Source organism: Umezawaea sp., assembly GCF_057122925.1.
Genome location: NZ_DBNGPQ010000192.1, coordinates 1 through 57671, shown reverse-complemented (window position 1 = coordinate 57671; position 57671 = coordinate 1). Strand labels below are relative to the sequence as shown.

Genomic DNA, 57671 nt, shown 5'->3' with positions numbered 1-57671 from the left:
CTACATCGGCGTGCAGAAGCGGAACCTGTGAGCGGCCACCGCCCCGCGCGGAGCGGGGGAGCCGATCACGGGACGCGGTCGGTCACCGGCTGGTCGCGTTCGAAGCGGGCGATCGAGCGGTAGTCGCCGAACGGGGGCACCGGCTCCCAGTTGGTGTCGACCGGCACGTCGGTGTACTCGACGGTCTCCTGGACGTGCTCCACCTTGTTCCTCACGACCCGCTTGACGTACCCGTCCTCGCGGTAGTGGACGGTCTCGTGCACCGACGCGTCGGAGAGCCGCAGGCCCGCCTGGTCGTTCGGGTAGGTCCACAGGTGGGCGCGGACCAGGAAGAGGCTCTCGTCGGTCTTCTTCATGAACGTGTACTCGGTCGCCTTGCGGCCGGGGTCGTCGAGGAAGGTCACCACGACGACCCCGGTCTTCCACACCGGGGTGACCAGGGTCGGCGACGCCGCGCCCGGCCTGGGCGGCATGACCGCCGTGTACTCCTCGCCCGCACCGTCCTTGACCCGCGCCTCGGCCTCGGTCAGCGGTTCGCCGGGGGCGTTGTCCGCGTGGTTCCACTTGAAGCAGTAGTTGACCATGTCTCCGTGCCTGCGGTCTCGGGATCAGTAGGTGCGACCGTTCTCGTCCCTGATAATGATACCCAGGCGCCGTGCCTCGGCGAGAACAGCAGGGGGAACGCCGTTCTGCTGCACGGGGACCTCCAGGATCATGTCCCCGGACATCGGCAGTCCGATCGCGTCGTCGCCGAGGTCCCTGCGGTTGCTCGGGGTGTCCGCGACCACGGTTCCGGGACCGTAGGTGTTCGCGAGCTCGCGGAGGTAGCCGACCGCGGTGCTCTCCTGCACGTCCGCAAGCTGGGTGTGCTTGCGGCTGACGATCTCCTCGTCCGGCACGTAGGAGTCGACCCGCGGGTACTGGCCCTTCTCCGACCGCGGTTCGACGTGCACCTCGTTCGCGCCGCCCCGCTCCTCGTAGTAGGGCTCGCGCTGCCGGTTGAACTCGTTGCCCGCCTCGATCTGCCGCCGCAGCCACTCGGGCCTGCTCGACTCCTCACGGGAACCGGGTTGCCCCGGCTGGTTCGGCTGGTTCGGCCCGCCGCCCGTCGCGCCGCCGGGCCTGCCCGCCTGCGCGACGCCCTCGGTGTTCCGCTGGGCGCCGGAGATGCTCGACGGCGTGCCGCCGCCGCCCCCGGGACGCCGTGATCGTGGTGTCATGTCCGGCCTACTCGTCCAGCAGCAGGGTGAGGTTGGTGATGCTCTGGATCAGCGAGCTGCTGTAGTTGAGGATCCGCCCCGCCCACTTCACCACCGCGGCGACGATCTGGGCCGCGATCACCGGGATGGTCACGACCAGCAGCGCCTCGGCCGCCCACACGATCACCCTGGCCACCAGGTCGGCGATCAGGTCGCGGACGATCTCGCGGGTCATCTCGACCAGCCCGCCCGCTCCCTCGGTGGCCGCGGCCAGGCCGGTGGAGATCGCGGCCAGCCCGCCGATCGCGTCCACGTTGTTGACCATCAGGGCGCGGTAGGCGTCGGCGGCGCCGCCCGTCCACTCCGACAGGTCGTTCTCCAGGTGCCTGCCGAGGTCCTGGGACATGGCGGTCAGCTCGGTCGCCATCCCGGTCCACGTCGCCGCGTGCGAGCGGACGACGTCGGGCAGGCCGGTCAGCTCGTCCAGCGCCTCCCGCAGCGGCTCGAAGTACTCCATGGCCCAGCCCAGCCCGTTGGCGAGCAGCGTGCTGAACGGGTCCACCGCCACGGCGCCCGCCTCCAGCGCCAGCCCCGCGCCTGCGAGCGCGCCCGCCACCCAGTTCTCGCTCTTGATCGCGGTGACCAGGTCCTCGATGCCGTCGGCGAGGCTGGACCCGGTCCACGGGTCGCGGGTCGACTCCACCGGGGCGATCAGGGAACCGTCCGTCACGGCTGCTCCACCACCCCGACCTTGGTGAGCCGGTCGGCCTCGTCGTTGTCCAGGGTGTCGTAGGCGTCCGCGCTCAGCTCCAGTTCGCGGGACACGATGTCGAGGCTCTCGGCGACGTAGGCGATCAGCTCGTCCTGCTTCTGGTGCCTGCCCTCCAGCACCCCGGCGATCCACCCGCACAGGAACCCGTACGCCTGGTCGTTCCGCGCGATGTGCGCGCTCGCCGCCTGCACGGCGTCGAAGCGCTGCCGGACCGCCTGCACGTTCTGCGCGTGGGTCCGCAACTGCTGGATGTCGACCTTGAACCCCACCGGTCACCGCCCGGTGTCGTAGATCGAGCCGTGGCCGTCGTCGTCGGCCACGTCGGCGCGTGCGCGGCGCACCGGCGGTTCGGCGGGCGCCGCGGCGAAGTCGCGCCGGAGGTGGCGGTCGACGCTGCTCGCTATCGCCCGCGCCGCCGCGGACTCCGTGCCGACGGTCTCGGCGATGACCTCCTTGGACCGGTCGGCCAGGGTGTTCCGCGCCGCGCCGAGCGTCGCCATGATCGTCCGCGCGACGACGTCCGGCGCCACCCGGTTGATCCGGTCGGTGAGCCGCAGGTCGACCAGCGCGCCGGTCGAGTCGACCGACACCTCCGCGAGCCCGTTCGGGTCCTTGGCGGTCACCCGCAGGTCCTCCAGCCTGCTGCGCATCGCCTCGGTGTCCCTGGCCATCCGGTCGATCCGACCCTGCCACGCGGCCAGGTGCTCGCGCGCCCCGTCCGGGTCGAGAATTGTCCCGTCCATGAACCAGCACACTAGGTGAGCGGCCGTGGTCCGCGGTGCGGAAGGCGAGGACCGGCGGCTGGTGGCCGGGAAAATTCCCCCGGATGCCGGACAGGGCGGCGGGACACCGCGAACCCGTGCGAAAAGCCCCGGTCGGCCCTGGGCGCGGTGTCGTCCGGAGCAGCGGGCCGCCGGTGGCGCCCACCGGCGGTGGTACCCGGTTCGGCCGGAGGTGGGAAACGCCCGCGGGAAGCGGATGACTGTGGACGGTCGTCCTCCGAACGGTCGCGGTCGCGATCCCGGGCGCTGGTAACGGAGTGGGCGGTGGCCCGACTCATCCCCTGCGAACTGGGCAGATTGTCCGGTTCGACCGGAGATCGGAATGGAGCCGTCATGAGACGAACCCCCCGCCGCCGAGCGAGATCGACCCCGGGAGCACTGGCCGCGGCGACCTCGCTCGCCCTGCTCGCCGCGTTGCCCGTTCCCGCGTCCGCCGCCCCGGTGGTGGGCACGGACGTCCTCTACACCACCGACGCCGACTTCGACGGCGGCGTCCTCCAGGACGTGGACCACGACGCGCCCGACAACGACCAGTTGCAGCTCACCAGGTCGACGGTCTTCTTCCCCTACGTCAACGTGGCGGCGTCCGCGCGCGGCACGATGCTCCGCATCGACGTGAACACCGGCGCCATCGTGGGGGAGTGGGCGTCCGCACCGGACGGCCGTGGGCGCAACCCGTCCCGCACGACGGTGGACAAGTTCGGCTCCACCTGGCTGTCCAACCGCAACGAGGGCGCGGGCGGCAAGGGGTCCGTCACGCGCGTCGCGGTGATCCAGGGCGGGACGCGGGTGAACGCCGACGGGTCGCCGAACCCGGTCGGCGACTTCCTCAAGGGCCCGTTCGCCTACAACAGGTGCGAGGACCGGAACCAGGACGGGCTGATCGCCACCAGCCGTGGGCTGGGCGACGTGCGGCCGTGGACGAACGCGGGCGGCGCGGACGACGACGGCGGCGTCACCACCGCGGCCGACGAGTGCGTCATCAACTACACCAGGGTCACGGCCAGCAACACCCGCACGGTCGCCGTCGACTCCCAGAACCGGTTGTGGACCGGGGGCCAGGACCTCGACCACGAGCTGCTCAACGCCGACGGCCAGCCCAGCGGCACCCAGTTCAACGTCGGGTGCGGCGGGTACGGCGGTCTGATCGACCTCGCGGGCACGCTGTGGTCGGCGCGCAACAACGGCCTCCTGCGGTACGACCCCGTGACGGCCACCGGCGCCTGCCTCGGCCCCGCCCACGGCGACTACGGACTGGGCATGGACTCGACCACCGGCGAGATCTGGAGCACGAACTTCTCGGGCAACCGGGTCGCGAAGCTGGCCCCGGACGGCACCGTGCTCGGCGCGTTCCAGCACGGCAGCCAGAACGCGCAGGGCGTCGCGGTCGACCGCGACGGCAACGTGTGGGTCGCGCACTCCCTCAACGGCGCGACCACCGTCGGGCACCTGCGCACCGACGGCACCTACGTCGGCACTGTCCCGCTGCCGGGCGGCGTCGGTCCGACGGGGGTCGCGGTCGACACCAACGGCAAGGTCTGGGTCACCAACATCAGCACCGACAACGCCCAGCGGATCGACCCGGCGGCGGGGCCGATCGGCGGCGGCGGGTACCCGGTGGGGGCCGTCGACCTCACGGTGGACCTCGGCGCGGGAGCCGGGCCGTACAACTACAGCGACATGACCGGGTCGGTGCTCGGCGAGATCACCGCGCCGCAGGGCAGCTGGTCGGTCGTCCAGGACGGCGGGCAGGCCGACCAGACCTGGGGCACGGTCACCTGGAACACCGAGGCGCAGGGCAGCGTGCCCGCGGGCACGGCCATCGCGGTGGAGGCGCGCACCGCCAACACCGAGGCGGGCCTGGCCGGTGAGGCCTTCACCCCGGTGTCCAACGGGGTGGCGTTCGCCAGGACCGGCCGGTACGTCGAGGTCCGGGCGACCCTGACGGCGAACGCGGCGGGTGACAGCCCCGTGCTGTCCGACCTGCGGATCGCGACCTCGGAGCGCACGGGCGTCTTCTCCTGCCAGGCCACCGCGCTGAACCTCGCGGGCATCGTCTCGACGCGGGCCAACCCGCCGGACGTGCCGTGCGTCGACGACCACGAGACGCTCGCGACCGCGCAGCTGTCGGCGGGCATCCTGACCGTCCGCACCGAGGTGCTCGACGCGCGCACGGACCAGACGCCCGACGACCTGACCGGGTCGCCGCCCGCCACCACCGACGGGGCGACGGCGTCCGCGCGCGTCGACTCGACGCGCGTCAGCACCCTGCTGGTGACGATCGAGCTGGGCGTGATCCAGTCCTCCGCCTCCGCCACCTGCGTTGCGGGCCCCGGCGGTGGTCTGGTGCCCCGGTTCGCCGGGTCGTCGAGCATCGCGAGCCTGAAGGTGAACGGTGTCGCGGTGACGGTGGGCAGCGCGCCGCTGACCATCCCGCTGGTGATCGGCTCGTTGAAGCTCAACAGCACCACGACGACCGGGACCAGCGTCGTCCAGCGGGCGGTCGTGCTCGACACGCCGCTCACCGACCTGGTGATCGGTGAGGCGAAGGCCAACGTGGAGGGCACCGCGGGCAACCCCGGCGGCTCGCCCTGCCAGGTCTGACCCGATCCCCGTGGGCGGCCGACCGGTCGCCCACGGGGATCGCGCGGAACCGGGTCAGGCGAAGGAGACGACCGCCCGGTAGCGCGCCCGACCGCCGCGGACGACCTCGACCGCGCGGTTGATCTCGGCGACCGGGAAGGTCTCCACCTGCGGGCCGATGCCGTGGCGGGCGGCGAAGTCCAGCATGAGCCGGGTCTCGCTCGGCGACGCGGGCACGCCGCCGGAGATCGTCTTCTCCGCGGGGAGCAGGTGCATCGGGTGCACCGAGATCGGCTCGGGCGACACGCCGACGACGCTGAGCACGCCCTGCGGGACCAGCAGGTCGAGGTAGTCGTTCCACGGCAGGTCGGCCGAGACCGTGGACAGGACGAAGTCGAACGACCCGGCCGCCGCCGCGAGCGCGCCCTCCTCGCGCGCCGCGATGAACGACGTGGCGCCGAAGCGGCGCGCGTCGTCCTCCTTGGCCCGCGAGCCGGAGATGGCGGTGACGTCGCAGCCCCACTTGGCGAGGAACCGCAGCGCCAGGTGGCCGAGGCCGCCGATGCCGACGACGGCCACCCGGTCGACGGGGCGGACGCCGTGCCGGATCAGCGGGGCGAAGACGGTGACCCCCGCGCACATCAGCGGCCCCGCCTGCTCCGAGGGGATGGCGTCGGGGATCGGGTAGGCCGTGCGCCAGTCCGAGACGCGCAGCACCTCGGTGAAGGCGCCGCGGTCGCCGCGCATCACGGTGTCGTCGCGCCGCGGGCAGAGGTTGTGCCTGCCGCTCAGGCAGAGGGCGCAGCGGAAGCAGGCCCCCGCGATCGCGCCGACGCCCACCCTGGTGCCGATCGGCAGGAGGTCGGTGTCGACGGCGGCGCCGACGGCCTCGACCACGCCGACGGCCTCGTGCCCGGCGACGCAGGGGAAGCGGGTGATGCCGTACTCGTCGTCGATCTGCGCGACGTCGGTGTGGCAGACCCCGCAGTGCGTCACGCGGACGTCGGCCTCCAGTGCGCCGAGGGGGCCGGTCTCGCGGTCGTGGCGCTGGAGCGGCGCGCCCGCCGAGCGGGCTGCGTAGGAGGTGACGAGCATGGTGTCCCTTCCTGGACGTCTGGGCTCGCCAGGCTACCGTACGAAACGGTTTCGTTTCGACAAAGCCTCTGAGCTGGTCAGATTGAGCAATTGGAGAGGCGGGAAGGCGGCGTCCTATGCTCGTGCGATGAGCGCCACCCGCCCGCTGGATCCCACCCGCGACGCCCGGATCCTCGACGCGATGCTGGAACTCGTCGCCGAGACCGGGTACGTGTCGATGACGATCGACGCCGTGGCCGCCCGCGCCGGGACCTCGAAGGCCACCATCTACCGGCGGTGGCGCAACAAGCACGAGATCGCCGTGGCCGCCATGGCCCGCTACCACGGGAGGCTGACCCCGTGGTCCGTCGACACGGGTGGGTTCCGCGGCGACCTGCTCGCCCACGCCCACCGCTTCGCCGAGGTCCTCGACGGGTTCGACGGCAGGCTCGCGATCGGCCTGGTGCAGGCCCGCGCGTCGGACCCCGAGCTGATCGACGAGCTGGAGACGCGGTTCTCCAGCGGCGCGCGGCTCCCGCCCGAGGTGGTCGAGCGGGCCGTCCGGCGCGGCGAGCTGCCCGGTCCGGTCGACCACCGGGTCTTCGAGGAGGTCGTCGCGTCGGTGATGTTCATGCGCTGGCTGTGGCGGCTGCCGCTGGACGCCGCGTTCCTCGACCACGTGGTCGACGACCTGGCCCTGCCCGCCCTGCTCGCCACCGGGCGGCGCGGGGGCGTCGACCTAGGATGACGACCGTGGGTTCCCGAGGACGGCGCAGGATCGACGAGATCGGCGAGGAGAGCCGCCGCCGCATCCTGGACGCGGCCGAGGAGCTGTTCGCGGAGCGCGGGGCCGAGCGAACGTCCTTCGTGGACATCTCGGAGCGCTCGGGGATCAGCCGGGGCTCCATCCCGTGGCACTTCACGAACAAGGACGGGCTCGTGATCGCCGTCGTCGAGCGCGCGATCGACCGCGCGATGGCGCCGGAGCGCCACCGGTCCCCGCCGCCGCTCGCGGAACTGCTCGACGACTACGCCGCCTGGGTCCGCAGCGACAACTCGGCGCTGCTGTTCATGATCCTGACCGAGGCCATGACCAGCACGGGTGCCGTGCACCAGCGGTACCAGGAGTTCCTCGCCCAGCGGCGCGACGGCCTCGAACTCTGGGTCCGCCTCCAGCGCCCCGAGAACGTCGATCCCGAGACCGCGGCGAGGCAGGAGCACGCCTTCGCGGTGGCGCTCAACGGCGCGCTCATCGGCATCCACCTCCAGGCGCTCATCGAGCCGGACGGCTTCGACCTCGACGACGCCCTGCGGTCGACCGCGACCCTGTTCGGGAGGGGCCTCGCCGACGTGTGGGAGACCCCGCCCGCCCCTCGGTGATCGGGCCTCGACCTCGTCGGCGACCGGCGTGGACTACGGCTTGTTCTCCCTGATCTGGTAGATCCGGGCGCGGGTCAGGCCCGTGACCTTGCACAGCTCGACGACGGGGACGTTGCGGTCCAGTTCGGCGTGGATCAGGGCGTCGCGGTGGGCGTGCGCGTCGTGGCGGGCCGCCCTGGCACGGGACAGCGCCTGGAGCTGCTCCGTCAGGTTCCGCTCCGCCTCAGCCAGCGCCGTGACGGCGGTCAGCAGGTCGGGGGTGACGGTCGTGGCGCTGTCTCGGGGCATGGTCTCTCCGCAGGGGGTGTCGGGCACGTCCGCCCAGCATTTCGCACATCGCCCGGCATGTCTAGCGATGTCGATTCTCTAGACGGACGTGTCCCGTCGCGGCCTCAGAGGCGGTCGGCGTCGACGATGGCCCGCGCGAACGGCTTCGGCGCCTCCTGGGGGACGTTGCGCCCGATGCCCGCGAAGATCCGGTGGTCGTACTTCCCGGTGAACTCGGCCCGGCAGGCCCTCCCGTCCGCGGCGGCCCCGTCGAAGTCGCTGCCGATCGTGATGGCGGGCACGGAGATCACCGGACCGGTGGCCGGCTTCCGCTCGTGCGCGTCGTACCGCGGCTCACCGGGGGCCCGTCGTTCGACGCCACGACGCTGGACCAGCGGACCTTCGAGCAGGTCTTCCGCGCGTCGCACCGCGAGTTCGCCGACGTCATCGGGGCGGACGACCCGAACCCGTCGAGGTTCGCGAAGGCGGGCGGCGAGCTGCTGAGCTGGCACGGCCAGACCGACCAGCTCGTGCCGACCCCGGGCACGGTCGACCACCGGCAGCGGGTCGAACGCGCGCTCGGCGGCGCCGGGAGGGTCGACGACTTCTACCGGCTGTTCCTGCTGCCCGGTGTCGACCACTGCGTGCCCGGCGGCGCGGGCCCGTTCCCGACCGACGACCTCGGCGCGCTGGTCGACCGGGTGGAGAAGGGCAGGGCGTCCGCCACGCTCGCCGCCTCGGTGACCGGCGCCGACGGCCGGACCGTCACCCGCGACGTCTGCCGCTGCCCGATGGTGGCCCGCTGCACCGGCCACGGCGACCCGGCGTCGGCCGCGAACTTCCGCTGCTCCTGACCGCTCCGATCCGACGAGGCGACCCGACTCCGGTCGGGCCGCCTCGTCGCGCGATCGTGACCACTCCTCACTTGTCGCTCGATGGGGTGAACAATCCGTTCGCTGATGTCCCGGCCGCGACCGGCGAAGTGGACAATTGCTGGTCAAAATGACGTCGCATTCTGGTCATTTATTGTCCACGGAACTATTCGGCGGCGGTTCGTGTCCTGCCTGTTCTACGTTGGCTGTGAAAGGTGGTCCGCTTTGGTGTAACAGCTGTCGACCACGCGGCGATCTGGAATGTATCCGGCGCTGAGCCGTTGTGGAAAGCACTAGTATGGATTGGTTGATCCGCATGGGATATGGCGGGAACAACACGTTTGGTCGGATGCTGTCGACGGTGGCGCTCGGCATCGGAATCGCGATTTCACCCTCTGCCGCATTTGCCGGGAACGCTGTGCAGGACCAGCAGGCCACGCTGCCCGCGCTCCAGGTCGTCGTGCTCGTCGACCAGTCGGGCAGTCTCGACGACGCCGACGTCACCGCTGAGAAAGAGGCTGCTAGAACGATCGCGGCCAGCGTGTTGGCACCGGGTTCGGTGGTGTCGGTGGTCGGGTTCGGCAGCTCCGAGCGGCCCGGTCAGAGCGCGGTCGACGTCGTGTGCCAGCCGACGAAGCTGGATTCCGCGCAACAGCGCGACCAGCTCGCCAAATGCATTGGTGATCTGCGCAAGCGCAACGACGGTGAAGGCGACGGAACCGACCACGCCACCGCGCTGCAACAGGCCCTCGCATTCGTCGGGGGCGCGGTGCCCGAGAAGAAGGTCGTCTTCCTGCTCACCGACGGCAAGCTCGACGTCTCCGAGAGCCCGGCCTGGGGCGACACACCGGAACGGCGCAATGGCGCGGCTGCCGCGAAAGTGCGGGAAGTGCTGGGTGAACTGGACGGCGTGGGCGCCCAGGTGTGGCCGCTCGGATTCGGCGACGTGGACACGAATGCCCTCAGCGGCTTCGCGAAGGGCGTGAGCTGCACGCCCGCCGCGCCCAATCCGCGGGAACGGGTGGTGCCGGGGGCGGCCGAGTTGAGGACGGCCGTCGTGGAGGCGCTCAGCTCCGCGAGCTGCGTCAAGATCAACCCGCTGGTGAACGAGGTCCTGCCCCCCGGCGGCTCGGTGGAACTCGTGGTCGACATCCCGGCCATCGCGAGCGACGCGTCCATCCTCGTCTTCAAGCGGGACGCGCGGGTGCAGGTCGAGTACCGCGCGCCGGGCGCGAGCGAACCCGCGCCCAGGGCGGGCGGGTCGGACTTCGAGTTCGCCGGGCAGTCGACGGAGACGGAGTCGCTGCGCGTCACCGACCCCGAACCGGGGCGGTGGACGGTCCGGCTGTCCTCGTCGGACATCCCGGCGCAGGAGGTGGCCGCGACCGTCGTCTACCAGGCCGCCGTCAAGGCGAACCTGACCGCCACCCCGCCGCGGCCCGCCGCGGGCGAGGAGGTCGAGGTCGACATGCAGGTGTGGGCGCGCGGCCGGGCCGTCGTCGACCCCGAGATGCTGAAGGGCCTCACGTTCACCACCGCCATGACCGGCGGCTCGGGCTTCCCCGAGCAGAAGGTCACGCTCGCCGACGGCGACGGCGACGGCACGTTCTCCGGGCGGTTCACGGTGCCCGACGACGCGTCCGGCGACCTCACGTTCACCGGGGAGGTCACCGGGATCGGGGTCGGCGGCGACACCAGGGTCCTGTCGACGAAGGTGCTGGAGGACGCGGCCCAGGTGCAGGCGCAGATCCTCTTCGACAGCAACCGCGCGACCGTCGTGCCGGGCGGCACGGTCTCCGGCACCGTGTCGATCACCAACAACTCCGGGAAGCCCGCCCGGCTGAAGCTCGTGATCGACAGCCCGTCGGCCGGGACGACGCTGACCGTCGACCCGGCGACCGTGGAAGCCGCCCCCGGCAAGACCGAGGTCCAGTACGCGCTGCGGTTCGGCGCGGACACCGCGATCGGCCCCAGCGGGGCGGCGCTGCGCCTCGTCGACGACGCGAACACCCCGGTGGCCGAACGCCTGCTGGCCGTCGAGGTCGCGCCGGAACCGGGGCTGCTGGAGAAGTACCTCTGGCTGTGGATCCCGCTCGGGGTGCTGCTGCTGGCCGGGGCGCTGTGGGCGCTGCTGGGGCTGCGGTCCCGCAGCGAGGCGGGCAAGGCGCGGGGGCTGCTGGCGCAGCTGTGGCAGGGCGGGTTCCCCGCGTCGGAGCTGACGCCGCGCGACGCGAACGCCAAGGTGTTCCGGTTCGTCGTGCAGAACGACTTCACCGGCCCCCAGCTCCAGCACGCGGGCGACGGCGACCCGACCGTCTACGAGGTCCGGCGCGTCAGCGGCGGCGTCAGCCTCACCGCGCCGGGCGAGCAGCCGGTGGTGCTGGCGATCGGGGAGCGCCACGACATCGGCGACGACACCGCCGTCGCCTTCGTCGACGAGTTCGGCGCGGTCGGCGTCACCGCGGGCCCGCCGGCCACCCCGTTCGCGACACCGGACCCGTTCGCCACCGGGTCGGCCCCGGCGGGGGACCCGTTCGCGGCCTCGTTCCCGTCGGGGAGCTCCTACTCGTCGGCGGACCCGTTCGACGTCGGCACGTCCGGCGGCACGAGGCACGCGGGTCCCGCGCCGGACGCGGGCACCGCCGTCGACCCGAACAACCCGTTCGCGTGATGAGGGGATGGGGCGATCATGGCAGGCAGGCGGAGACGCGGTCAGCGGCAGGCCAGGGGGCACCACGCCCGGCTCAGGCAGCTGAACCGGTGGGCGCGGCTGCTCTCGTTCGTCTCGACGGCCGTGGTGGGTCTGTCGATCTTCGTCGGGGCGTGGGCGCCGACGTGGGTCTCGGTCGTGGCGACCGTCGCGGTGTTCCTGCTGCTCTGGTCGGTGAACGGCGCCACGGTGACGCGGGTGCTCGGCGAGGTGCGCCCGCCGCGGATCCCGCTGTGGCGCCACGCCCTCGGCCTGTGCGCGGCGTTCTTCGTGGCGTTCTCGGCGGTCTTCTGGGTGTTCGGCGACGAGGTGGAGACGGCTCGCGGGGAGCGGGCCGTCGTGGACTGGGACCGGGAGGCGGGCCTGCTGCGGCACGCCCAGGACCTCGTGAACGAGGTCGTGGAGCGCGAGGTGCCCCCGGTGGACCTGGACCCGGCGGTCCACGCGCTCGGGAAGCGGCTCGCCGACCTGGAGGCCGAACTCGCCAGGGCGACCGACAACGAGCTGTGCGAACTGGACGGCGGGTGCGGGACGCAGGAGCCCGGCAAGGGTGACGCGTACTTCGAGAAGAAGGAGCGCAGGCACCGGGTCGAGCGGGACGTCGACGACCTGAAGCGCGAGATGGGCACGGTCCGCGCCGCCGCCGAGACCCGGTTCGCCGACCTCACCCGTCAGCGGGAGGACGCTCGGACGCGCGCGGGTGAGCTGGCGGGTGCGGTGGCGGCGCTCGGGCCGCGTCCGGACACCCGCACCAGGTTCGGCGCCCTGTCCTCGGTCGAGTCGGGCAAGCGGCTCCCGCTGCTGTGGTTCGGGGTGCTCACGGCCTACTTCGCCGTGGACGTGCTGGCCCTCCAGTGGGTCGCCCGGCGGGTGTGCCGCCCTCCTGGCAGGTGGACCGGCAACTGGAAGGGGCTGATCGGCCGGAAGGCCGTGCGGGCGGAGGACTCCAGGGTCGCGACCCCCGCCGCGGAGTTCCTCAAGCGGGAAGGTGGTGAGTAGCCGATGGCGCGACCGGGTGACCCCGCGGGCAGGACCCTCGGTGAGGCGGCGGAGGCCGTCGACCGGCTGGACGCCCGGATCCGGGACGACTGGAACGCGGTGCCGGACAGGCGCGTGCAGATGGCCTGCGGGGACGTGGGACTGGTCGCCGAGTTCGTCTACCGGTCCCTGGCCGGACCCGAGGTGGACGAGACGATCCGCGACGCGGTGCTGGGGGACCGGACCTACGTCGAGGCCGTCGCGGGCATCCACTCCACCATCGACGACTTCGGCGCGTGCATGGTCGCCATCGACGGCGGTGCCCTGCCGGAGGAGGGGACGAGCGGGCCCGGCGGCCACCTCGTCGACCGGCTGACCGGTCTGGCGGCCGGGCTGAGGCAGGACCTGGAGAAGGCGGTCGACGCCTTCGTCTCGGTGGTCGAGCGGACGACCGACGACCCGGACGCGCGAGCCGGGGCGCTGCTCGTCGCGAAGGACGCGTCGCGCCAGCTCAAGGCGCGCAGGCTCGTGCAGCAGACCGAGCGGGCGCTGGCCAAGCGGCTGCGCGCCGACCGGAAGGCCCTGGGCGACACCAAGATCAAGGAACTCGGCGAGTACTACGCGGAGCACGCGGAGAAGGAGAGCAAGCGGGCGGACCTGCTGCGCAACGTCGTCGCCCTCCTGCTCGTGCTGATCGCCTGCGGCGCCGTCCTGATCAACGTCGGGATGGAGCCCGCCTCGCTGACCGCCGAACTGCTGCGGCTGTCCGCGACCGTCCCGATCGCGCTGCTCGCCGGGTACCTGACGAAGGAGTCGTCCAAGCACCGGCAGTCCGCGAAGTGGGCGCGCGAGCTCGCCATCGAGATGCGCTCGCTGCCCGACTACGCCGACTCGCTCGGCGAGACCGGGGCGGACCTGCGCCGCGCGTTCGGGATGCGGGTGTTCGGCGCGGGTGCCGAACGCCCTGAACAGTCCACTGAGGACGGATTGTTCCACGAGGTCGGCGAATCCGTCCGCCGCCTGCTGGAACTCATCGAGAGCCGGGGGAAGAACCAGTGAGCACGACACATGTCCGGCCTGCGACCGTGAGGACGATGCCGTTATGAGGATCTACCAGCCGATGATGTTCGTCGGACTCGGCGGGACCGGGTGCAAGGTCGGCGCCGAGTTGGAGAAACGCCTGAGGGAGGAGCTGTGCGGGCCGGACGGGACGCGGTTGCTGGGGGACGTCCAGAACCCGAACTTCCTTCCCTACCAGCTCCCGTCGTGCCTCCAGTTCGTGTACGCCGACCTCAGCGCGAACGAGTTGCAGCGGGTCCGGCGGGAGGTGGTGCCCGGCCGCGAGCACGAACAGGCGGCGCAGAAGACCATGCACCAGATCGCCGACCTGGTGCCCGCGCGGCTGTCGAACTCCGCCGACGTGGCCCAGAGCCTGCGCATCAACACCGACGAGGAGACGATCCACTGGTTGCCCTCCAAGGAGAGCGACCCGAGGATCGGTCCGCTGGTGCGCGGCGCGGGCCAGCTGCCCACCGTGGGGCGGGGGGTGCTGTTCGAGACGATCCGGCGCAACCCGGACACCGCGCTGCTCGGGATCAAGAAGGCCATGGAGGACATCAACGAGTCCGCCGGTGACCTGTACGTCGTGAGCGGCAAGCGCACGCAGCGCGTCGACACGGTGATCGTGTTCGTGGTGTTCTCCGTCGCGGGCGGCACCGGCAGCGGCATCTTCTACGACTACCTGCACCTGATCGGCCACCTGATGCAGCGCGGCGGCAAGCAGGCCGAGATCTACCCGCTGGTGCTGATGCCGTCGGCGTTCGACGACGGGCAGGGCGGCGGCCGTCCGGCCGACCTCAACGCGGGCTCCTCGCTGGTCGACCTGTTCCGGCTGATCGACGACCAGAACGCGCAGGGCTCGCCGGACGCGTTGGACCACAAGGGGACGCACGGCGCGGTGTCCGTCCGCTACCCGCGGCTCGACCAGGTGCAGCTCCTGCCGAACACCGTGCAGACGGCGTTCCTGTTCGGCCGTCCGGTGGGCGGGGTGCGGCGCGACGACCTCAACCGGTCGATGGTGTCGCTGATGACGTCGCTGATCGGGGCGGGCCCCACGGAGCAGGACGACCAGGAGGAGGGGGCCAACCGCCCCTACCAGTCCTTCGCGGACGGCTTCATCAACAGCAAGGTCGACCGGCACGCCACCGCGGACACCGGCGTCGGCCGCCGGGGCGTGACCACGAGCGCGGTCGCCGCGCTGACCACGCCGCTGCTGGAGCTGACCGACGTGGTCAGCTCCCACCTGCTCGCCAACGCGGTCAACGAGCTGCTGGTGCCGCCGGGCGCGGCCGAGACCAACAAGGCGCACATCCGGCAGTTCATCAGCGGCGCGGGCCTGGACCGGCTGCTGGAGGCGACGCCCTCCCGGATCCCGCCGCAGGGCAACCCCGTCGGCTACGGGGCGGTCATCGCGGCGCTGACCGAGCGGGCCAACGCGATGGCCGCCGCCATCGACCGGGACAAGGACCGGCTCGGCGGGCCGGTCGCGACGCTGGCGCAGGAGTTCAACCCGTCGGCGGCGGCCTCGCTGCTGCTGCGGGAGATCGACCTGTTCCGCCTGCACCGCACCGTTTTCGGCAACCGCGACCTCGCCGACGCGCTGGACAAGGGCGGGTTCCGCTCGATGCTGGAGACCTGGCGGGTGCCCCCGGCGGCGGCTCCGGGCCTCAACGCCGCCGTGCCCCCGCTGCCGAGCAACCTCCAGAAGAGGTTCATGCAGCGGCTGCGGATCGCCGACGAACCGGTCCAGGCGGTCATGCGGCAGCAGGACGCCTGGTACGCCTGGCAGTCGCGGCGCATCTGGAACGCGGCCTGGAACGACAGCCACCGGCTGTGGGACCGGCCGTGGCAGGCGTTCGTCGAGGAGTTCCGCGCCGTGCACGACGCGTTCGTCACGCACGCCCGCAACGACCCGACGCAGTTCGACCAGCGGTCGAAGGACCTCTACAAGTCGCGCGTCGGCGTGACCTACCTGCTGCCGCCGGAGAACCACGGCCTGGAGGGCTTCTACCAGTCGGTGCTGCTGCGGCTGAAGGAGGACCTGTCCCAGCACCTCAAGGCGAACGCGCGCGAGGGGCACGTGCTGAACCTGCTGCTCGGGCAGGACGGCTGGGCCGAGGCGATGACCGCGGGGCACCAGGACCCGGAGGCCGCGGTCGCCCACGTCCGCCAGCGGATCAAGGAGGCGGTGGCCGAGTGCATCCGCCCCGGCGACCGCGCGCGGCCCGCGCTGGTGCCGCGGATGGAGGACCTGCTGGCGAACGCCGTGCAGCGGCGGGACAACACGGTCACCGAGTCCGACCTGAACAGGTTCCGGCAGAAGCTGGCCGAACTCGTGCCCGGCGGGTTCGCCCCGGACGGGAACGCGGCCCTCAAGGTGCTGTTCACCTACCCCGCCGCGCAGGAGAACGACGACGTGGAGCGGTTCCTGCGGCGCGAGGTCTCGCTGCCCGTGGACATGGTCGGCGAGCCGGAGTTCCGCGCGGTGCAGGCCGACGCCATGATCGTCGTGCTCAACCGCAGCTCGATGGGCGTCACCGAGGTGCCGGAGCTGCGCCGGGTGATCAAACTCTGGGCCGAGGCGCAGCGCGAGCCGCAGCCGCAGGACAGCCTGGCCTGGCGGCGCAGGCTGAGCCAGAACAGCGACTACCTGCTGATGGGCGAGCACGACCGCAGGCACGTGCTGCACCGGCTGCTCTGCGCGGCGTGGGACGGCAAGGTCCTGATCGCGGGCGACCCCGCCAGCCCCGAGCACATCACCGTGGAACTCGGCAGCAGGGAGGCCGTGTCGATGAAGCTGGAGCTGACGCCGATCGGCGCGCTGTCGTCGTGGGCGAGCGTGCTCCAGGCCTACGAGCGCTGGGTGCTCACCGACGACAACCAGACCCGCCGCAGCCTCGCGGCCCGGCTCATGTCGACCGTCCCGGCCCACGCAGACCGGTCGCCGCGACCACCGGCACCGGAGTTCGCCGCGCTCGTGGACCTCTCGGGGTCGGAGCTGCTCAAGGTCAAGGAGGCCGAGCAGAACCGGGTGCTCGGCCAGGACCCGCAGCTCGCCGTCTTCCGCGAGTTCTGGTCGCACACCCTGCCGGACGCGCTGGACCAGCACGTCGGCGCCACGGCGAAGAGCCTGCTGGACCTCAGGGAACAGGTGGACTTCGCCCGCGGTCTCGGTGGTGGGGCGTCGGCATGAGCACGTCGAGGATCGTCCTGGTCGACCTGCGCGACCCGGAGGCCGAGCCACCGGACGCGCTGGAGGGCGGGGTCGTGGTCGTCGACCGCGCCGACGCCCTCCTGGAGCACGCGGAGACCTACCTGGCGCTGCTGGCCGAGAAGATGGTGACGGCGGTGGTGTGCGTCGCGGTCGGCGAGGTGGGCACGGACAACCCGCTGGACGGGGTGGTCCTGGACATCCCACCGGCGCTGCGGCACGCCACCGTCCTGTGGGTCGGTGATCCCCGCGGCGTGGACTGGGCGCCGGAGCGGTCGGCCCCGCGCCGGTCCGAGTCGTCGGAGGACGCGCTGGACAGCCTGGTGGCCGCGCTGCGCGTGCCCGCGCTGTTCGACCGGGTCGTCGCGACGGCCGAGGGCCTGCCCAGCGCGGCGGTCAACCCCGGCGTCCGGCTGGTGTCCAGCGCCGCGGACCCGGTCGAGCTGGCCGAGGCGCGGGCCGCGGCCGTCCGGTCGCTGTGCGCGGCCGAGCACGCGACGCCGCACGACCTCGGCGAGTCGATCCGCCGCTCCTACCTGCCGAGCGGCCGGGACGGCGCCGTGCTGTCCGGGCCGGTGCAGACCTCGCGCACGGAGGCGCTGCGGCGGCTGGACCACGTCGCCGAACTGGCCAGGACGCTCGGGACGGCCAAGGCGCTGCTGTACTCGCCCCGGACGACGGAACGCCTGGGCAGCCAGGTCGTGTGGGCGGGCCAGGCGGTGGAGAACTACCGCCGCGCGGTCGCGGAGCTGCTCACCCGCATGGACGGCCAGCTCCAGGTCGGACGTCCGTCCGTGGAGGACGTCGTCGCGCTCGGCGTGCCACGGCCCCGCGAGGCCGACGGCGACGAGATCGCGGCGGACCTGCGGCAGGCGGTGGAGGCCAGGCTCGACGACGGCGCCGCGCTGTCGCCGCTGGCGCGGGACCTGCGCCTGGTGGCCGCGAACAGCGGTCCGCAGGGGTGCGCGACGGCCGTGGAGGAGGTGCGCAAGCGCGGTCCGCTGAGCCTGGCGATGCCGGAGTTCCGCACCTGGCCGCTCCCGCTGGCGGCACTGCCGGTGGTCTTCCCGGCCTGCGCGCTGGTGGCCCTGCTGTGCGGGCCGGGCTGGCTGGGCTGGGTGGCGGGCTGCCTGCTCGCGGTGGCGTGGTTCGGGTCCGGCTGGCTGCTGCTGGCCCGTCGACCCGGCCCGGAGGCCGAACGCGGTCTGGAGGACGCGCTCGTCCCGTCGGTGGCCACCTACGGTGTCTCCGGGGTGCTGGGAGCGGTGGCCGGAGCCGGTGCGGGAGAGCTGTTCGCGGTCCGGGTGGCCCGGTTCCTGGTGGACGTCCCGCGGTGGGCGCTCCCCGGTTCGGCGGTGCTCGTGGCCGTGCTCAGCGCCGTGGTCGTGGTGGTGAGCTGGCGGTCGGCGGTGCGGGAGTGGCGCGACGAGCTGGGGGTGGCGCGACTGCGGGCGACGGTCGGCGACCTGACGCAGATCGCCGAGGACGTGACCGCGCGCGAGTGGCTGCCGATGCTGCGCAGGCGGGTGCTCGCGGCGGCGGCGGCCGAGGTCGCGGCGGGCCTCGGGGAGATCGCCACGACGCTCGGCGGCTCGGGTGACGCCCTGTTCGTCGCGCCGGAGCCGTCGCCCGGAGGCCAGACCCGGATGGTGCGGCCGGTTCCGCAGGAGCTGTACGCCGTCGTCCGCGGCGACCTGGTCGACGTCTGCCGCACCGCGCTGGAGATCGCCTGGCCCGCCGCGGCGGCCGACGTGACCACACCGCAGGGCGTGTACACCCAGCGCCTGGAGCGGCTGCTCGACGAGTACGGCGCGGACGTCCGGCGCAACGGCCTGATGACCGCCACGCGGTTCGGCACCGCGCGCGGGCCCCGCGACGCGCTGATGGCCCGCGTCTGGGCCGAGTCGCCCGCGGCGCTGGCCGCGCTGCGCGCCGACGGGGCCGACGACATGACGCAGCTGTGCCGCAGCGGCCAGCTCGGCTACCTCAGCACCGGCGCCACGTCGGGGCTGGTCCGGGTCGCGCCCGCACGGCTGCGGCAGGTGCTCGAACGCGACGGCGCGCACGCGGCGCTCGTCGCGGACCCCGGCGTCGCCTGGAGCGAGGGCGGGGAGTTCGTCGGTGCCGTGCGGCTGCTGCCGCTGCGGCCCGAGTCGGTGCGTCAGGTGTCGGGTGGTGTGCGGTAGATGGCGGAACTGGTGCGCTGCCGGTACGTGACCGGTGTGCTGGCCGAGATCGAGGTCGAGGAGCTGAACGAGTTCGTCACGCCGGGAGCCGCGCTGGAGCAGCGGCTGGTCAAGGTGAACGGACGGCTGTACCTGCGCAAGTACGTCTCGCGCGCGGCGGGCAGGCGCAACCCGAGGCTGTACGACCTGCTGCGCAACGAGATCCGCGCGGGCGCGCGGCTCGGCCAGGTCTTCCCCGACCGGTACCCGGCCGAGCTGCCGCGGCTCGTGGCGTACAACATCGACGCCGAGGAGCCGTTCGCGCTGCTGCGCGAGTACGCGGGATCGCCCGCCGCCGAGCACGTCGCGCGGTTCGACGACGTCCAGCGCAGGCGGTTCGAGAGCGGGCTGCTCCGCGCGCTGCACCTGACCGCGCAGGCGGGCGTCGTGCACGGCGCGGTGAGCATGGACTCGGTGCGCTGGGACGACGGCACCGTGCACCTCGTCGACTTCGAGTCGTCCGAACGCGTCGGTGAACCGCGGCGCGCCTGCCGGTCGGCGGTCCGCTCGCCGGAGCAGACCGCGGGCACCGGTGTCGTGGACGAGCGCGACGACCTGTGGGGCGCGGCTCTGCTGATCAGGCGGCTGCACATCGGCGACGCGCGGCAGGAGCGCGGCCGGGACCCGCAGCGGCTGCGGGAACTCCTCGATCCCGTCTTCGACAACCCGGTGGACCGGCGACCGCTCGTCGCGGACCTGCTCGGCCGCCTGCACACCGACGCCCACCTGCCGCCGCACGTCGACCCGGAGGCCCAGCTCGCGGCGGGCCGCGCGCTGTTCGACCGCGCCTGCGCCCGCAAGCGCGCACCGGCGGCCCCTCCCACCCGCGAGCCGGTCCGGAGCCCGGTCGTGCCTGCCGACGGGCACGGGAAGCGGGTCTTCCACTACGTCGCCGCGGCGGTCCTGCTGTGCGCGCTGATCATCGGAGCGGTGGTGCTGATATGAGTGCTCCCCCCCAGGGACGGCCTCCCAGGGTGATGCGCTGCCCCGTCTGCGCCGACGAGTTCGTCTGGCCCGACGACCCCTACATCTCGCTCCACGACGAGCGCAACGACCGCTTCGAGCTGGTCGACGTCTCGTCGCTGTCCCCGACCAAGCGGGACAACCTGGTGCGCAAGGGGTACCGGCAGTGCCCGAACCCGGCGGGCGACACACCGGAGCACTACCTGCCCGCCACCTACGCCGACCACGGCGACCCGCTGGTGATCGGGCTCGTGGGCGCGCCGATCTCGGGCAAGACGCACCTGCTGACCGCCATGATCCGGCAGGCGTACCTCAACGGGCTCGCGACGCACGGCGTCACCGTCACCGCGCTGGACGTCCGCAGGCACAAGGCGTTCCGCGAGTACTTCATCCTGCCGTTCGAGCGGGGCGACCTGCTCGCGGGCACCGGCAACGGCATCGTCGAGGCCGCCGACATCCTGCTGGTGCGCGGGCCGGGCGGCCAGCGCCCGGTGACGTTCTTCGACGTCGCGGGGGAGGACCTGGAGAGCACCGACCCGAGGGCCAACAGGTTCCTGATGGCCACGAACGCCGTGATCTTCGTCCACGCCTCGGAGGACCCGCTGGAGACCGGGAGGTCGTCCGGGCGGAGCGAGAACGCGTCGTTCGAGCAGGCCGTCGCGCAGTTGCCGGGGGACCGGCTGCCCGCGGTGATCGCGGTGACCAAGGCCGACCGGCTGAGGTACGTGCCGCCCGCCGAGCGCTGGCTGCACCGGGGGGACGAGACCGAGCTGAAGGCCGACCGCGTGCGCGCCGAGTCCAGGGACGTCTACGCCTACCTGCACCAGGCCGGGGCACTGGCCTCGCTGCGCCCGTTCGACGAGTTCGCCCGGTGCACGCTGCACTTCGTCTCGGCGAGCGGCGGCGACGCCGTCCCCGTCGACGCGGCGGACCCCGGCAAGAAGCACTTCCCGCACGGGTTCCACCCGACCAGGGTGCTCGAACCGCTGGTGTCGATCCTCGCCATGACCGGGATCATCACCGGACCCGAAGCCGACAGGGTGGGCAGACCATGACCGAGCCGAAACCGGACGAGGAGGTCCACCAGGCCTTCTTCGGGGTGTCCGAAATGGACAGCGGACACCACATGATCACCTGCTCGCTCTACGAGAACGACATGAAGAAGTGGCGGGCGCGGCTCCAGGAGCACACCCGGCTCGAACCGGTGCAGGGCGGGAAGCTGCCCGCGAGCGCCCTGTCGTACCTCCGGTTCGACGACGGGTCGGCCGCGGTCGTGCGCCGGGTCGAACGCGGGTTCTCCCAGGGGCGCGGGAACGCGCACGTGCTGATCGGATCGGCGTCGGTGCTGGACGTGTCGCTCTCCCTCGCCCTGGCCCAGTGGGGCGGGTGGAGGGACGAGGCGCCACCGGGCAGGCCCGCACCGATCAGGGCGCGCGCCCTCGCCGCGGTGGCGGCCGCGTCGCGGTGGTCGCCGACGTCCGTGCGGCACCTGGAGGACCAGCTCGCCGTGGTCCTCTCCCGCCTGCTCGACGCCCCCGGCGAGCCGTTGAGCATCATCGGCTGCCCGGACGAGGACCGGCTGGCGGTGGTGTGGGGCCTCCGCGAGGCCGCCGACGAACACCTGAGGCGGACGGGGTGCGGGCGGACGTGGTCGTACTCGACCTACGCGAACCGCCACGACCTCGGTGTCCGCGACCTGCCGGAGATCGTGTTCCTGCCGGAGATCCCGAACGGGGGGGTCGCGCGCCGCACGGTCGTCGACCTCCGCGGCCGTCCGGAGGACAGCAGGTCGAGGCCGCTCGCCTGCGACCTGCTCGACGCCCTGCTGCGGGGAGCCTCGGCACCTCCGCCGACCGTCGACGTCGTGGCCGGACGTCAACCCCGGCGGGGTGACAGCGCGCCCCCGCACCAGGCGGTGCGGGTGGACGACTCGCGGAGCGGACACCGGATGCCGAACCTCGGCAAGCAGTGGGACGCGCGGCTGCGCGACGTCTCGTCCATCGACGAGCTGCGGAAGGCGTTGCGGGCGCTGGGGAACCAGGGGCGCGAGTTCCGGTCCATGGTCCGCAAGGACGTCGACGTGCGGGTGGTGGACGACGTCGCCGACCGGGTCGAGGCCGCCACCGGGGACGGCCTGCGGGACCTGGCGCACGCGTTGTACGGGCTGGAGCTGGAGGACCTCCGCGACGACGAGGACGCGCGCGAGCACGCGCGGAAGCTCATCCGGAGGGGCAGGTCCGGGCAGTTCGCCCGCGTCCTCGGGCTGGCCGCGTCGAGCGTCGAGCGCCAGGACATCGCCGTCGTGGCGCTCGAACGGTGGGACGCGGGCTACCCCAGGCCGAGGCGGCTCAAGCCGCAGCGCGCCAGGAGGCCGCTGGGAGCGGTGGCGGTGAACAGGCCGCTGCTGGCCGTGGCCTTCGCGGTGGTGCTCGCGGTGCTGGTCGCGGTGTTCGCGCTCGGCTACGCGACGGGCAGGCCCGAGGCGGCCACGCCGGTCCCGGACGTGAGCGACGTCGTGCCCACCTCGGAGCCGCAGCCCTCGACGTCGGCGCGGCCCGCCGGACGGGCCGTCCGGGTGACCGCGGTGGACACCGGCCGCGTGCTCTACGCGTTCGCCAGGCTCGGCGAGCAGTTCTACCCGCAGCAGCCGTGCGTGCGGGAGGAGGACGGCACCGGTGCGCTGTGGAGCTGTGCGCCCACCGGTACCCAGCCCGAGAAGTCGGAGCTGGTGGCGATCGAGGTGCCGTCGGCGGACGTGCCCAGGCTGGACGGCTTCGCCGAGGGCAAGCGGAAGATCACCCCGGAGAACGGCTGGGGGACGCCCGTGGTCGTGCCCTGAGCACACGTCCGGGCCCGCCGCCGCGGCGACGGGCCCGGACGCGCTCGGGATCAGACCAGGTCGAAGCGGTCGAGGTTCATGACCTTCGTCCAGGCCGCCACGAAGTCGCGGACGAACTTCTCCTTCGAGTCGTCGCTCGCGTAGACCTCGGCGACGGCGCGGAGCTCGGAGTTCGAGCCGAACACGAGGTCGGCGCGGCTACCGGTCCACCGGACCTCGCCGGTGGTGCGGTCGCGGCCCTCGAAGGTCTCCGCGTCCTCCGACGTCGCCTTCCACTCGACGTCCATGTCGAGCAGGTTGGCGAAGAAGTCGTTGGTCAGCGACCCCGGCGTCGTGGTGAGGACACCCAGCTGGGACTGCTGGTGGTTCGCGTTCAGGACGCGCAGGCCACCGATGAGGACCGTCAGCTCGGGCGCGGTCAGCGTGAGCAGGTTCGCGCGGTCGATGAGCAGGTACTCCGACGGGAGCCGGTGGCCCTTGCCGCGGTAGTTGCGGAACCCGTCGACGGTCGGCTCCAGGGGCGCGAACGACTCGGCGTCGGTCTGCTCCTGCGTGGCGTCGGTGCGGCCGGGCGTGAAGGGCACCTGGACCTCGTGGCCCGCGATCTTCGCCGCCCGCTCCACGGCGGCGGTGCCGCCGAGCACGATGAGGTCGGCCAGCGAGACCTTCTTGCCACCGGTCTGGGCGCTGTTGAACGACTCCTGGACGCTCTCCAGGGTGCGCAGCACCTGGGCGAGCGCGTCGGGCTCGTTGACCTCCCAGTTCCGCTGCGGCTCCAGGCGGATGCGGGCGCCGTTCGCGCCGCCGCGCTTGTCGCTGCCGCGGAACGTCGAGGCCGACGCCCACGCGGTCGAGACGAGCTGCGAGGTCGTCAGGCCGGAGTCGAGGATCTTCGCCTTGAGGGCGGCGATGTCGTCCGCGTCGACGAGCTGGTGGTCCACGGCCGGAACCGGGTCCTGCCAGATGAGCGTCTCCTGCGGGACCAGCGGGCCGAGGTAGCGCTGGATCGGGCCCATGTCGCGGTGCGTCAGCTTGAACCAGGCCCTGGCGAACGCGTCCGCGAACTGGTCGGGGTTCTGGTGGAAGCGGCGCGAGATCTGCTCGTAGACCGGGTCGACCCGCAGCGCGAGGTCGGTCGTCAGCATCGTCGGCGGCCTGTTCAGCGAGCCGTCCTCGGGGTCGGGGATCGTGTTCGCCCCGGCACCGTCCTTCGCCACCCACTGGTGGGCACCCGCGGGGCTCTTGGACAGCTCCCACTCGTAGCCGAACAGGTTGTCGAAGAAGCCGTTGCCCCACCGGGTCGGCGTCGCGGTCCAGGTGACCTCCAGACCGCTGGTGATGGCGTCCCGGCCCTTGCCGCTGCCGAACGTGTTCTTCCAGCCCAGGCCCTGCTCCTCGATGGAGGCGCCCTCGGGCTCGGGGCCCACGTACTGGTCCGGGTCGGCCGCGCCGTGCGTCTTGCCGAACGTGTGGCCGCCCGCGATCAGCGCGACGGTCTCCTCGTCGTTCATCGCCATGCGCCCGAAGGTCTCGCGGATGTCGCGGGCCGAGGCCAGCGGGTCCGGGTTCGCGTTGGGGCCCTCGGGGTTGACGTAGATGAGTCCCATCTGGACCGCGGCCAGCGGGCGCTCCAGCTCCCGGTCACCGGTGTAGCGCTCGTCGCCGAGCCAGGTGCGCTCCGGGCCCCAGTACACGTCCTCGTCGGGCTCCCACACGTCCGCGCGGCCACCGGCGAAGCCGAAGGTCTTGAAGCCCATCGTCTCCAGGGCGCGGTTGCCCGTGAAGATCATCAGGTCGGCCCACGAGATCGTGCGGCCGTACTTCTTCTTCACCGGCCACAGCAGCCTGCGCGCCTTGTCCAGGTTGCCGTTGTCCGGCCAGCTGTTCAGCGGCGCGAAGCGCTGCATGCCCGCACCGGCGCCACCGCGCCCGTCCTCGACGCGGTAGGTGCCCGCGCTGTGCCACGCCATCCGGATCATGAACGGCCCGTAGTGGCCGAAGTCGGCGGGCCACCACTCCTTCGACGACGTCAGCACCTCGTCGACGTCGCGCGCCAGGGCGTCGAGGTCGAGCGTGGCGAACGCGGCGGCGTAGTCGAAGTCCCCACCCATGGGGTCGGACGCGGCCGAGTGCTTGCGGAGGATGGACAGGTTGAGCTGGTTGGGCCACCAGCTCCGGTTGCTCCCACCCTCGGTGGGGTGGTTGAGACGACCCACGGAGACCGGGCACCCACCCGCGCTCTCCTCGTTCATCTCTCCAACGACGGCGTCAGGACTGTCAGACACGGGAATCTCCAAGATCAAAAGTAACTATCCGGCAGTGGTGGTGCACACGGGGCACAGGCCCCAGTAGACGACCTCGGCCTCCTCGACCAGGAAGCCGTGGTCGTCGGAAGCGGTCAGGCAGGGAGCCTCGCCGACCGCGCAGTCGACGTCGGCGATGGCACCGCACGACCGGCACACGACGTGGTGGTGGTTGTCCCCGACCCGCGCCTCGTAACGCGCCACGGAGCCCTGCGGCTCGATCCGCCGCACCAGCCCCGCAGTGGTCAAGGCTCGCAAAACGTCGTAAACAGCCTGGTGGGACACCCCGCCGAGTCCTTCACGAACGATACCGATGATCGTTTCCGTGTCGGCGTGCGGGTGCGAGTGCACAGCCGACAACACCGCGACCCGAGGCCGGGTGACGCGCAGGGAGACCCCTCGCAGCGCGCGTTCGAGGTCGGATGGCGGTGGCACGCCAGCAGTGTGCACTGCTTTCTGGAATCAATCAAGAATGACCACTCACGGCGACTCGCGCCACCACGAGGGTGCCACGGGGAGAAGGCCGACCTCACACCCGGTTCAACCCGGCCCGCCCGTCCTCGATGAGGAACGACCCCTTGGTGCTGACCCCGGCCCCCGGGGAGGACACGAAACCCACCCCCCGAAAATCCACCCGAAACCCGTCCACCCCAACCCGCCCGACCACGTACCCCCGCCGGTTGTTGAAGAACTTCACGTGGGGGTTCTCCGCCAGCCACTCCGGCGTCTCCGGGTAGTCCTCGGACCCGTCCCCGCCCGACGTGATCGAACTGCCGGCGATCTCGGTCGCCACCGTCCGAGACCCAGGATCATCCCACCGCTCCTTGACGTCCACCCCCCAGGAGGCGTGGACGTCCCCCGTCAGCACCACCGCGTTCCGCACGGCCGAGAACCCGGCCACCACCCGGTCCCGATCAGCCGCGTACCCGTCCCAGGCGTCCAGGTTCGTCTCCCGCACCGGCCCGCTCGCGTGGTCGTACTGCGAGAAGAACACCTGCTGCCCCACCACGTCCCACCGCGCCGAGGACCCCCGGAACCCGTCCAACAGCCAGGCCTCCTGCTCGGCCCCCAGCATCGACCGGCCCACGTCCAACCGCTCGTCGCACGGCTTGATCCCGTCCCCGCAGGCCTGGTCGTCCCGGTACTGCCGGGTGTCGAGCATGTGGAACGTCGCCAACCGCCCCCACACCACCCGCCGGTACAGCCGCAGGTCCGCCCCGCGGGGCGCCGTCCGGATCGGCATGTTCTCGTAGTACGCCTGAGAAGCCGCCCGCCGCCGAGCCGGGAAGTCCGGCTGCGGCTTCTCCGGCTTGGAGTGCACCTCCCCGGCCCAGTTGTCGTCGACCTCGTGGTCGTCCCACACGACCGACCACGGCGCGACCGCGTGGGCGGCCTGGAGGTCCGCGTCCGACTTGTACTGCGCGTAGCGCTGCCGGTAGTTGGCCAGCGTCACCGTCCGCGGCCCCTCCACCCCCCGGACGTTGCCGTTGGGCGCCACGTGCACCCCGGACTCGTACTCGTACTGGTAGTCGCCCAGGTGCAGCACCAGGTCCGGCTCGTCCTCGGCCAGCCGCCGGTAGGCGGTGAAGTACCCGTGCTCGTACTGCGCGCAGGACGCGAACGCCATGGTCAGCGGTGTGGTCAACGTCCCCGGTGCCGGCGTGGTCCTGGTCCGCCCGGTCCGGGACAGGTGACCGTCGGCGGCGAAGCGGTAGAAGTACTCCCGACCGGCCTCCAGCCCGCCGACGTCCACGTGGACGCTGTGCCCCAGCTCCGGCCTGGCCCACTCGACCCCGCGCCGCACGACCCGGCGGAACCGCTCGTCGTGCGCCAGCTCCCACGCGACCTCCACCGGCCGCGACGGCATCCCGCCCAGACCGTTCTCGGCCAGCGGCACGGGGGCCAGGCGGGTCCACAGGAGCACGCTGTCGTGCGTCGGGTCGCCCGAGGCGACGCCCAGCGTGAACGGGTCCACCAGGCGCGCCGACCCGGCGCCGAACGCGGTCAGGGCCAGTCCGCCTGCCAGCAGGGTGCGCCGCGTCACGGGGGTCATGCACTCAATACGGCTCAACCGGCTCGGCGGTTCGGTCGGGGCGGTGTGAACTGAACCGCCACGGGCGACCGCGGCCTCGTTGTACGGTGTGCGACCACCGAACAGCGTCGATCTTCTTGGGGTGAGTTGCGTGGTCGACCGGCAGGAGCGGTTGCAGGGCATGATGAAGTCCTTCCAGGAGCAGGCGGCCAAGGCCGCCGAGCTCCAGCAGGTCATGAAGGACCTGCGGGGGACCGGGAGGAACCGGGACGGATCGGTCACCGTGACCACCGCCCCGTCGGGCGCGGTGCTGGGGCTCCAGCTGCTGCCCGGCGCGATGGACCGGTCGCACGTGGCGTTGCAGCAGGAGATCCTCGACGCGATCCGGACGGCCACGCAGAACGCCGCGCAGCAGCTCGACGCGGCCGTCTCGCCGATCCTGGGCGACCGGCTCGCGGAGTTCAAGCAGGGCATGGCCGCGTCCGGGGTGGAGCCGATGATGCCGTCGGCCGCCCCCGCCGCGCCCGCGCCGTCGCAGGGGAACCGTCCGCCGAGGACGGACGTCGGAGACGAGGAACCACCGAACTCGTTCTTGCGCTAGGGGGATGTGCGTGACTTTCCAGGTGATGCCGGAGGCGTTGACGGCCTTCGCGAGGGGCAGCGACAGCCTGGCCGAGAAGTTCGGCGCGCTCGCGGGCCTGCTGGAGCAGGCCAGGGTGGACGACCAGTGCTTCGGGCCCATCGGTGACGCGGTAGGCCTGAGCAGCGGGTACTTCTCCAGCCTCGACGAGTGCCGCACGCTCGCCGAGGACGCGAAGGACTTCCTCAAGCAGACCGGCGAGCAGCTCGACGCCAGCTTCGAGGTCTACCGCGGGATCGACGTCGGCGTGTCGCAGGCGTTCGGCCGGATCGGCGGGACGCGGTGAGCGCCCCCGGCACGTTCGCCGACCTCAACGGCGGCGACCAGAAGAACTGGTTCGAGCAGGCCGCGGGCCGCGGCAGCTCCGGCGTCGGCGCGTTGCAGGACCTCGCCGACGCCACGAGCGCGCCGCAGATGACCGCGGCGGCGGTCTCGGGCCGGATGGAGCTGCTCCAGACGCTCGCCAGCCCCGGACAGGCCCTGATGGACAACGGGCTCGGCTTCCTGGTGTCGATCGTGATGAGCCCGCTGATCGAACTCGCGGAGTGGGCGATCGGCGACCCCGAGCAGATGCGCGCGACCGGTCAGGGCTGGGAGGAGGTCGCCCAGTGGCTCGACGGGGTCGCGGAGTCCGAGGCCAAGCGCGGAGAGGCCACGGCCGGGCTGTGGGTCGGCGCGGCGGGTGACGCGTTCCGCAACCAGGTCAGCGAGTTCAGCGGCGGCGTGTCCGCGCTGGCCGAGGACGTCCGGGGCCTGAAGCAGACCCTCGACATGATCGCCGAGCTGTTCGACGTGTTCGTCGAGTTCGTGATCCAGATCCTCACCGAGCTGATCATCGGCCTGATCGTGCAGTGGCTCGCGGCGCTGGCCGCGTCGTGGATCACGGCGGGCGGCTCGGTCGCCGCGGCGGGCGCGACGACGACGGTGCAGGTCGGCAGCACGGGCATGCGGATCACCATGCGGGTGAGCAAGCTCCAGATGGAGCTGTTCAAGCTGGTGCAGAAGCTGGAGAAGCTGCTGGAGCGCGTCGTCCGAGGCCCGCTGCGCCAGGTCATCCAGCGGATGAACACCCTGCGCGGCGGCAACATGGCGCAGCAGTTCGCGGGCAGGCAGCTCGGCGCGAACCCGCTGGTCAACATCGTGACCAGGGCGGACGGCACCACGCTCGCCTCGACCACCGCGAACCGGTTCATGCAGGGCGTGACGGGGGAGGGCGCGCTCGCGGGCAACATCGCCCAGACCGTCCTGACCGGCGCGCTCGGCGGGCAGACCAGGGTCGGTGGCGCGGTCTTCAGCGCGGGCGTCGACACCGCCGTGGACGGCGGGATCAAGTTCGGTGCGCAGGCGGCGGACCACGCCGCGCGCAACGCACCGTCCGAAGAGGAGCGCCGAGCGGCGCAGGATCGCGGGTTCGACTGGTGACGCCCAAGCTCGACGGTGTCCTCGCGCTGCGGACGTCCTGGTGCCGACCGGACGAGGACGTGCTGCTGTGCGCGCCGAGCAGCCGCGCGGGCATCGGCTTCGACGTCGCGGGCCTGGACTGGTGGGGGCGTCCGGAACGCGGACTCGGCGGCAGGGCGCTGAGGGCACTGGGAACGGCGACCGCGGCGGTGGCGGCGGGCGGTCCCCGCGACCAGGGGCAGTCACCGCCGTCGCTCGTCGTGTTCGGCTCCGCGCCTGCGTTCGCGGACCTCCCCGACACCGCGGCGCTGTGGTGCGTGCTGACCCCGAGGCGGCTGGGCTGGGTGCGCACCGTCGAGGAGCCGGTCGAACCCGAGGCGGAGGTTTCGTTCCTCGCCCAGGTGAGGGGTTTCGCCAAGAACGCGCGGGACTCGTTGGCGGGCAAGAGCCCGTACCCGGCGCACCGTCCGATCGAGACGGTCGACGTCGCGCCGGTCGCGGAGGTGCCGCGCGGGATGATCGCGTCGGTCACGACCGCGGAGCGCACCCTCCCGTACGACTGCGCGACGCGGACCGTGCACGTCCTGCGCGTCGCCCTGGCCGACGGGTCGGGTGTGGAGTTCGTCGGCGGGCCCGCACCGGAGCACGCGCGGCGGTTGCTCGACATGGCCACCGGGCAGAGGTGAGGGGCACGTGCCGAAGAGCAGGACCAAGCTGGCCGAGATCGCCCAGAAGCACTGGTGCGCCACCGGTGAGCAGATCGTCTGGGCCGTCAACGCCGGGGGGCACGTCGGGTCCGCCGCCGGTGTCCCGCACCGGCCTGCCGGCCAGGTGCCCGCCGCCGCGGTGCCCGAACCGGACTGGCCGCTGCCGACGGAGGCCGTGAGCACCGGCCGGTTCCGCCGGGACGAGTGGGTGCACGACCCCGCGGTGTGGGGCTGGGCCACGGGTCCCGCGACCGCCGCCGCCTGGGCCGATCTCTTCGCGGTCGGCCGCGACGAGTGCTGGCTCCTGCTGAGCAACCGACGCCTGGCGCTGGTCGTCGAGGGAACGCTCACCGCGCCCGCGCCGACCGGCGGACTGCTGGGCCGCGTGCGAACCCTCGGCCAGGACCGCGACGCGCCCCCGCTCGTCACGTGGTGGGAGTCCCCGGTGACCGCGCGGTTCCGCGCCGTGCCGCTGGGCAGGCGGGTCGAGCCGGAGTGGTTCGTGCGCGTGGAGTTCACCGACGGCTCGACCTTCGACTTCCGCGACGCCAACGCCGAGCAGTCGGTCGTCACGGCCTACGCCAATCTCTGACACCGCGGACGGGAACGGGGAGGGCACCGATGACGGTGGAGACCGAGACCACGATCAGGAGGGTCTTGGAACGGGCGTGCCCCGAGGTGCGCGTCGAGGTGGTGCGCCCGCTCGACGCGGGGTACACGAGCGACCAGTGGGTCGCCGACACGGACCAGGGGAGGCTGCTGGTCAAGGTGCCGTTGCGGAACCGCGACCCCGAGCACTTCCGGCGGCTGGTCGCCACCACGCGGGTCGCCGCCGAGCACGGCGTCCCCGTGGTGCGGTACCGGCGGCTGGTGGAGCACGACCCGGCCGTCGGCGGACCCGTGCTCGTCCAGGAGTTCCAGGAGGGTGACGCGGCGGGGGACGTGTGGGAGTCGCTCGACGAGGAGCGGCGGAAGGTGCTGTGCCGGGACCTCGGTGACGTCGTCGGGCGGGTGCACCGCATCGAGGGGTCGACGTTCGGCGAGAGCGGGGCGGCGACGTTGCGGGAGGCGGTCGAGGCCGAGGTGGAGTCGCTGCTCGGCGGGACCGACGCGTTCGGCGACGGCAGGGCCGTGCGGACCGCGACAGCGGCGGCGGTGGCACGGCTGGACAGCACGGCGAGCGTTCCGTCGCTGGTGCACGGCGACCTGTGGCTGCCGAACATCCTGGTGCGCGACGGGCGGATCACCTGCGTCCTCGACTTCGAGCACGCCGGGTACGCGGACCGGTTCCGCGACTTCGGCAAGCTCGACGAGCACCTCTTCGACGCGTTCCCGGCGGGCCGAGGGGTCTTCCTCGACGCCTACGCCGCCGCGTGCCCGCTACCGGACGACTGGGATCGGCGCGTCGACCTCGCCCACGTGCTGCACGCGCTGTCCATGCACGTCTACTTCCTGCGCTGGACCCCGAGGTGGGCGCCGCAGTACGCCGAGCAGGTCGAGGCCTGGCTCACCCGCAACGGCTAGTCCGACGCCCGTGAGCGGGACGCGCGCCACATGGTGTGCTCCCGGCTCACCACCTGCTCCGCGTCGGCGACCTCCGCCGACCACTCCGCCTCCTCCTCGACGCCGTCGAGGCGGGCGCGGGTGATGGCCAGTTCCGCGGCGGCGAACGAGTAGGCGCGGGCGAGCGTGGAGTGCTGCTTGAGGTTCGTCCACGCCAGCCCGGCCGCGACGACCGTCGCGACGACGCCCGCGAGGGTCAGGTCGACGAGCCCGAACGCCTTCGCCAGCGCCGCGGCGATGCCCAGCACCTCGACGACGACCAGCGCGATCCGGTACCGGCTCGCGCGCCCGTCGTTGAACGCGGCCTTGCCCGAGTACCACCGCTGCTGGTCGGCGATCCGGGACTCCAGGTAGACGGCCTTGCGGGTGGCCAGGTCGCTCGCCCTGATCGCCGACATCCGCTCGGTGACCACCGGCCGGTCCGACGCGGGCACGGCCGTCGTCGGGGCGTCGTCGAGCAGGCGCGACACCTGGTCGGTGAACCGCCGTTCGACGGCGGCCTCGTCGGTGCCCTTCGGGAACGGCGCGGCGCCGACGCTGAAGCGCCACGCGAGGCTCTTGGCGGACTCCGCGAGCGCCCGCCCGTCGTACCAGCGGTCCTCCGGCCTGCTGGAGCCCACCGCGAGTTGGAGCAGCAGGAGGGCGGCCAGGGCGACGGCGGTGCCGATCGCGGCCAGGTCCACGCCCGCGGTGCCGACCTCCCAGGAGGAGATCCCGGTGGCCGCGGCGACGACCGCGAGGACGAGGCTGAGCCTGACGGTGCGCCCGTACTCCTCCTGCCCCCGCAGCGACGTCCTGTCGGCCGAGTCGAACAACCCCGGCAGGTGGGCGTCTTCCAGGCCTTCGACCGGTGTGGCCATGCGCGCGCCTTCCTGACGGGACGTCGCTGGGAACTCGGTCGGGATCCTAACGGGCCGGATCTTGACCGGGCTGCGCGTTCCACCGCCACACCAGCGGCGGACGGCCGCCCTTCGGCAGGGCGGCGGCGTGCTGGGTGGTGCGTTCCAGACCGGGGACGCGGTCCATCGTGCGGCCGAGGTTGGCGGGGTAGGGGCGGTCGCCGGTGAGGGACTCGGTGACGTCGAGCGCCTGCGCGGTGGTGAACTCGGGCCCGAGCAGACCGGCGGTGAACGCCGTGTCGCGCCACAGCTTGTCGGCCAGCAGGGGACGGCAGTCGGCGATGATCCGGTTGTGGTCGAACGCCAGCGGCGGCACGGAGTCCAGCGGCGTCCAGGTGGCGGTGCCCACGTCGAGGCGGGCGGGGTCGACCGCGGCCCACAGGGCGATCGACAGGGTCGGCCCGCGGGGGTCGCGGGACGGTTCGTCGAACATGGCGAGCTGGCCCGTCGCCGTGACGGCCCGGTCGGGTACGCCCAGCTTGCCGGTGACGGCCCGTCTGGACGCGTCGCGCAAGCGTTCGCCCTTGCCCAGCAGCACACCCGGCAGCGCCAGGTCCCCCGCGAACGGGGCCAGCGCGCGCGGTGCTACCCCCAGCAGCACCGCGCGCGCATCCGGGTCGAAGCGCAGCACGACCACGTCCACCGAGACCAGCGTCGACTCGATCATGGTGGGATTCTCCCGCACCTCAGCGGCGGGCCGGGGCCCGCACGGCGTAGTCCGCCCGGTCGGCGCCCGAGCCGGTGACGAGCACCGGCACCCCGAGCAGGTCCCCCAGGAACCCCACCGGATCGGCCAGCGGCTCCAGGACCGGCTCGCAGCCCGCCACGAACCCCGTCAGGTCCGGGCGGGGCAGCAGCTCCGTGACGCTGCCCGCGCCGGTCCGGTAGGAGGTGGCGGCCAGCAGGTCCCGCGCGTCCAGGTGCGTCACGGCCAGGCCGTCGACGCCGCCGCACGCGGCCACGGCGTACCGCAGCAGCACGGCGTCCAGGTGCCCGGCCCGCCACGCGCCCTGGTACTCGCCGGCGCCGTTGTGGCGCTCGGTGAAGCGGTCCAGGACACCGCGGTCCTCGGTCGGCAGCGGACCCGCGCCGTGCCGCGTCTGGTAGGTCCGCGTCACGCCCAGCACCCGCGCGTCCCGGCCGCCGAGCAGCGCGCGGGCGTTGCGCGGCGTGACGGTGGACCACGTCGTGTGCGGGTGGAAGCCGTGCGTCTCGTCGAGGAGCACCCCCTGCGCCCCCTCGAAGACCAGCCGTCCGGCGTCGGCGAGCCGACCCGCCTCGTCACCGGTCGTGATCCGCACGGCCTCCGCGAACGCCCGGTAGAGCGCCACCAGGTCGTCCACCCGGATGCCGTCCCCGACCAGCGGCTCGTAGCACCGGGCGAGCACGTCGAGCTTGCGCCGCAGCGCCACCGGGTTCGCGCAGTCGCCGACCGTCGGTGCCGGGCCGGGCACGCCCGGCACCTCCTGGCCCTCCACCACGTCGCCCGGCCCGGCCCCCCGCTCGGCGAGCAGCGCGTACCACGCCGTCTCGCCGATGCCCTTGCCGCACGACCCGTGCCGGTCCGCGCCCCTGGCGTCCTCCCTCGCCCGGTTCGCGGCCACGTGGAACGGGGTCGTGAGCAGGGCGCAGGCATCGACCGACACCAGCCCCAGCGGGTCGGCGACGCCGAGCGCCGCCAGCTCCCGCGACTCCGCCGCCAGCGCGATCGGCTCCACCAGCACGTGGCGGGACAGCCAGGTCGGCACACCCGCGAGCGTGCCGGACCCGAACTGGCTGAACGTGTGGTGCCGGTCGCCGACGACGACGTTGTGCGCCGCCTGCGCGCCCCCGTTGAACCGCACCACCGCCGACACCGAGCCGTCCGCGCACAGCGCGTCGACCACCGCTCCCTTGCCCTCGTCGCCGAACCCCAACCCGACGACGACCACGTGCTCCCCGGTGCTCACGTCAGCTCAGAGCCACGTCGTCGGGGCCGTCGATGCCCAGCGGGGCCGCCGACCTCGTCAGCGACCTCGCGTTCGCGCCGACCGCGACCAGCGCCTTGCCGACCGCCTGGCTCTCGGCGACCGAGCCGATCTCGGCCAGGTCCACCAGCGCCTGGTCCAGGTCGACCACGCGCTCCTCCACGCCGATCGTCGCCGCGATCAGCTCGCACACCGCGCCGGGGTCGTCCAGCTTGAGGAAGTTCTGGCCGAGGATCTGGCGCCAGTGCTCGCCGATGGCGTCGTCGTTGTAGTACGACGACTGGTTGGGCAGGATGAAGTACACGTTCCACTTGCGGGCCAGCTCCCGGTACACCGACACGGGGTCGATGTCCTGGGCGATGTCGTCGCCGATGATCCGGCGGATGTGGCGGGCCTCCAGCCGGGGCTTGTTCAGCTCGTCGCCGATGAGGAACAGGTAGCCCTTGCGTCCGCGCTTCTGCCACGCGTCGGTCACCACGTGCCGGGCCACGAAGTACGCGGCCAGCTCGTAGGACTCGCTCTTCTGCCCGCCGCCGTTGCCCTCCAGGAAGATGTCGCGGAGCTGCTCGTCCATCCGGTTGTCCGACTCGAACTGGCCGACCTGGAGCGGCACGCGGTCGCTGTCGGCGTCACCGATCCCGCCGAACATCAGCTGCGGGTCGGCGAGGTAGCCCTTGCGCTGCAACAGGCCGTGGAGCTTGCCGAGCTTGCCCTGCATGATCTTCGGCACGCTGCCCATCGAGCCGGTCACGTCGAACAGCACCGCGATCGGCGTCGAGTCGGCGTGGTCGGGTGAGTCGCGGCACTCGCGGGCCACCACGCCCAGCGGGTCCATCGAGGGGGCGGCCTTCCAGCTCGACGAGGGCTTGCCCTTCGTCGCCGCGGTGTAGCCGAAGTCGGCGATCCCCTTCGCCGCGCGGAAGGTCTTGGCCGCCGCGTAGGCGTTGTCGTCCCACCTGCCGTGTCCCATGGTCATGCTCCTGTCGTGTCGGGGAGGGCGAACGGGCGGAAGACCCGCTCGCCGTAGAGGTCGTCGAGCAGCTCGTCGTACTCGTCCAGCAGGTCGACGGCGTCCGGCCGTCGGGACGGGAGGTCCTGGGTGCACCCGCGGGCGAAGGTGATCTGCCGCTTCTCGTTCGGTGCCAGCAGGTCCAGCATCAGCGTGTGTGCCATGTGGACGTCGGTGGCGGTCGTGACCGGTTCGTTCGCGAGAACTTCCGGCGGGTAGGAGATGGTCTTGCTGGTCGCGAGGAGCCGCTGGCCGCTCTCGACGGCGAACGACCACCCGGCCAGCACGATCCCGTGCTTCTCGGGGTGCACCAGCACGTTCTCGGCGGTCACGGCCCCGTGCACCAGGCCGATCCGGTGCGCGCCCGCCAACGCCCTGAGCAGCCTGCGGTGCATCCACGCGTAGTCGCGCCCGTCCAGGCCGCGAGGGAACGCGCGTCGCACGTCGGCGAGCGTCACGAACCCGTCGACGAGCGGGTCGAGCACCGTGAAGGCCCGCTCGCCCCGGCCGACGTCGCCGGAGGTGTCGAGCAGCCGCGGGTAGTAGGGCTGGAGCCAGCGGTGCCGGTTGGTGAACCGCTCCAACGCCCGCAGCGCGTCCCACTCGCCGTGCAGCAGCGGGTTCAGCGCCGGGTTGCGCACCACCTTGACCACGTGCGGGCCGTCGGTCTCGTAGACGTTGGCCACGCTGCCGACGGCGAACGGTTCGCCGATCCGGTAGGTGCCCGTCGCGGTGCGCAGTTCGACGGTCGTGCCGTGCGTCCACTCGTGGTGCATCCTGGTCAGTTCCGCGGAGGCCGCGTGCGCCCGCGCGTCCCCCGCGCCGGTCACGTCCGGGTGCAGGACGGAGGCCAGCGCCCGGTACAGCCGCTTGGCCTCCCCGCGCCGCGCCGGATCGGTGGTGGGAGGCCCGAAGAGGTCGGCCGCTGATCCGGCCCGCTCCACTCGGTCTAGTGCCTCTGCCCTGGTGAACATAGTTTGAGTCTATGTAACTCAAACCGGGGGCGCAACTGTTTTCGGTCGATGTGACCCACGCCGCTGATCGTCCGAGAACGACGAAGGCGCCCTACCCGGAGCGGGTGGGGCGCCTTCGGACGGTCGGGACCTAGCGTTCGATCAGGACACCCGGCAGCGTCTTGAGGTCACCGAAGAAGGACGGCGTGGTGGCCACGCGGAAGTTGTCCACCACGTACAGCTCCTTCGTCCTGTCCCGACGCTGCACGTTGAGGTGCACCGGCACGTCGCCCGTGTGCGAGGCGAGCGTCTGCTTCAGCTCCTCGACCAGTTCCGGCGTCAGGGTCTTGGTGCTCAGGCCCAGGACGATCGGCGGGGCCACGCCGGGGTTGTTCTCGGCGTCGGAGATGTCCAGCGGCACGACGTCGCTGCCGAAGATGGACATCTTGTCCTCGCGCCAGTTGACGCGGCCCTTCACGCACACCGCCGAGTCGAGTTCCAGGTCGCCGTAGAGGACCGAGTACGACTTCGGGAAGAACAGGACCTCCACGGCCGCGTCGAGGTCCTCGATGGTGACGATCGCCCACGGCTCGCCGTTCTTGTTGACCCGGCGCTCCATCGCGGAGATCATCCCGGAGACGATCAGCTCGCCCTCCTTGGGCGGGTCGTCCAGCACGACGGCGATCGGGCGCGGCGCGTACTTGCGCAGGATCCGCTCGGTGCCGTCCAGCGGGTGGGCCGAGACGTACAGGCCCAGCATCTCCTTCTCCAGGGAGAGCATCTGCTTGCGCGGCCACTCCTCGGTGCCGATCTTCAGGTGCGCCAGCGCCGAGCTGTCGTCGTCCTTCTCGCCGTCGTCGTCACCACCGCCGAAGAGGTCGAACTGGCCGTCCGCCTCCTTGCGCTTGATCGGGACGACGATGTCGACCGCGTCCTCGTGCACCTGGATCAGCGACAGGCGCGTGTGGTCGAACGAGTCGAACGCGCCCGCCTTGATCAGCGACTCGATGACCCTCTTGTTGCACACCACCAGTTCGGACTTGTCCATGAAGTCCGTGAACGACGTGTAGGAGCCGCGCTTCTGCCTCGTGGCGACGATCGAGTCGACCACGTTCGCGCCGACGTTGCGGATGGCGCCCAGGCCGAAGCGGATGTCCGTGCCGACCGCACCGAAGCGCAGCGCGGACTCGTTGACGTCCGGCGGCAGCACCTGGATGCCCAGGCGACGGCACTCGGCGAGGTAGACGGCCGACTTGTCCTTGTTGTCCGCCACTGAGGTGAGCAGCGCGGCCATGTACTCCGCGCGGAAGTTCGCCTTGAGGTAGGCGGTCCAGTACGAGATCAGGCCGTACGCGGCGGCGTGCGACTTGTTGAACGCGTAGCCCGCGAACGGGAGGATCGTGTCCCACAGGGCCTTGATGGCCTCGTCGGAGAACTTCAGCTCGTGGTTCCGCATGCCGTCGCGGAAGCCCTCGAACTCCTTGGCCAGCACCTCGGCCTTCTTCTTGCCCATCGCCTTGCGGAGCACGTCCGCGCGGCCCATCGAGTAGTTCGCGACCTTCTGGGCGATGAACATGATCTGTTCCTGGTAGACGATCAGACCGTAGGTCTCGCCCAGGATGTCCTTCAGGGGCTCCGCCAGCTCCGGGTGGATCGGCGTCACCTCCTGCCGCCCGTTCTTGCGGTCCGCGTAGTCGTTGTGCGCGTTCATGCCCATCGGACCGGGGCGGTACAGCGCGCCGACCGCGACGATGTCCTCGAACGACGTCGGCTGCATCCGGCGCAGCAGGTCGCGCATGGGCCCGCCGTCCAGCTGGAACACGCCGAGCGTGTCACCGCGGCTGAGCAGCGCGTAGGTCTCGGGGTCGTCCAGCGGCAGGTTGTCGAAGTCCGGGATCGTCTCCTTGCCGCGGTTCGCCTCGATGTTGTCGATGGCGTCGCCCATGACCGTCAGGTTGCGCAGGCCGAGGAAGTCCATCTTCAACAGGCCGATGTTCTCGCAGGACGGGTAGTCCCAGCCCGTGATGATCGAGCCGTCGTCGCGCATCCACAGCGGCACGGAGTCCGACAGCGGGTCGCGCGACATGATCACCGCGCAGGCGTGGACGCCCGCGTTGCGGATCAGGCCCTCCAGGCCGCGAGCCGTGTCGAAGATCGTCTTGACCTGCTCGTCGGTCTCGACCAGCGCCCTGACCTCGGCGGCCTCCCCGTAGCGGGGGTGGCTCTTGTCGACGATGCCGTAGAGCGGGATGTCCTTCGCCATGATCGGCGGCGGCAGCGCCTTGGAGATGCGGTCGGCGATGCCGAAGCCCGGCTGGCCGAAGTGCACGCGCGCCGAGTCCTTGAGCGCCGCCTTCGTCTTGATGGTGCCGAAGGTGATCACCTGGGCGACCCGGTCGTTGCCGTACTTGTCGGAGGCGTACCTGATCATCTCGCCCCGACGGCGGTCGTCGAAGTCGATGTCGATGTCGGGCATGGCCGTGCGCTCGGGGTTCAGGAACCGCTCGAACAGCAGACCGTGGGGGATCGGGTCGATGTTCGTGATGCCCATCGCGTACGCGACCAGCGCGCCCGCGGCGGAGCCACGGCCGGGACCGACGCGGATGCCGATGTCACGGGCGTGGCGGATGAGGTCGCCGACGATCAGGAAGTACGCCGGGAAGCCCTTGTCGATGATGACCTTGAGCTCGAACTCCGCGCGCTCGACGTAGCCGTCCGGGATGCCGTTCGGGAAGCGGCGGTGCAGCCCCTGCATGACCTCGTGGCGGAACCACGACTCCTGCGTCTCGCCCTCGGGGACGTCGAAGTTCGGGATGCGGTCGTGGTGGGCCCAGACGTCCTCGTACGACTCGACGCGCTCGGCGATGACCAGGGTCGAGTCCGTCGCGCCCGGCACCTCGGCGTCCCAGAGCTCGCGCATGTCCTGGGCCGACTTCAGGTAGTAGCCGTCGCCGTCGAACTTGAACCGCGCCGGGTCGGACAGCATCTTGCCGGACTGCACGCAGAGCAGCGCCTCGTGCGTGCTCGCCTGCTCCTTGGTCACGTAGTGGCTGTCGTTGGTCGCGAGCGGCGGGATGCCGAGCTTCTTGCCGATCATGAGCAGGCCCTCGCGGACCCGGCGCTCGATGCTCAGGCCGTGGTCCATGAGTTCGAGGTAGAAGTTCTCGGCGCCGAAGATGTCGCGGTAGTCGGAGGCCGCCTGGATCGCCTCGGCCTCGTGACCGAGCCGCAGCCGGGTCTGGACCTCGCCGGACGGGCAGCCGGTCGTCGCGATGATGCCCTCGGCGTGCTCGGCGATCAGCTCGCGGTCCATCCGGGGCTTGCGGTAGTAGCCCTCCATGCTGGCCCGCGTGTGCAGCTTGAACAGGTTCCGCAGGCCCGTCGCGTTGCCCGCGAGCATCGTCATGTGGGTGTACGCGCCCGCACCGGCGAGGTCGTCGCTGCGCTGGCCGGGGTCGCCCCAGAACACCGGCTTCTTGTGCAGGCGGTTGTGCGGCGCCACGTAGGCCTCGATGCCGATGATCGGCTTGATCCCGAACTTCGTGGCGGTCTGGTAGAACTCGTCGGCCCCGTACATGTTGCCGTGGTCCGTCATGCCCACCGCGGGCATGCCCAGCCGCTGAGCCTCCTCGAACAGCGGGGCCACCTTCGCCGCGCCGTCGAGCATCGAGTACTCGGTGTGGACGTGCAGGTGGACGAACGAATCGCCGGACACGGTGAGGGCCTCCCGAGTTTCTTGGTCGTCCAGTGCGCGGGCTCAGCACGGACCCGGACCACCCTAGTCACCGGGGAGCCGTGCGCTCCAGGCGGTTGGATCGTCTCGCGGAGCACGATCCACAGCGGGTAGACATGCCGGTGGAACGCCGATCCGCCGGGATCGTGCGCGCACCGTGACAGCCGTCTCGCCCACGGTGGCGAACGGTCCGACCGGCCGACCTTCGCGGAGTACCGGGCTCCCGCCGGGCCGCCGTGAGATGCTTTCGCCCACGTGAGGACCGGTCAGGGCGAGAGGCGACAAACACGGTGACCACCTGGACCGAAGTGATCAACTTTGTGCGGCTGCGGTACGAGGTCCTGGAGGAGACGGACAGCTGGTTGCGCTTCCGCCTCGACCTGGACGGCGACCGCGACCAGCAGGTGTCGGTGCACCACGTGCCCGACGCCGACGGCGCGGCCTGGCTGGAGATCTCCTCGCCGGTGGGCCGGGCCGACAAGATCGACCTGCGGCGGCTGCTGGACCTGGCGGGCGAGGCGCTCGTCGGCGGGGCCGCGGTGGTCGACGGCGTGGCGCTGCTCAAGCACACCGTGCCCCTGGAGGACCTGAGCGTCCTGGAGGAGTTCGACCGACCGCTCCAGCTCGTGGTGGCGAAGGCGGACGCGTTCGAGCGCGAGCTGACCGAGGCCGACCACTTCTGACCTGACCTGGTCGGTCGGTTCCGCCGCGTTCGGGACCGGCCGGCTGGTGGTCGGCGAGGGCGGACGTGAGCCGGCCGGGCCGGTCACTTCTGACCTGGTCGGCTGGTTCCGCCGCGTTCGGGGACCAGGCGGCTGGTGGTCGGCGGGGTGCGGCGACGGCGGACGTGAGCCGACCGGGGCCGGTCACCACTGACCCGGCCCGCCGGTCCCGATCGCGCGCGCCGGGTGCTCGGCCGGGCGCGTGAGCAGGGACAACGGCTGTTCGCCCTGCTCACGTGCCCTGGATCAGCCCGAGCCGACCACCTCCAGCCAGGCGTGGTGGGCGGCGGCTCGGGTGAACTCGCGGACGTGGACCCCCGCGCGCAGCCAGCAGTAGGGGAAGGTGTCGCCCGCGTCGCGGACGACGCGGCCGAACGTATCGCGTTCCCGGTCCCGGGACGCGTCCGCGAGGTCGGCCAGCAGGCCCGCCGTGGTGGTCAGGCCGGTGCGGGTCAGGGCCGCCACGTCGCGGTTCGCCGACGTGATGGCGGCGACGGCCCGGCCGCCGAGGGCGACCCGGTGCAGCACGTTCTCCAGCGGCCGGACCGGCTGCGGGACCCGGCCGGTCGGGGCCGGTCGCGGGGGCAGTTCCCTGGTGCCGTCGCCCGCCACGTGCGAGCGCTGGATCCGGTCAAGGCCAAGGTCGACGTGGTGGCCCAGCTCCGAGGGGAGTGCCAGGTCCTCGCCCGAGACCGCCAGCGCGACGGCCGTGCCCGGCCGGTCGGGGAGGAGCCGGGCGACGACCCGCAGCCGCAGACCGCCCGCGCCCGCGAGCACCCGCAGGTTCTCCCGCGCCCTGCCGCCCTCGCCGACGAGGTCGAGGTGGGCACCCCCGGCCGCCACCCGCAGCGCGCCACCGGCCGCACCCTGCACGGTGCCGTCGAGGAACACCAGGTCGGCGCCCGCGGGCCGGTGGGTCGCGGGTCTGGTGTCGGCGTGGAACGCGCGGGCCACCTGCTCGACCAGCGGCTGCGCCCACAGCCCCGCCAGCGGCGGGCTCGTCCACGGCGCGCCGGACGCGGCCACCGCCCGCACGGCCTTCCCCGCGCCCAGCCTGCGGTCCGGTGACGCCGTGCCGCCGGACAGCAGGAGACCCCCTCTGCCCAGGTCGCGCTGGGTGAGACCGGACTCGCCGATCGCCACGGCCCCGCTCGCGGCCGCGGCGATCCGCTCCGACCCGCCCGGCATGATCGCCGGGACGGTCCACAGCACCCCCGACTCGTCCACGAGGTGCGTGACGACCCCGCTGTAGCCGGAGGTGGTCAGGACCGTCTCGGTGCACAGGCCGTACAGGCGCAGCGCGCCCACCGGCGAGTACTCGCGGCGGGCGGTTCCGCGCAGCTCGGCCGGGGCGGCCGTGCCCGTGCCCGCGCGCAGGTCGTGGCACAGCAGCAGGAGGTCGACCAGTTCGGCGGTGAGCACCTCGCGGTCGAACGACGAGTCGCCCGCGCGGGCCGCGGCGAGCGCGGCGGCGATGCGCAGACCGCCCGCCGACGCGCGGTGCAGACCCGCCACGCGGGCGGTGTGCACCGCGCGCAGGAGTTCGGCCCGCACGACCGCGCCGCTGCCGGTCGCGCCGCCGCGCAGCACCGTCGAGCACGCCTGCCACAGCGCGGTCGCGGCCACGCGCTCGTCCTCGCGCACCTCCACCGCCGCCTCGGTGACGACGGCCTCGGCGACGGGGGCCGCGGGCGCCTCCTCGACCGCGTCGGAGACCTCGGCCGCCGCGACGGCGATGCCGCGGTGCAGGCACTTCGGCGCGAGCAGGCAGCTGCACGCCAGGTCGGCCGCCGACGTGAGGACACCACCGTGCAGGGTCCAGGTGAGCGTCGTGTCGGCGTCCAGCACGACGGTGGCCGTGTCGCCGTCGACGGCGACCTCCCACCCCGCCGCGCGGTCCAGCGCCGTGTCGACCCGTTTGCGCAGGCGGGGCGGGAGCGCGTCGAGCACGTCCGCCACGACCGCGGGAGCGACGGGGATCATCCGCGCACCTTCTCGCCCACCCAGCGGGCCAGCGCCTGCGGGCTGAGCGCCGCCACCGGCATCCCGGCCGCGACCAGCGAGCCCGCGACCGACGTCGAGTAGCGGGCGTTGCCCGCGTCGTCCAGGCTCGCGCAGCCCAGCACCGTCACGCCCGAGGTCACCAGCTCCCGCACCTGCGCGACGAGCGGCGCCAGCGGACCGCCCTCCTCGAAGTCGCTGACCAGCACCACCATCGTCCTTTCCGGAACGGTCACGAGGGACCGGGCGTGCCGCAGCGCGCCCGCGATGTGCGTGCCACCGCCGACCCGCACCTCCAGCAGCAGCGACAGCGGGTCGGACACCCGGTCGGTCAGGTCGACGACCTCGGTGGAGAACGCCAGGAAGTGCGTCGACAGCGACGGCACCCCGGCGAACACCGCCGCGGTGAGCGCCGACCACACCGTGGACGCCTCCATCGAGCCGGACACGTCCACCACCAGCACCAGCCGCCAGTCGCTCGACTTGCGGCCCCGCGTGCGGAACACCGGCTTCTCCGGCACCACCACGACCCGGCCGTCGGCGCCGCGGCGGGCCGTGGCGAGGTTGGCCCGCAGGGTGCGCGGGAGGTCCAGCTTCCCTCCCGGTCTGCGGGTCGGGGTCGGCAGCTGCATCCCGGTCAGCGCCGGACGCACGCGGTTGGCGAGCTGCGCGGTCAGCTCCCGGACGAGCCTGGCCACCAGCGGTCGCAGTCGGGCCAGCGACGCCTCGGACAGGCCACCCGCCAGCGACAGGACGCTGCGGAGGAGTTCGACGGACGGGCGCACCGAGGCGGGGTCGATCTCCAGCGCCGCCTCCAGCCTGCCGCCCTCCGCCGCGGCGGCCAGGACCTCCTCGCGGACGTGGTCGCCGAACAGCTCGCGCAGTTCCTCGGACCACTCCCGCACGTCGGGGAACGGATCGGAGCGGTCGGCACCCGCGTCGCCGCGCAGCGCGCCCTCGCCCCGGTCCTGGCCGTACAGCTCGTCCAGGGCCGCCGCGTACCGGGCACCGCCCTTCGGCCGGTCGCCCCGCGCGCCCAGCACCAGCTGCCAGCGGATGGCGACCGGGAGCGTCCCCGGCTCGGCTTCGTCCACGGTGGAGTGCGCCGTGGGCGCGGGCGTTCCCGCCGCCGGAGCGGTCCTTTCCGGACGGTCCAGCCCGTGCTCGCGCAGTGAGACCAGGGCGGCGTGCTCGGCGTTCAGCCACATCGCCAGCAGCTCGGGGTCGGGGGTGTTCGCCGCCTCGACCCTGCCGCCCGTGCGCTCCTCGACCACCGCGAGGACACGGGCCCGCGCGGTGGGGCCGATGGAGGTGAAGGCGCCGCGCAGCGCGGGCAGCCGGTCGAGGAAGTCGCGGTCGCCCAGGTGTTCCACGCGGTCCAGCAGCGGGGCCAGGGTCTCCGGGGTCTCCAGGAGCGGGGCCGCGGCCGCCAGCACGCCCGTCAGGCCGTGGCGCAGGACGCCGCGGCGCTCGGGCGTGGTGGCGCTGTCGATCCACGACGCCACGCGTTCGCCCAGCACCTCCGGCGGGACGAGGTCGAGCAGGACGCGCGCGGCGCCCGCCGCTCCCGCGATCAGCGGCGAGGCGTCGTCGGCCAGCCGCTTCAGGGTCGCCGCCAGGCGCAGACCGGTGCCGTGCTGGTCGTGGCGCTGGCCCAGCTCGACCAGGGCGTGCGCGTCCGCGACGTCCTCGGAGCCCGCCAGGCCGTCGAGCTGGCCGACCGCCGCGGTCTCCAGTTCCTGGGCCAGCAGGGGGTGCGCGTCCAGGACGGTGCCGGGCGTGCCGGGCAGGTGGCCCGCGCGCAGGCGGTCGAGCAGGTCGAGCGCGGCCAGCAGGTCCGGCAGGGTGCCGGAGGCGGGCAGGACCGTCGCGGCGTCGGCGAGCAGGTCGTCGACCAGCTCCGGCAGCCCGCACGCGCCCGCCGCCGCGAGATCGGTCAGCACGTCCTCCGGTGTGTGGCCGCCCTTGCGCTCCCGTTCGGCCCGGCGCGCCCGCAGCCTGCCGTACGCGGCCAGCGGCAGGGTCGCGCCCCAGAGGCCCGCGACCGGCAGGGTGGCGGCGGTCGACGGCGTCCAGGCGGCGGTCCAGCGGGTGGTGAGCGCGTCACCGCCGCCGACACCCGTGGTCGCGGTCGACTCGGCGTACGTCACACCGAGGACGGACAGCCGGCGCAGCGCGACTTCCCGGCGTGCGTCCAAAGCGGACCGCAGCGGGTCGAGTCGGAGCACCGCCGGTTCGCGGCTGCCCGGACCGGGCAGCCGGAGATCGGCCAGCAGCGACTCCACGGCGGGCGCCAGACCCGAGCGCGGGGTGCCGGGCGCCAGCACGCCGGTCCGGTGCCCCACCAGGACGTCACCCGCCGCACGGGCCACCACCCGGCCGCGGCCCAGCGGTTCGGCGTGGGTCAGCACGGTCTGGACCGCCTCCACGACCTCGCCCCGGCCGGGAGCGGGCAGCCCGCGCAGCCGCGCGAGGTCGATGGCCAGCCGCAGCGTCTCGCGCGCCTCACCGGGCCCCGCCGGGTGGCCCAGTTCCCTGACCCGCGAACAGATCCGCACGATCGCCGCCGCGGCGGCGGCCTCCACGGCCGCCGGGTCGCCGTCGGCCTCGAACACCGCCTGCTGCCACTCGGGGTCGCGGATGCCCGCCGGGTAGCCGGACCGCTCGTCCAGCAGTTCGAACCCGTACGGCACCAGCGAGGTGACCACGCCGTCGCCCGACGGCACCTCCTCCCGCGGGTCGCCGCCCGGACCGTCCAGCAGCGCGGCGGCGTGGAACGACCCGACCACCGCGGTGCACCGCCGCCCCGCCGCGAGCGCGACCGCGTGCCGCATCCAGGCCTCGCGGCGCAGGTCGAACGGGTCGACGGCCGTGCTCGCCGCGTCGCTGCGCAGGGCCCAGCCGACCAGCAGCGCCGCGCGCCGCACGGCCTCGGCGGTCTGACCGGGCGCGGCGGCCTCCACGAGCCGGTCCCACAGGTCCTCGCCGTCGCGGCCGGTGATGGTGCGGCGCAGCGCGTCCGTCAACGGCGCCGGGCCCGCCTCACCCCTGCCGTGGCCCTCGCCGCGCAACGCCAGGGGCAGGTCGCAGGGGCGGACCTCGACACCGTTGCGCTGGGCCCAGCGCACCGCCGCCAGTTCGGGGGAGAAGTCGGCGAACGGGTAGAACGCCAGGCCGCCACCGTCGCGGGCCGCGCCGGACAGCGCCACCGGCGCCGTGAGGCCGGGGTCGGCCAGGTGGGGCAGCCAGGTGCCCAGCTCCTCCGGGAGTTCGACCAGCAGCACCTCGGGGTCCGCGGCCTCCAGCATGGCGGGCATCAGGGCGGCCAGGGTCGGGGAGTGGTGGCGGACGCCGATCAGGTGCGGGGTGCGGTGGTCGGCGAGCCGGTCGACCACCGCGGGATCGGTGGCGAGCGGGGTGGAGGTCACGTGAGCACCTCGGGGTGGGTGGGGAGCGGTTCGGACACGGGACCACGCCGGGATCGGTCGGACGGCAGGGCGCGCACGGTCAAGAGGACGCACACGGTCGACAGGGCGGCCCGAGAACGGTGGTGTGGTGGGGACTTCGGCGCTGCGGTGCCGCACCGGTGGCCGGGTGTCGGGGATGTGCGGTGGCGTGAGGGGGAGGCCCGGATGGTCGGGTCGGCGGCGCTGGCTCGGGGTGGGGCGGGTGTCGTGTGTCGCGCGGGGGGTGGGGTGTGGTGACGGGGTGTCGGGGAAGAGGTCCGGGTGTTCGGGTGGGTGGCGGCGGGTCGGGACGCGGCCGGTGTCGTGTGTGGTGCGGGAGGCGGGGTGTGGTGGCTGGGTGTTGGGGAGGTGTTGCGGTGTGGGGAAGAAGCCAGGGTGTTCGAGTCGGCTGCGCTGGATCGGGGCGGGGCCGGTGGGGTGTGGTGAGCTGGAGCGAGCGGGTAGGGCATGTGGGGACCTCGGGCGCGCTGGGGGATGGGGTGGGGCCCGTGGTGGGCGGCCGAGGGGCCGCCCACCACCAGCGGTGCGTCAGGCGTCGAGGACGTCACGGAGTTCCCACATGCGGCGCCAGGTGCGCGAGCCCGACTCGGCGCGGCGGCGGACCGCGCCGTCCCAGTAGCCGAGCAGCCTCGCGGCGTCGCCGGGGTCGTCCTTGCGGACCACGCCCAGGAGGTGGCCCGGCAGCAGGGAGAGCGGGTCGCGGTCGCCGGGGAAGTACGTGCCCGCCAAGCCGAGCGCCGTGGCGACCGAGACCGCCTCGGCCGTGCTCATGACGGTCGACGGGCGCTCGACGGCCCAGCCCTCCTCCGACACGCCGTTGCGGAGGTCGCGGAACGCGGTCACGAGCGCCTCCAGCACCACGTCGTCCACCGCGAACGGGGCCTTCACGCGCTCCAGCGCCGCGCTCGCCTGCCTGCGGACCAGCGCGATCTCGGCGGTGAGGTCGCCGATCGGGCCGACGGCCTCGAAGTTGAAGCGCCGCTTGAGGGCCGCGGACATCTCCGAGACGCCGCGGTCGCGGAGGTTCGCCGTGGCGATCACGGTGAAACCCGGTGCGGCGTGCACGGTCGCGTCGTCGCTGCCCGACAGCTCCGGCACGGCGATGCGCCGGTCCGACAGGATCGACACCAGCGCGTCCTGGACCTCCGGGAGGCAGCGGGTGACCTCCTCCACCCGCACGACACCACCGGTGCGCATCGCGGTCAGCACCGGGGACGGGACCAGCGCCCGCGGGCTCGGCCCCTCCGCCAGCAGCAGCGCGTAGTTCCAGCCGTACCGCAGCTGGTCCTCGGTCGTGCCCGCCGTGCCCTGCACGACCAGCTGGCTGGTGCCGCACACGGCGGCGGCCAGCAGCTCCGACAGCATCGACTTGGCCGTGCCGGGCTCGCCGACGAGCAGCAGACCGCGTTCGCCTGCGAGCGTCACGACGGCCCGCTCCACGAGCGCGCGCTCGCCGACGAACTTCGGGCTGATCACCATGCGCGACGGCACGCCTGCCGCGGTGACGCCCTTGGGCAGCGCCAACGGGTCGCCGCTGCCGACGATGTAGGTGACGACGGCGCGCGGGGTGAGCCGCCAGCCCGGCGGCCGGAGACCGTCGTCGTAGGCGGCGAGGAACGCCAGTTCGTCGTGGTGGGCGTCCTCGGCCGGTTCAACCTGCCTGGGGGCGACGGCGGTCACCTGCGTCCTCCGGTCTTGAGCTCTTCGTAGGCGGGGGCGTCGCCGTCGAGCACGCGCTGCCAAGCACGGGCGAACAGCGCGGCGACGGGTTCGTGCGGGGCGATGAGCCCCGCGGGGACGGAGGTGAAGCCGAACATCGGGGTCTTCCACGTCTCCAGCGGCAGGTGCGGTGCGCTGAGCGGCAGCCAGCCGCCGGGCAGGAACAGCGAGCGCCCAGCCCTGGCGCGCTTGGCCGTCAGCACCAGGTCGGTCGCCCCGAGCGCGGCGCGCGCCTTCTTCAACCGGGCGGGCTTCCAGCCGGTCCAGCGCGCCACGTTCGCGTCCGTCGGGTCCGGCAGCGCCAGCAGTTGCAGGTACAGCGCCGCCGCGTCCTCGTCCAGGCCGAACCTCGCGGCCACCTCGCCGACCAGGTGCGGCACCGACACCGTCGGGTCCTGGAAGTACGTCGCGGGGTCCACGCCCTCGGGCGCGGTCGCGGTGCACGCGGCGGTGAGGGCGTCGTCCAGCAGCAGCTCCAGCGACGTGAACACGCTGCGCGTGTGCGTCACCTCCACCAGCGCCGCCAGCAGGTCGTGGTCGGCCGGACCGAGGCGGCCCGGCCACACGATCAGGCGGCAGTACTGGTCGGACATGCCGATGACGGTCAGCCACGGGCGGTGCTGCACGACCTCGCCCGCTGCCGGCATGTCACCGCCGAGCAGACCGCCCACGTTCTCCCGCGACAGCCAGCTGCCGACCTCGATGGCGAAACCGGGGTCCGCGGCCCGCTGCCGGGCCAGCTCCAGCGCCTCCGGCAGCCTGGCCCGCAGCGGCGAACCGGCCGGGAGCCGCTGGGCCAGCCACAGCAGCACCTGCGGCACGGCCACGAGGGTGCCGCTGGTGAAACCGTCGCCGCGCTGGGTCCGCAGCGTCGTGCCGTCCAGCCGCATGTCGGCGTCCGTCGTGAGCCACGGGGTGCTGTCGGGGTTGACGACACCGGTCACGTACTCGCCGGTCTGCGGCACGGGCAGCAGCTTCGCGGCGTCGACCAGCACGTCGTCCGGGACCGGCGAGCGGTGCCCGTGCGCGGCGGTCCACACCTCCGCGACGGCGGCCACGTCCGGACCGCTCGTCCACAGCTCGGCCGGGTCCTCCGGCACGGCCGCGGCGAGCAGCGCGAAGCGGTAGTCGTCGGTCAGCCTCTTGAGCCGTTCCTTGGCGGCCTTGGCGCCGCCCGCGGACAGGGCGAGCAGACGGCGGTCGGCGGTGCCGAGGTAGTTCGCGTCCCACCGGTCGACACCCGGCATCCCCGCGAGGATCAGGGTCGCCTCGGCGCTGCCCAGCCCGGTGTGCTCCACCAGCGCGGGTACGGCGTCGGGAACCCACGGGGCGGGCCCGCGCTCGGCGAGCACGTCGAGGAACCGGGTGATCCGCTCGCCCGCGAGCCGGGGGCGCACCTCCGCCGACGTCTCCAGCAGCCAGCCCGAGGGCAGGGCGAACCTGCCGGGGGTCCGGCTGAACTGGACGCCCTCGAAGATGTTCGCCCGGCTGTGCCGCCAGTTCTCCTCGAACACGGCGATGAACCCGTCGCCCACCGGCACGACGCGGTGCAGCGGCTTGGCGGTGCCGTCCGGCACGACCACGCCGACGGTGCGCCAGCGGCCGTCGCCGTCGGCCAGGCCGCTGTCGGCGAGCGACCGGAGCAGCAGCACCAGGGCGGCGCGCTGCTCCTCCGGGGTCAGCGGCGACGCCGCGCGGAGCGCGAGCGCCCCGAGGTTCGGCAGGTGGTCGAACCAGTCCGGGGCGGACGACTCGGGCAGCGCGCGCCCCGAGGGCTTCGCCTCCGCCGCCGTGCCCGCCAGCGCGGCGACCAGCTCGGGCAGCGCGGTCGCCTTGGCGCCGTGCGTGCTGCTGGAGCGGTACCCGCCGAACCAGCCGAGCGCGGCGTTCATCTCCTCCTCGGTCACCACGGGACCGGCGGGGGCCAGCGCGTCCAGGTCGACGGACTTCGCGGCCACCGCGATCTCGCCGAAGCCCCGGAAGGTGCGCAGCTGCTTCGCGGCACGGCGGACCACGTCCAGGACACCGGCGATCAGACCGGGGTGGGTGAGACCGGGCAGCGCCTTGGTGACGGCGCGCGCGAGGTCGTCGCGCTCCCCGCCCAGCAGCGAGGTGAGCCGGTCGCGCAGCGAGCGCTCCTGGCCCTCCTTCTTGTCCAGCTCGGCCACCGCGGCGGCCAGGACGTCGTCCACCGCACGGCGGGTGATCCCGCGCAGGGCGGCGGACCCGGCCTCGTCGCGGGGCTTGAACGCGTGCCACCAGGCCATGGGCACGAGGAACGGGGTGCCCGCCGCGTAGGGCGAGTGCGACTCCCTCGTGGACAGGCTGCCGAGCAGCGTGCCGCCGTCGTCGAACAGCTCCACCGACCGGTACGACCCGGCGAACACGAGCCTGCCGCCGCCCGGCAGACCGAGGACGCCCTCGGGGGTCCGGGAGCCCTTGGGCAGCCGCACCCGGCGGCCGTCGATCCCCTCGCCGAGCCACGAGCCGTCGGCCTCCTGGCGCACGCGCCAGCCGTGCAGGCCGTCGGCCGCGCCGAGCGGGCTCGACCCGGTGCCCTCGGCCACCGGGCGCAGGTCGCAGTCCGCCAGCGCGAGCCTGGTGCCGTCCTCGGTGAACTCCTCCAGGAACCGCGGCAGGCTGGCCCGGCCCAGTTCGCCGGTGGCCGGGTCGACCTCGTGCCACCACCACCGCTGGTTCTGCCGGGCCCCGGTCCACACCGTCGTGCCGTCGCCGAACGCCTTGGCCGGGTCCGGGATCTGCGTGTCGCCCCGGTGCACGGCCCGCCGCCCGCTGAACCGGCCGCCGTCGGGCAGCGCGATCGACGGGTCGTCCACGTCGCTGTTGTAGTAGCCGCGGTACTCGCTGGTCGGGGCGAAGACCTGGTCGGGGGCGTCGCTCCAGTACGCCCGCTCGCCGTCGGACGTCCGCCAGCGCACCAGCAGGGCGCCGTCGAACCACGACGCGACGGGCGTGGACGACCAGGTGGTCTTGGTGTCGGCGGGGACGCGCGAGACGTGCTCGGCGAGGATCCCGTCCGGGCCGACGACGATGAACGTGCCGCCGCGGCCGAGCACGAGCGCGGGCCAGCCCTCGCCGCACGCGGTGACGCCCTCGTTGTTCTTGCCGCCCACCGTGGCCAGCTTGGCGTAGGCCTCCTCCAGGGCGGGCCAGCCCAGCTCGTCGAACAGGCCGGTGCGCAGCGTGGTGTGCAGGGCGGCGGCGACGTCGGTGGTGCCGATCGCCTCGGCCGCCTCCGGCACGTCGGCGAACGCCTCGGGCAGCCGCACCACGGCCAGCGTCTCCAGGGTGGTGGCGAGGCCGGGCAGCGCGGACGCGGTGATCCCGGCCGCGCTGCCGGTGATCCAGCGGCGCAGCGCCGCCCGCAGACCGGGCACGGCGAGCACGCCCAGCAGCACCTCGGTGTCGGCCACGCCGTGCCGGGCGCTGGAGCGGAGGTGGGCGACGACCCCGCCGCCGAGGGAGGGGGCGAGCCGTTCGGAGGCCGCGAGCGCCGTCAGGTCGCGGCGGCCGGGGGCCTCGTCGGACAGCCAGTCGGAGACGTCGTACTGCTGGTCGGCGCGGTCGGGCGCGGTCAGCGGGATGTCGTGGGAGACGAGCAGGTCCAGCACGTCCAGCTCGCGCTGGCGCCAGCCCTGAAGCGCCTTGACGGGCACGGCGTCGGCGGCGAGCCTGCCCGCCATCGCCTCCACCAGGTCCAGCAGCGCGGTGGAGCGGCCGACGGACCGCCACTCCGAGGCGCGGACCGCGAGCACCGACGACAGCCACTGGGCGGGCACGGTCGGCACCTCGCCCGCGGGCTCGACCAGCGCGCGGGTGGCGCCGCAGGCCTCCAGGACGCCGAGCCACGTGTCGAGCGCGGCGGCCGAGGCGGGCACGAACGTCAGCAGCAGGTGGCGGACCTCGGTGTCGCGCGTGGCCAGTGCGATCAGCGCCTCGCGGTAGGACTTCCAGAACCCGACGCCCGCGCGGGTGATCGCGGAGCTGTCCAGGACCGCGCGCAGCAGCCGCTCGTCCTCGGCGGCGACGTCGAGCTTGGCCACCTTGGCCAGGCGCCGCAGGTCCTCCGGCATCCCGGTGTAGGGCGGCAGACCGCCTCGGGTGCGCTCGACGCACAGGGTGAGGAACAGCTCGTAGGCCGAACCGCCGTCGTGCTTGCGCGCCAGCCCCTTGGCGTGCGCCGACAGGGCCTTCGCGGTCAGCGCCCCGGCGAACGCGAACTCCAGGAACACCTCGCGGGTGCGCTCCTGGTCGACCTCCAGGTCGTGCACCTCCTCGGCTTCCCGCGCCTTGCCGAACATGCTCGCCGCGTACGTGGGGTTGCCGTGCTCCAGGAAGATCCGGCCCGCCTGCTCGTAGAACGTCGGCAGGAAGTGCGGCGCGGAGCGGCCCAGCATCACGCCGAGGTGGGTGAAGCCGTCCTTGGCGGCTCCGGCGCGCGACCGGGCGGTGCGGGCCAGGCGCTCGACGTCCTTCACCAGGTTGAGCGCGTGGTGGGCGTTGGCCGGGTCGTTCACCAGCGCCCACGCCGGGAAGCCTAGGGCGCTGCGTCTGCCGGTGCCGACCTCGGCGGTGCGCACGGGAGCGCTGAACCCGAGGTACTCGCTCGTCAGGTCCTCGGCGCGCCCGAGGACGGCGGGCACCAGCCGCACGACCACGCGGTCGTCGAGACCGGGGTGCGTGTAGTGGCGGGCGGTGATGGTGTCGCGGTCTTCCCCCGCGGCCTCGACACCGGGCAGGACGGCTCCGGCGGCGATCAGTGCCTTGCTCATGGTGCTACCACCGCTTCCTCGACGACGCGACCGGCGTGGATCGCCGAGGCCATGCGCATACCCTCGGACCACGCGACCGGTCCGACGTCGGACAGGGGGACCGCGGTTCCGTTCTCCAGCGTCCAGTGCAGGTCACCGGTCCACGTCTCGCCCTCGGGGTAGTCCGAGCCGATCCAGTAGCGGGCCTCCACGATCCGCCCGTCCTCGAACGCGGAGTACACCGCCTCGCCTCCGCGCACCGGGTAGCCGAGCGTGCGGCACCGGCCCAGCGCGTGGTTGAGCTGCTCGAACTTGCCGCCGGAGTAGTCGTCGACGGCACCGCGGTTCGCCGGGAACGACTCCGGGCGCGCGAACGTCTGGCGGAACAGCTGCTGCGCCTTCTGCTCCACGCCCAGCTCGGCGCCGAACTCGCGCAGCTCCTCCAGGTCGTCCAGCAGGACCGGGTGCGGGATCGACACGACCTCGGGCCTCATCCGGACCGTGTCGCCGTCGAGGGTGACCACGCCGAGGCCCTTCTCCGCGTCGACGTCCCGCAGGAACCCCGTTTCCGGGCCGCTGCCGCCGTCCGCCGTGACGACCAGGTCACGCAGGGCGTCGGCCCACGCGGCGTCGGCCCACACCTCGGTGAGCAACGCCGTGGGCACGGGCAGTGAGCGGACCATCCATCCGTCCACGGCGGACAGGCACTCGGCCTTGTGGCGCGCCAGCCACTCGGCGAGCTGGCGCAGCTGCACCACCTGCGGATCGTCCTTGATGGACGCGGGCGTCGAGGAGAGCAGCTTGCCCTTGCCGTTGCGGCACTGGACCTTGCCGTTCTCCGCGAGCCGCACCTGGTACCCGGACGCGGCGTCGAGCCAGCCCACGGTTCCTCCTGCGAATCGGTCTTCCTGGTGTCGAGCGGGAGGGTAGCGACGGGCACCGACAATTTTCGCCGCTCGCTCCTTTCGCAACCTCGGCGTGACCCCCGCGGAGGTCAGGGGACGGGGTTCGCCCGCGGTGTGTCCGGGGCCCGCCGAGCGCGCTCATACCAGCGTGGGGTCGTGCGGAATTCCGTCCACAACGGACCGTTCAGGTGGGGGCGGCGATGGCTGCGCTGCTGCTGGGTCGACCCTCCGTCCACGCGGGCGGTGCCGTGCCGCGCCCGGCCAGGCGCATGGCGCGCGTGCTGCCGGGGATGCTCGCGCTGCGCCCGAACCGGAGGCTGCCGCTGGAGTGGGTCGTCGACGGGCTGTGGCCGGAGCGCCCGCCCGCGTCGGCCGCGGCGAGGACGCCGACGCGGCGCGCCTGCCGGCCGGGGCGCTGAGGCTGTGGCGGGGCGAGCTGATGGAGGCGTGCCGGTCCCGGCGGTCTCGCAGCCGAGGGCGGTCGTGCTCGACGACCTGCGGCTGCGCGCCACCGAGGAGCTGGTCGACGTCCGGCTCGCGCTCGGGCACGAGCGGGACCTCGTCCCCGTGCTCAAGGGGCTCGTGGTCGAGCACCCGCCGCGGGAGCGGCTGTGGCACCGGCTGCTGTTCGCGCTGGTGGCGACCGGGCGCCGGGGCGAGGCGCTGGACGCCCACCGGCGGCTGGCCGCGGTGCTGGACGTCGAGCTGGGGGGCCGGCCGAACCCGGCGACCGCGCGGCTGCTCGACCCGGTCCGGAACCCCGGCCCCCGGCGCTGAGTACGTGTGCGCACGGCCTGGCCACCGTCGCGTCACCCACGAGGAAGGGAGAGCACCACGGCACGCACGTCCGGCTCGCCTGGCCGTCGCGGGACGCGCCCGAGCTGATCGGCCGGTGGCTGGGGTGGGCGCCGTTCGCGCCGGACGACGTGTCGCTGGAGCTGGTGCTGCTCGTGCCGGACCACCCCGACGACGAGCCGGAGGCGCTGCTGGTCGGCGCCGCCCCCGCGGACGCGCTCTCGGAGTTCCTGGCCGGGGTCGCCGCCGAGCCGCGGCTCGTGGAGGTCGAGCACCTGTCGGCGGCGGGGGCCGTGCTGGTGCAGGCGACCCCGGCCTCGGCCGTCGCCCACGACCCGGTCGGCATCCCGCTCGTGCGCGTCCGGCCCGGCATGTGCGCGGCCAAGACCGGGTTCTTCGACCGCGCGCTGCCGGAGGACGCCGTGCGGGAGCTGACGGCGCACCTCGTGGGGGGCGGGTGAACGGCGAGCCGCACGAGGTCGCCTTCACGCCGTCGCGCGGCGTTCCGGCGCACGCCACCGCGTTCGCGCACCCGAACGCGACCTACCTCGTGAAGCACACCGTCCTCGTCGGACCGGTCGGCGCGGCCCGGCGGGGACGGGAGGCGGTCGACCGGCTCACCCGGAGCTGGGCCGCCGTCCACCCGTGGGACACCGGCGGCGCCTACGCGAACATCCCCGACCCGGCGCTCACCGACTGGATGTCCGCCTACTACGCGGACAACGCGGACCGGCTGCGCGAGGTCAAGACCGCCTACGACCCGGAGGACTTCTTCCGGTCCGCCCAGTCCGTTCCGCCGCTCTGGTCCGCCGCGAAGGCGCGGCGGGCGTGCGAGAGCAGTGCCCGCAGGGCGGGGCCGGGGGAGTCGCGCCACACCAGGCTGAGCAGCGCCGGGGTGGTGGCGTCGGCGATCGGGAGCGCGGTCAGGCGGTCTCGGTGGTGCTCGGCCATCGACTCGCTGAGCACGGCGACGCCGAGGCCGCGGGCGGCGAGGTCGGCGACGGCGTCGGCGGCGCTCGCCTCCAGCCCGATGACGGGGTGCAGGTCCCGCGCCGCGGTGACCTGGTCGAAGACCGCGCGCAGGCCGGTGCCGGGCGGCATGCACACGAGGGGGTGGTCGCACAGGTCGCGCAGGGTGACCCGGCGGCGGGCCGCCAGCGGGTGGTCCGGCGGCACGGCGGCGACCAGCCGTTCGCTGATGATCGTCACCGCCGCCAGACCGTCCGGTGTGGACGCCGCCGTGCCGACCAGCGCCAGGTCCGCGGTGCCGTCGCGCACCGCCCCGACGAGCCGGTCGGAGCCGTCCTCCAGCAGCGACACCTCCACGCCGGGGTGGGCGCGGTGGAACGAGGCGAGCGCGTCGAACAGCGGCGTCACGGTGCACCCGACGACCATGCCGACGGTGAGCCTGCCCCTGATCACGTCGGTCACCTCGCCCACCGCCTGGCCGACGGCGTTCGCGGACGCCAGCGCGGCGCGGGCGTGGTCGAGGGCGGCCTCGCCCGCGACGGTGAGCGTGGCGGTGCGGGCGGACCGGTCGAACAGCGCCGCGCCGAGTTCCCGTTCCAGCCTGCGGATCTGGGCGCTGACACCGGACTGGCTGATGTGCACGCGTTCGGCGGCCCTGGTGAAGCTGCGCTCCTCGGCGACCGCGACGAAGTACTCCAGCTGCCTCAGGTCCATGACCGGTGATTCTAGATGTCAGAAGAAGTAGCTGTTGGACTTCTGCTCGGACCGCCACCAGGCTGGGTGGCGTGAACGAGAGAGCGATGGAACCAGAGGACATCACCCGCCTGTTCGTCGAGCGGTCGAACGCGGGCGACGCGGCGGGCGTGGCGGCGCTCTACGAGGAGGGGGCCGTGCTGGCCTACCCGCCCGGTGGCCGGACCGTCGGCCGCGCGGCGATCCAGGCGCTGTGGGAGCGGGTGCTGGCCGACCGGCCGCACTTCGAGCGGGAGGAGCCGCTGCCCACGCTGGTGAGCGGCGACATCGCCCTCACGTCGACACCGCCGGGGGACGGCTCCGGCGCCCGCGCCCAGGTGGTCCGCCGCCAGCCCGACGGCAGCTGGCTGCGAGTGCTGGACCAACCGGAGTTCGTCCGGCCCTGAGGGCCTACCGCAGGGGCAGGTCGGGCTCGTCGTCGGTGCGGGGCCCGAAGATGCGGCGCTCGGACTCCGCGATCACCACGTCGTTGATGCTCGCCTCGCGGCGGGTCATCAGCCCGTGCTCGTCGAACTCCCAGTTCTCGTTGCCGTAGCTGCGGTACCAGGTGCCCGCGGCGTCTCGGCACTCGTACTGGAAGCGGACGGCGATGCGGTTGCCCGCGAACGCCCACAGCGACTTGCGCAGCGCGTAGTCCAGTTCGCGCTCCCACTTCGCCGTCAGCAGCGCCACGATCTCCGCGCGGCCCCGGACGAACGTGCCGCGGTTGCGCCACACGGAGTCCTCGCTGTAGGCGAGGGAGACCTTCTCCGGGTCGCGGGTGTTCCACGCGTCCTCGGCCGCGCGGACCTTCCGCAGCGCGGTGTCGGGGGTGAACGGGGGCAGGGGCGGTCGATCGCTCACGGTGGGGCTCCCAACTGACGAGAACGTGCGTTCTCCAAGTACTCTAGAGAACGCACGTTCCCCGACGCAAGCCCCTAGGACGCCCCATGCCCCTCGACGCCGACACGGCACGCACCCGGCTGCTCGACACGGCCGAGGACCTCTTCTACTCGCGCGGCATCCAGGCCGTGGGGATGGACGACCTCCGCGGCGGCTCCGGCCTCTCGCTCAAGCGCCTCTACGCGCTGTACCCGGCCAAGGAGCAGCTCGTCGAGGCGTACCTGCGGCGGCGGGACGTCCGCTGGCGCGGCTCGCTCGCCGCGTTCGTGGAGCAGGCCGACGACCCCCGCGACCGGATCCTCGCGGTGTACGACTGGCTGGGGGAGTGGCTGCGGGAGCCGGGGTTCCGCGGTTGCGCGTGGGTCAACGGGTACGGCGAGCTGGGCGCCACGTCCGAGGTCGTGGCGAGGGCCGCGCGCGAGCACAAGCAGGCCTTCGCGGACTACCTCGCGGGTCTCGTCACCGCCGCCGGGCTACCGGAAGCGCTGGCGCCCCAGCTGTTCCTGCTCGCCGAGGGGGCGATGGTCGGCGCGGGCGTGCTCGGCGAGCCGCGGCTCGCCGAGCA

General features: G+C 73.1%; 49 protein-coding genes (1 of these 49 running past the window's edge). 25 read left to right on the top strand and 24 right to left on the bottom strand.

Going from position 1 to position 57671, the window contains the following annotated elements:
• Window positions 1–31, top strand: partial view of a hypothetical protein gene (locus tag AC156L_RS42735; protein WP_330877726.1) — the final stretch only. Its footprint begins 281 nt before the window's first position; 31 of the gene's 312 nt are visible here — the last part of the coding sequence; the start codon falls outside the window, past its left edge; the stop codon is at window positions 29–31.
• A 34-nt stretch (window positions 32–65) separates the two neighbouring features.
• Here the strand turns inward: AC156L_RS42735 and AC156L_RS42730 are convergent, their stop codons facing one another.
• Genes AC156L_RS42730 through AC156L_RS42710 form a run of 5 tightly spaced genes read right to left on the bottom strand, consistent with a single transcriptional unit; the run spans window position 66 to window position 2714 of the window.
• A complete protein-coding gene (locus AC156L_RS42730; protein ID WP_330877725.1) occupies window positions 66–584 on the bottom strand; it encodes a hypothetical protein in 519 nt (172 codons plus the stop codon).
• Window positions 585–608: 24 nt separating this feature from the next.
• The gene (locus AC156L_RS42725) at window positions 609–1220 is read right to left on the bottom strand and encodes a hypothetical protein (protein ID WP_330877724.1); all 612 of its coding nucleotides are present in this window, start codon (window positions 1218–1220) and stop codon (window positions 609–611) included.
• Between the two features lie 7 nt (window positions 1221–1227).
• Window positions 1228–1929, bottom strand: coding sequence for a WXG100 family type VII secretion target (locus AC156L_RS42720; RefSeq protein WP_330877723.1), 702 nt, complete (start codon window positions 1927–1929; stop codon window positions 1228–1230).
• Window positions 1926–2240, bottom strand: a complete 315-nt coding sequence (locus AC156L_RS42715; protein WP_330877722.1) for a type VII secretion target — start codon at window positions 2238–2240, stop codon at window positions 1926–1928. Before AC156L_RS42715 ends, AC156L_RS42720 begins: the two co-directional genes overlap by 4 nt.
• Window positions 2241–2243: 3 nt before the next feature.
• Complete coding sequence (locus AC156L_RS42710) at window positions 2244–2714, bottom strand: YbaB/EbfC family nucleoid-associated protein (protein WP_330877721.1); 471 nt, start codon at window positions 2712–2714, stop codon at window positions 2244–2246.
• A gap of 372 nt (window positions 2715–3086) precedes the next feature.
• Here AC156L_RS42710 and AC156L_RS42705 point away from each other — a divergent pair, with 372 nt between their 5' ends.
• The gene (locus AC156L_RS42705) at window positions 3087–5357 is read left to right on the top strand and encodes a hypothetical protein (protein ID WP_330877720.1); all 2271 of its coding nucleotides are present in this window, start codon (window positions 3087–3089) and stop codon (window positions 5355–5357) included.
• A gap of 54 nt (window positions 5358–5411) precedes the next feature.
• Here the strand turns inward: AC156L_RS42705 and AC156L_RS42700 are convergent, their stop codons facing one another.
• The gene (locus AC156L_RS42700) at window positions 5412–6431 is read right to left on the bottom strand and encodes an NAD(P)-dependent alcohol dehydrogenase (RefSeq protein ID WP_330877719.1); all 1020 of its coding nucleotides are present in this window, start codon (window positions 6429–6431) and stop codon (window positions 5412–5414) included.
• A gap of 127 nt (window positions 6432–6558) precedes the next feature.
• Here AC156L_RS42700 and AC156L_RS42695 point away from each other — a divergent pair, with 127 nt between their 5' ends.
• The gene (locus AC156L_RS42695) at window positions 6559–7158 is read left to right on the top strand and encodes a TetR/AcrR family transcriptional regulator (protein ID WP_330877718.1); all 600 of its coding nucleotides are present in this window, start codon (window positions 6559–6561) and stop codon (window positions 7156–7158) included.
• A 5-nt stretch (window positions 7159–7163) separates the two neighbouring features.
• Window positions 7164–7790, top strand: coding sequence for a TetR/AcrR family transcriptional regulator (locus tag AC156L_RS42690; protein WP_330877717.1), 627 nt, complete (start codon window positions 7164–7166; stop codon window positions 7788–7790).
• 33 nt (window positions 7791–7823) lie between these two features.
• On the opposite strand, the gene AC156L_RS42685 is transcribed toward AC156L_RS42690, so the two are convergent.
• Entirely contained in the window at window positions 7824–8078 is a 255-nt protein-coding gene (locus tag AC156L_RS42685; RefSeq protein WP_330877716.1) for a hypothetical protein, read from the bottom strand.
• 104 nt (window positions 8079–8182) lie between these two features.
• Window positions 8183–8359 carry a hypothetical protein gene (locus AC156L_RS42680; protein ID WP_330877715.1) on the bottom strand — a complete coding sequence of 59 codons (177 nt, stop codon included), beginning with the start codon at window positions 8357–8359 and terminating at the stop codon, window positions 8183–8185.
• Between the two features lie 33 nt (window positions 8360–8392).
• Between AC156L_RS42680 and AC156L_RS42675 the strand changes: the two genes are divergently transcribed.
• The 9 genes from AC156L_RS42675 (at window position 8393) to AC156L_RS42635 (ending at window position 22914) form a co-directional block, all read left to right on the top strand.
• Entirely contained in the window at window positions 8393–8911 is a 519-nt protein-coding gene (locus AC156L_RS42675) for a tannase/feruloyl esterase family alpha/beta hydrolase (RefSeq protein ID WP_330877714.1), read from the top strand.
• A 436-nt stretch (window positions 8912–9347) separates the two neighbouring features.
• The gene (locus AC156L_RS42670; protein ID WP_330877713.1) at window positions 9348–11600 is read left to right on the top strand and encodes a VWA domain-containing protein; all 2253 of its coding nucleotides are present in this window, start codon (window positions 9348–9350) and stop codon (window positions 11598–11600) included.
• Between the two features lie 18 nt (window positions 11601–11618).
• Window positions 11619–12638 (top strand): DUF4407 domain-containing protein, encoded by a 1020-nt coding sequence (locus AC156L_RS42665; protein ID WP_330877712.1) that lies wholly within the window; start codon window positions 11619–11621, stop codon window positions 12636–12638.
• Between the two features lie 3 nt (window positions 12639–12641).
• Window positions 12642–13676, top strand: a complete 1035-nt coding sequence (locus AC156L_RS42660; protein WP_330877711.1) for a hypothetical protein — start codon at window positions 12642–12644, stop codon at window positions 13674–13676.
• A gap of 43 nt (window positions 13677–13719) precedes the next feature.
• Window positions 13720–16869, top strand: a complete 3150-nt coding sequence (locus AC156L_RS42655) for a tubulin-like doman-containing protein (protein WP_330877710.1) — start codon at window positions 13720–13722, stop codon at window positions 16867–16869.
• Window positions 16866–19073 (top strand): hypothetical protein, encoded by a 2208-nt coding sequence (locus tag AC156L_RS42650; RefSeq protein ID WP_330877709.1) that lies wholly within the window; start codon window positions 16866–16868, stop codon window positions 19071–19073. The genes AC156L_RS42655 and AC156L_RS42650 overlap by 4 nt, the downstream gene beginning before the upstream one ends.
• The gene (locus AC156L_RS42645; protein WP_330877708.1) at window positions 19074–20057 is read left to right on the top strand and encodes a serine/threonine-protein kinase; all 984 of its coding nucleotides are present in this window, start codon (window positions 19074–19076) and stop codon (window positions 20055–20057) included. It begins immediately after the preceding gene.
• A complete protein-coding gene (locus AC156L_RS42640) occupies window positions 20054–21130 on the top strand; it encodes a hypothetical protein (RefSeq protein ID WP_330877707.1) in 1077 nt (358 codons plus the stop codon). Before AC156L_RS42645 ends, AC156L_RS42640 begins: the two co-directional genes overlap by 4 nt.
• The gene (locus AC156L_RS42635) at window positions 21127–22914 is read left to right on the top strand and encodes a hypothetical protein (protein WP_330877706.1); all 1788 of its coding nucleotides are present in this window, start codon (window positions 21127–21129) and stop codon (window positions 22912–22914) included. The genes AC156L_RS42640 and AC156L_RS42635 overlap by 4 nt, the downstream gene beginning before the upstream one ends.
• 50 nt (window positions 22915–22964) lie before the next feature.
• Here the strand turns inward: AC156L_RS42635 and katG are convergent, their stop codons facing one another.
• The 3 genes from katG to AC156L_RS42620 form a co-directional block, all read right to left on the bottom strand.
• The gene (katG, locus tag AC156L_RS42630) at window positions 22965–25199 is read right to left on the bottom strand and encodes a catalase/peroxidase HPI (protein WP_330877705.1); all 2235 of its coding nucleotides are present in this window, start codon (window positions 25197–25199) and stop codon (window positions 22965–22967) included.
• A gap of 24 nt (window positions 25200–25223) precedes the next feature.
• Window positions 25224–25652: a Fur family transcriptional regulator gene (locus AC156L_RS42625; protein ID WP_330877704.1), complete on the bottom strand. Its 429-nt coding sequence runs from the start codon at window positions 25650–25652 to the stop codon at window positions 25224–25226.
• A gap of 94 nt (window positions 25653–25746) precedes the next feature.
• The gene (locus tag AC156L_RS42620) at window positions 25747–27270 is read right to left on the bottom strand and encodes an alkaline phosphatase D family protein (RefSeq protein WP_330877703.1); all 1524 of its coding nucleotides are present in this window, start codon (window positions 27268–27270) and stop codon (window positions 25747–25749) included.
• 130 nt (window positions 27271–27400) lie between these two features.
• Here AC156L_RS42620 and AC156L_RS42615 point away from each other — a divergent pair, with 130 nt between their 5' ends.
• From AC156L_RS42615 to AC156L_RS42590, 6 genes are read left to right on the top strand one after another with little or no spacing between them, the layout of a single operon-like run.
• The gene (locus AC156L_RS42615) at window positions 27401–27850 is read left to right on the top strand and encodes a YbaB/EbfC family nucleoid-associated protein (RefSeq protein ID WP_330877702.1); all 450 of its coding nucleotides are present in this window, start codon (window positions 27401–27403) and stop codon (window positions 27848–27850) included.
• Window positions 27851–27860: 10 nt separating this feature from the next.
• Window positions 27861–28175, top strand: a complete 315-nt coding sequence (locus tag AC156L_RS42610; protein ID WP_330877701.1) for a hypothetical protein — start codon at window positions 27861–27863, stop codon at window positions 28173–28175.
• Complete coding sequence (locus AC156L_RS42605) at window positions 28172–29311, top strand: WXG100 family type VII secretion target (RefSeq protein ID WP_330877700.1); 1140 nt, start codon at window positions 28172–28174, stop codon at window positions 29309–29311. The genes AC156L_RS42610 and AC156L_RS42605 overlap by 4 nt, the downstream gene beginning before the upstream one ends.
• On the top strand, window positions 29308–29976 hold the full coding sequence (locus AC156L_RS42600; protein ID WP_330877699.1) for a hypothetical protein: 669 nt from the start codon (window positions 29308–29310) through the stop codon (window positions 29974–29976). Before AC156L_RS42605 ends, AC156L_RS42600 begins: the two co-directional genes overlap by 4 nt.
• Before the next feature lie 7 nt (window positions 29977–29983).
• On the top strand, window positions 29984–30589 hold the full coding sequence (locus AC156L_RS42595) for a hypothetical protein (RefSeq protein ID WP_330877698.1): 606 nt from the start codon (window positions 29984–29986) through the stop codon (window positions 30587–30589).
• 29 nt (window positions 30590–30618) lie between these two features.
• Window positions 30619–31521: a phosphotransferase family protein gene (locus AC156L_RS42590; protein ID WP_330877697.1), complete on the top strand. Its 903-nt coding sequence runs from the start codon at window positions 30619–30621 to the stop codon at window positions 31519–31521.
• Here AC156L_RS42590 and AC156L_RS42585 read toward each other — a convergent pair.
• From AC156L_RS42585 to dnaE, 6 genes are all read right to left on the bottom strand, one after another.
• The gene (locus tag AC156L_RS42585; RefSeq protein WP_330877696.1) at window positions 31518–32420 is read right to left on the bottom strand and encodes a DUF4231 domain-containing protein; all 903 of its coding nucleotides are present in this window, start codon (window positions 32418–32420) and stop codon (window positions 31518–31520) included. The genes AC156L_RS42590 and AC156L_RS42585 overlap by 4 nt on opposite strands.
• A 46-nt stretch (window positions 32421–32466) precedes the next feature.
• Window positions 32467–33126: an NUDIX hydrolase gene (locus AC156L_RS42580; protein ID WP_484407858.1), complete on the bottom strand. Its 660-nt coding sequence runs from the start codon at window positions 33124–33126 to the stop codon at window positions 32467–32469.
• A gap of 19 nt (window positions 33127–33145) precedes the next feature.
• Window positions 33146–34408, bottom strand: a complete 1263-nt coding sequence (locus AC156L_RS42575; protein WP_330877694.1) for an adenylosuccinate synthetase — start codon at window positions 34406–34408, stop codon at window positions 33146–33148.
• A gap of 1 nt (window position 34409) precedes the next feature.
• A complete protein-coding gene (locus AC156L_RS42570; protein WP_330877692.1) occupies window positions 34410–35396 on the bottom strand; it encodes a hypothetical protein in 987 nt (328 codons plus the stop codon).
• Between the two features lie 2 nt (window positions 35397–35398).
• A complete protein-coding gene (locus tag AC156L_RS42565; protein WP_330877691.1) occupies window positions 35399–36409 on the bottom strand; it encodes a protein kinase family protein in 1011 nt (336 codons plus the stop codon).
• 130 nt (window positions 36410–36539) lie between these two features.
• A complete protein-coding gene (dnaE, locus tag AC156L_RS42560) occupies window positions 36540–40103 on the bottom strand; it encodes a DNA polymerase III subunit alpha (RefSeq protein ID WP_330877690.1) in 3564 nt (1187 codons plus the stop codon).
• 308 nt (window positions 40104–40411) lie between these two features.
• On the opposite strand from dnaE, the gene AC156L_RS42555 reads away from it, so the two are divergent.
• Window positions 40412–40804 (top strand): hypothetical protein, encoded by a 393-nt coding sequence (locus AC156L_RS42555; RefSeq protein ID WP_330877689.1) that lies wholly within the window; start codon window positions 40412–40414, stop codon window positions 40802–40804.
• A gap of 285 nt (window positions 40805–41089) precedes the next feature.
• On the opposite strand, the gene AC156L_RS42550 is transcribed toward AC156L_RS42555, so the two are convergent.
• The 5 genes from AC156L_RS42550 to AC156L_RS42530 form a co-directional block, all read right to left on the bottom strand.
• Window positions 41090–42826, bottom strand: coding sequence for a hypothetical protein (locus tag AC156L_RS42550; RefSeq protein WP_484407856.1), 1737 nt, complete (start codon window positions 42824–42826; stop codon window positions 41090–41092).
• Window positions 42823–46272: a vWA domain-containing protein gene (locus AC156L_RS42545; protein WP_484407855.1), complete on the bottom strand. Its 3450-nt coding sequence runs from the start codon at window positions 46270–46272 to the stop codon at window positions 42823–42825. Before AC156L_RS42545 ends, AC156L_RS42550 begins: the two co-directional genes overlap by 4 nt.
• Before the next feature lie 567 nt (window positions 46273–46839).
• Window positions 46840–47991, bottom strand: coding sequence for an ATP-binding protein (locus AC156L_RS42540; RefSeq protein WP_330882801.1), 1152 nt, complete (start codon window positions 47989–47991; stop codon window positions 46840–46842).
• A complete protein-coding gene (locus tag AC156L_RS42535; protein ID WP_330882799.1) occupies window positions 47988–52823 on the bottom strand; it encodes a hypothetical protein in 4836 nt (1611 codons plus the stop codon). The genes AC156L_RS42540 and AC156L_RS42535 overlap by 4 nt, the downstream gene beginning before the upstream one ends.
• Window positions 52820–53686, bottom strand: coding sequence for a DUF4132 domain-containing protein (locus AC156L_RS42530; RefSeq protein ID WP_330882797.1), 867 nt, complete (start codon window positions 53684–53686; stop codon window positions 52820–52822). Before AC156L_RS42530 ends, AC156L_RS42535 begins: the two co-directional genes overlap by 4 nt.
• Window positions 53687–53907: 221 nt before the next feature.
• On the opposite strand from AC156L_RS42530, the gene AC156L_RS42525 reads away from it, so the two are divergent.
• From AC156L_RS42525 to AC156L_RS42515, 3 genes are all read left to right on the top strand, one after another.
• On the top strand, window positions 53908–54126 hold the full coding sequence (locus AC156L_RS42525) for an AfsR/SARP family transcriptional regulator (RefSeq protein WP_330882795.1): 219 nt from the start codon (window positions 53908–53910) through the stop codon (window positions 54124–54126).
• 28 nt (window positions 54127–54154) lie between these two features.
• Window positions 54155–54484, top strand: a complete 330-nt coding sequence (locus tag AC156L_RS42520) for a BTAD domain-containing putative transcriptional regulator (RefSeq protein WP_330882793.1) — start codon at window positions 54155–54157, stop codon at window positions 54482–54484.
• A 149-nt stretch (window positions 54485–54633) separates the two neighbouring features.
• Window positions 54634–54963 (top strand): hypothetical protein, encoded by a 330-nt coding sequence (locus tag AC156L_RS42515; protein ID WP_330882791.1) that lies wholly within the window; start codon window positions 54634–54636, stop codon window positions 54961–54963.
• Between the two features lie 292 nt (window positions 54964–55255).
• Here AC156L_RS42515 and AC156L_RS42510 read toward each other — a convergent pair whose 3' ends face one another.
• Window positions 55256–56185 (bottom strand): LysR family transcriptional regulator, encoded by a 930-nt coding sequence (locus AC156L_RS42510; RefSeq protein WP_330882789.1) that lies wholly within the window; start codon window positions 56183–56185, stop codon window positions 55256–55258.
• 71 nt (window positions 56186–56256) lie between these two features.
• Here AC156L_RS42510 and AC156L_RS42505 point away from each other — a divergent pair, with 71 nt between their 5' ends.
• Window positions 56257–56610, top strand: a complete 354-nt coding sequence (locus AC156L_RS42505; RefSeq protein ID WP_484407853.1) for a YybH family protein — start codon at window positions 56257–56259, stop codon at window positions 56608–56610.
• A 4-nt stretch (window positions 56611–56614) separates the two neighbouring features.
• Here AC156L_RS42505 and AC156L_RS42500 read toward each other — a convergent pair whose 3' ends face one another.
• Window positions 56615–57067 (bottom strand): nuclear transport factor 2 family protein, encoded by a 453-nt coding sequence (locus AC156L_RS42500; RefSeq protein ID WP_330882785.1) that lies wholly within the window; start codon window positions 57065–57067, stop codon window positions 56615–56617.
• 86 nt (window positions 57068–57153) lie between these two features.
• On the opposite strand from AC156L_RS42500, the gene AC156L_RS42495 reads away from it, so the two are divergent.
• The coding region (locus tag AC156L_RS42495) for a TetR/AcrR family transcriptional regulator (protein ID WP_484407852.1) at window positions 57154–57671 on the top strand (518 nt) is incomplete at its 3' end.

Excerpts from the sequence above, each read along its gene's own strand:
- AC156L_RS42705 (WP_330877720.1), top strand. The coding sequence starts at position 3,087 with ATGAGACGAACCCCCCGCCGCCGAGCGAGATCGACCCCGGGAGCACTG.
- AC156L_RS42510 (WP_330882789.1), bottom strand. The coding sequence starts at position 56,185 with ATGGACCTGAGGCAGCTGGAGTACTTCGTCGCGGTCGCCGAGGAGCGC.
- AC156L_RS42660 (WP_330877711.1), top strand. The coding sequence starts at position 12,642 with ATGGCGCGACCGGGTGACCCCGCGGGCAGGACCCTCGGTGAGGCGGCG.
- AC156L_RS42580 (WP_484407858.1), bottom strand. The coding sequence starts at position 33,126 with ATGATCGAGTCGACGCTGGTCTCGGTGGACGTGGTCGTGCTGCGCTTC.
- AC156L_RS42655 (WP_330877710.1), top strand. The coding sequence starts at position 13,720 with ATGAGGATCTACCAGCCGATGATGTTCGTCGGACTCGGCGGGACCGGG.
- AC156L_RS42725 (WP_330877724.1), bottom strand. The coding sequence starts at position 1,220 with ATGACACCACGATCACGGCGTCCCGGGGGCGGCGGCGGCACGCCGTCG.
- AC156L_RS42550 (WP_484407856.1), bottom strand. The coding sequence starts at position 42,826 with ATGATCCCCGTCGCTCCCGCGGTCGTGGCGGACGTGCTCGACGCGCTC.
- AC156L_RS42565 (WP_330877691.1), bottom strand. The coding sequence starts at position 36,409 with ATGTTCACCAGGGCAGAGGCACTAGACCGAGTGGAGCGGGCCGGATCA.
- AC156L_RS42535 (WP_330882799.1), bottom strand. The coding sequence starts at position 52,823 with ATGAGCAAGGCACTGATCGCCGCCGGAGCCGTCCTGCCCGGTGTCGAG.
- AC156L_RS42665 (WP_330877712.1), top strand. The coding sequence starts at position 11,619 with ATGGCAGGCAGGCGGAGACGCGGTCAGCGGCAGGCCAGGGGGCACCAC.
- AC156L_RS42685 (WP_330877716.1), bottom strand. The coding sequence starts at position 8,078 with ATGCCCCGAGACAGCGCCACGACCGTCACCCCCGACCTGCTGACCGCC.
- AC156L_RS42650 (WP_330877709.1), top strand. The coding sequence starts at position 16,866 with ATGAGCACGTCGAGGATCGTCCTGGTCGACCTGCGCGACCCGGAGGCC.
- AC156L_RS42695 (WP_330877718.1), top strand. The coding sequence starts at position 6,559 with ATGAGCGCCACCCGCCCGCTGGATCCCACCCGCGACGCCCGGATCCTC.
- AC156L_RS42710 (WP_330877721.1), bottom strand. The coding sequence starts at position 2,714 with ATGGACGGGACAATTCTCGACCCGGACGGGGCGCGCGAGCACCTGGCC.
- AC156L_RS42645 (WP_330877708.1), top strand. The coding sequence starts at position 19,074 with ATGGCGGAACTGGTGCGCTGCCGGTACGTGACCGGTGTGCTGGCCGAG.
- AC156L_RS42570 (WP_330877692.1), bottom strand. The coding sequence starts at position 35,396 with ATGGGACACGGCAGGTGGGACGACAACGCCTACGCGGCGGCCAAGACC.
- AC156L_RS42525 (WP_330882795.1), top strand. The coding sequence starts at position 53,908 with ATGGCTGCGCTGCTGCTGGGTCGACCCTCCGTCCACGCGGGCGGTGCC.
- AC156L_RS42700 (WP_330877719.1), bottom strand. The coding sequence starts at position 6,431 with ATGCTCGTCACCTCCTACGCAGCCCGCTCGGCGGGCGCGCCGCTCCAG.
- AC156L_RS42585 (WP_330877696.1), bottom strand. The coding sequence starts at position 32,420 with ATGGCCACACCGGTCGAAGGCCTGGAAGACGCCCACCTGCCGGGGTTG.
- AC156L_RS42635 (WP_330877706.1), top strand. The coding sequence starts at position 21,127 with ATGACCGAGCCGAAACCGGACGAGGAGGTCCACCAGGCCTTCTTCGGG.
- AC156L_RS42620 (WP_330877703.1), bottom strand. The coding sequence starts at position 27,270 with ATGACCCCCGTGACGCGGCGCACCCTGCTGGCAGGCGGACTGGCCCTG.
- AC156L_RS42590 (WP_330877697.1), top strand. The coding sequence starts at position 30,619 with ATGACGGTGGAGACCGAGACCACGATCAGGAGGGTCTTGGAACGGGCG.
- AC156L_RS42640 (WP_330877707.1), top strand. The coding sequence starts at position 20,054 with ATGAGTGCTCCCCCCCAGGGACGGCCTCCCAGGGTGATGCGCTGCCCC.
- AC156L_RS42730 (WP_330877725.1), bottom strand. The coding sequence starts at position 584 with ATGGTCAACTACTGCTTCAAGTGGAACCACGCGGACAACGCCCCCGGC.